Raw genomic sequence first — 46,477 nt, 5'->3', positions numbered from 1 at the left:
GGTCTGGGCGCTTAGCTACCGCAGGCGACACATCAACGGAACCAAGCTCGCTGATGCTGTTTGTCAGTAGGCAGGAACCGCCGTATACGGAACCGTACGTACGGTGGTGTGGGAGGACGGCGGGGGTGACCCCGCCTCCTACCCGATTCAGGTCGCAGGGCGGGCACCGTGGATGCGTCTCGGCTTTGTAGGGCGGGTGCAACCCGCCATTTGCGCTCTGGCGGGTTGCACCCGCCCTACATTCCCAGCGTGTCATTGGCATGCGCACGGCTGCGCATCAGGCTTCCAGATAGCGCTGTGCCAGGTGTTCGACGGTGCCGCGTGACGGCTGGTTCAGGTGCGGCGCGACCAGCATCATGATCTGGTACACCACCAGGCGGACTTCACCCTGCTGGTCGAGGATGCGCTGGTAGTCGAGGGAGAACAGCAGGGTCAGGGTGATCTGCTCGACCAGTTGGCCGAGCGCCTGGGTGCCGCTGTTCAGTTGACCGTCGGCCATCAGGCGGGCAAGCAGCGAGGCCAGCGTGCGTTTCAGCGCGTTCAGCCAGTGACGAATGCCGCGCGCCAGTTTTGGCAGGCGCCCGGCCAGGTTGGACAGATCCTGGAAGAGAAAGCGGTACTGCGACAGGCGCTCGACGATCAGGTGCAGGAACAGCCAGTAGTCCTCGACGTCCAGCTGGGCTTCGGCTGGCGGGTCGAGCAAAGGCGCCATCTCGCTCTGGAAGCGTTCGAACAGTTCCAGTACCAGTGGCTCCTTGCCATGGAAGTGGTAGTAGAGGTTGCCCGGGCTGATGTCCAGCTCGTTGGCGATCTCCAGTGTGGAAACGTTGGGCTCGCCCTGCTCGTTGAACAGCTGCAGGGCGGTTTGCAGAATGCGCTCGCGGGTTTTCATCCTTGGCTTCTTGTTCGATTAGGCGCGACGGGCTGACGATAACCGGCCGGCGTGCAGCTGGCCATCCCTTTAGTAAAAGTCGCGTAGCGACATCTCTCATGTCCTTCTCCCTTCGGGAGAAGGTGGCGCGAAGCGCCGGATGAGGGATGCGGGCATGCCGCGCAGGCTTTGTTGGCGCTGGGGTCTTCGTGGCATGCCGCTTCAGCGGATATGCACGTAGGTGCCGGGCGCTGCCTCCATCGGTGGATGGTTCTGGTTGCCCAGCGCCATCAGGGTTTCGCGTTGCGCGCCGGAACGCGCCTGCATCCATTCCAGCCACTGTGGCCACCAACTACCTTGCTGGTGCGTGGCATCGTGATACCAGGCGCGAGGGTCGGAGGTGAGCTTGGTGTTCTCGTAGTAGTTGGCCTTGGGGTTGCCCGGCGGGTTGAGAATGCTCTGGATATGCCCGCTGTTGGACAGGATGAAACGGCGGTTGCCGCCAAGCAGCAGGGTCGAGCGATAGACCGCATCCCAGGGCGTGATGTGGTCGTTGATGCCGGCCACGCTGAAACTGTCGACGTTGACCTTGGTCAGATCCACCGGCGTACCGCAGACTTCGAGGCCGCCGTTGCGGCTAAGCGGATTGTGCTTGAAGAAGTCGATCAGGTCGCCATGCAGTGCAGCGGGCAGGCGCGTGTTGTCGTTGTTCCAGTAGAGGATGTCGAAGGCTGGCGGCTGCCTGCCGAGCAGGTAGTTGTTGACCCAGTAGTTCCAGATCAGGTCGTTGGGACGCATCCAGGCGAATACCCTGGCCATGTCGCGACCGTCCAGCACGCCTTGCTGATAGGAGCGGCGCTTTGCCGACTCGAGGGTTTCCTCGTCGGCAAAGAGCATCGCCGGGCTGTCGATCTGGCTATCGAGCAGACTGACCATGTAGGTGGCGCTGGCAATCTTGCGCAGTTGGCGGCGTGCCTGCAGGTGGCCTTGCAGGGCGGCGATGGTCAGACCGCCGGCGCAGGCGCCGAGCAGGTTGACGTCCTTGCTGCCGGAGATGGCGCGGCAGGCATCGACGGCCTCCTCGACGGCCTGCACATAGCTCGACAGGCCCCATTCGCGATGCCGTGGGTCGGGGTTGCGCCAGCTGATCATGAAGGTCTGCAGGCCGTTCTTCAGTGCGTACTGGACGAAGCTCTTGTCGTTGGATAGATCGAATATGTAGTACTTATTGATCTGTGGCGGCACGATCAGCAGCGGGCGCAGGTACTGCTTTTCGCTCATCGGTTTGTACTGGATCAGTTCCAGCAGCTCGTTGCGAAACACCACGGCACCTGGCGTGCAGGCCAGATTGCGGCCGACTTCGAAGGCGTGTTTGCTGACCTGGCTGGGCAGGCCGTCGTTGTTCAGCAGGTCGTCGAGCAGATGGCGCAAGCCCTTGAAGGCACTGCTGCCACCGGTGTTGAACAGCTCCTTGAGCGCCTGCGGGTTGAGCGGGCTGTTGGAGGGCGACAGGGCGTCGCTCATCAGTGAGGCGAGAAAGCGCGCGCGGGAGCGGTCATCGGCCGACAGGTCGCTGTCGTCGATCCACGCGGCCAGTTGTTTCTGCCACGCCAGATAGGCCTGCAGGCTGCGGCGGTAGAAGGGATTGAGGTGCCAGGTCGGATCAGCGAAGCGCGCATCCTGCGGATTGACCTTGTGCAGGGTATCGCCGAGCAGCACCCGGCCAAGCTGGCCGCCGAAGGCCAGCAGATGACGTCCACTGCGCACCGGATTCTTCAGGCCCTGGGCAGCCAGCAGGCGCATGGTGGACAGCAGATCGCGACCGCGCACGCCCACCACCGCGCTCTGGGCGTTCATGAAACTGGCGGGTGCCGGCAGTGAAGCCGGGTTCGACTTGTCTCGCATGGGGCAGCACTCCGTCGTCAAACCGTCTAGAGACTTTCATGGCGCGGACTGCCTCGGCGCGCACCTTGTACTTGTGCAGGGTGTGCAGCAAGCCCTGTACCAGGCGCGCGGGAAGTGCATTCCAGAGCGCCGCGTCGAAAAACAAGAGGCCTTGAGCGTAATACCGATCAGATAAGGTTGCAAAAGCGGCCTTTCGTAGGAGCCCCGCCCCGGGGCGAAGCTTTTCAATTGCGCATCGCCCTGGTTCGCGGCGGGGCGCCGCTCCTACACATTCGTAGCGTCGACGTTTAACTGACTGGCATTAGCCTTGAGCGGCCCCTTTGTCGAGCACGCAGAACAATGCGCACCAAGCTGGTGCGATCAGTGCTGGCGTACGGGTGTGGGCTGCGGGTGCATCACCGCACGGTGCCGCTCCTCTTCGAGAAACTTCATGATGATCGGCGCCACCGCTTCGGCGCGGGTCACCAGGAACAGGTGGCCGTCGTCGATCACGTGCAGTTCGGCGTTGGGAATGCGCCAGGCCAGCAGGCGCATGTTGATCAGCGGAATCAGCGGGTCGTCGTCGCCGGCCATCACCAGGGTCGGTTGGCGGATCTTGTGCAGCCAGTGGATGCTGGTCCAGCCGAGGCCGGCGAACAGCTGCCAGTAGTAGCCCATCTTGCCGCCCGAGCGCACCTTGCTCGCATGCGCCATGGCCAGCTTGGGGTCGCGACGGAAGGCGCCGCCATAGATGTCCGGGGCGATGCGTACACCGTAGGACGGTTGCACATAACGCCGCGGGCTGGCCATGCGCCAGAGCACCTTGGGCTTGCCCGGCACCATCACTGCACCGGCCGAGGTGGCGGCGAGGATCAGCTTCTTGCAGCGCTCGGGATAGTCATGGGCGAACTGCTGCGCCAGGGCACCGCCCCAGGACACGCCGATGGCATTGACCTGACCGTAGTCGAGGTAATCGAGCATGCGCGCTGCCAGCTTGGCCAGACCAGGGAAGCGGTATGGCGTGGCCGGCGTGGAGGAACCGCCGACACCGGGGACGTCGAAGGCGATGATTTCCAGCTCCGGGTCCAGGGCGGCGACGAAGGGCATCACCAGTTCCAGGTTGGCGCCGATGCCGTTGAAGATCAGCAGCGGCACCAACTGGCTGTTGCCCGGCCGCACCGCGGTGCGGATGGTCTGCCCATCGAGATCTATGGTGCGGAATACGAATGGTTGCGGCATAGGCGCAGCCCCTGTGGAGTTGAGCGCTGGAGAGGGCCGTCCGGGCCGCCTCCAGGGTTACCAGGGGTTACCTGGTTCCACGCCGGTCAGACCGTCGTGGCGTGCGGCACTTCCCGGTGCCGCTGCGGTTGAGACTGAAAATCAGCGTTCGTGCACATAGGTGCCTGGTGCGGCTTCGCCAGCCGGGAATTTCTTGTTGCCCAGCGCCCGTGGAGCATTCTTGGTTTCGCCCGAGCGTTCGCTCAGCCACGTCTGCCAATGTAGCCACCAGGAGTCGGCGTGCTTGGTCGAGCTTTCCTGCCAGGCTTTCGGGTCCAGCGGCATCGCGCTATTGGTCATGTAGCGCGCCTTGGGGTTGCCCGGCGGGTTGAGAATGCTTTGGATATGGCCGCTGTTGGACAGCACGAACTCGCATTTGCCGCCGAACAGGTGCGCCGACTTGTAGCAGGAATCCCAGGGGGTGATGTGGTCGGTGGTGCCAGCGACGACGAAGAAATCACAGGTGACCTGCTTCAGGTCGATCGGTGTGCCGCAGACTTCCAGCGCGCCCGGGCGGGTCAGTGGGTTGGTCCGGAACATCTCGATGAACTCGCCATGCAGCGCGGCCGGCAGGCGCGTGGTGTCGTTGTTCCAGTAGAGGATGTCGAACACCGGTGGCTCGTTGCCGAGCAGGTAGTTGTTGACCCAGTAGTTCCAGATCAGGTCGTTGGGGCGCATCCAGGCGAACACCTTGGCCATGTCACTACCCTCCAGTACGCCGGCCTGGTAGGAGCGGCGTTTGGCGGCTTCCAGGGTCTTCTCGTCGGCGAACAGGGCAACCTGGGTGTCTAGCTGAGTGTCGAGCACGCTGACCAGCAGGGTCAGGGCGTTGACCTTCTGCTGGCCAAGCGCTGCATAGTGACCGAGCAGCGAGGCAGTGGTCAGGCCGCCGGAGCAGGCGCCAAGCATGTTGACGTCCTTGCTGCCGGTGATGGCGCAGATCACGTCGATGGCTTCCTTGAGCGCCTCGATGTAGGTGGACAGGCCCCACTCACGCTGCGCCTTGGTCGGGTTGCGCCAGCTGACCACGAAGGTCTGCACCTGGCTGCGCAACAGGAAGCGCGCCAGGCTTTTTTCCGGTGACAGGTCGAATACGTAGAACTTGTTGATCTGCGGTGGCACCACCAGCAGCGGGCGCTCGTGCACGCTCTCGGTGATCGGCTTGTACTGGATCAGCTCCAGCACGTCGTTGCGAAACACCACGGCGCCGTCGGTGGTGGCCAGGTTCTTGCCGACCTCGAAGGCCTCCATGTTCACCTGGCTGGGCATGCCGCCGTTGTGCACCATGTCCTTGGCCAGGTGCGAAAGGCCGTCGAGCAGGCTCTTGCCGCCGGTTTCGAAGAAACGTTTGACTGCCGCCGGGTTGGCCATGCTGTTGCTCGGCGCCATGGCTTCGGTCATCAGGTTGATGACGAAGTGGCCGCGACTGGCGTCCTGCTCGGACAGCGAACTGTGTTCGATCCAGTCATGCAGCTCCTTGCGCCAGGCCAGGTAGGTCTGCAGATAACGGCGATACAGGGGTTCTGGCTCCAGGTCGGATCATTGAAGCGGCGGTCACCGTCTTCGGGTTTGAGCGCGGACTGACCGAGGATGACGTTCTTCAGCTCCAGGCCGAAGTGGGCGACATGCTTGGCACTGTGGAAGGGTTGCTTGAGTGCCTGGGCGAGCACCATACGGGCAGAGGTCAGCAGATCCTTGCCGCGAATGCCGATTACCGGGTTGAGTCCCAGGGTGTTTTCAGAGGCCTGGCGTTTCAGGTCTTCGTTGTTCTTGTCACTCATCTACGACGCTCCAATGTCCTGAGTCACGTACCGGCTGCGCTCGCGGCGAAACAGGGGCCAGGTACTGCTCGGGTTGCCGGGTGCGGATCGCGTCCGCGTCATGCATTGCATCTGGCAGGGCCAAATGCAGGGAACCTGCCAGTTCCTTGGTTACCCGAGTTTTTGCCGTTAGGCAAGCTGATCGATGGGGCGAGAGTATGCCGCGATAGTTTAGAAAAATCGTTCTAACTACCGGGTAATGAGGCGGGAAAGGAAGGCGAGCGCTCTGCGACGAGGTGTACGCGCGGTTCAGAGCATCAGACGCACGACGCTTTCGCTGGGGTCGCGGGATTGGCCTGCAGCACTGAGCTGCGCCAGGTAGTCGGCCCAGAGTTGATCCTGCCGGGTGGCCAGTTCGTAGAGGTATTCCCAGGTGAACAGACCGCTGTCATGGCCATCGTCGAAGCACAGCTTCAGTGCATAGTTGCCGGCCGGTTCGATGCGCTCCAGGCCAACGTTGAGTTTGCCGGTTTGCAGGATCGGTTGGCCGTGCCCCTGCACTTCGGCCGAGGGCGAATGCACACGCAGGAACTCGGCGCTGAGCTGATAGCTCTGCTCGCCGTAGCGCAGCTCCAGGGTTTTCGAGGCCTTGTGCAGTTTGATCGCGCTGGGGATGGGCATGGCTGATTTCCGTGATCTTTTTAGGCACAACGCCCAGTTGAGTGATTGCACCGTCCTGTAGGAGCGGATTTATCCGCGAATTTCGCGGCTGAAGCGGAATGCCGCCCAGCCGCTCCTACAGAATGACGCCGGCCACCGGCTACAAGATCGGGCTACGGGGCTTACAGAATATAGCGCGACAGGTCTTCATCCTGCGCCAGCTCGCCGAGGTGACCGTTGACGTAAGCCGCGTCGATGCGAATCGGTTCGCCGTTCTGCTGGCCTGCCAGATCGGAGGCCGTGAAGGAGACTTCCTCCAGCAGGCGTTCGAGCAGGGTGTGCAGGCGCCGGGCACCGATGTTCTCGGTTTTCTCGTTGACCTGCCAGGCAATCTCGGCAATGCGTTTGATGCCGTCTTCGGCGAACTCGATATCCAGCCCTTCGGTTTTCAGCAAGGCGCTGTACTGTTCGGTGAGCGAGGCGTGCGGTTCGCTGAGGATGCGTTCGAAGTCCTGCGGGCTCAGCGCCTTGAGCTCGACGCGGATCGGCAGGCGACCCTGCAGCTCCGGCACCAGATCGCTCGGTTTGCTCAGGTGGAAGGCGCCCGAGGCGATGAACAGGATGTGGTCGGTCTTGACCATGCCCAGTTTGGTGTTGACCGTGCAGCCCTCGATCAGCGGCAGCAAATCACGTTGCACGCCCTCGCGCGACACATCGGCGCCGCCGGTGTTGCCGCGCTTGGCGACCTTGTCTATCTCGTCGATGAAGACGATGCCGTGCTGCTCGACGGCTTCCAGGGCGCGGGCCTTGAGTTCTTCCTCGTTGACCAGGCGCGCAGCTTCCTCGTCGCGCACCAGCTTCAGCGCATCGGCAACCTTGAGCTTGCGGCTCTTCTTCTTGCCCTTGCCCATGCTGGAGAACAGATTTTGCAACTGGCTGGTCATCTCTTCCATGCCCGGCGGGGTCATGATCTCCACGCCCATGGGCGAGTCGGCCACTTCGATGTCGATTTCCTTGTCGTTCAACTGACCTTCGCGCAGACGCTTGCGGAACAGCTGGCGGGTGTTGGAGTCCTCGCTGCGCACCGGCTCGTCACCGAAGCCCTGGCGCGCAGGCGGCAACAGGGCGTCGAGGATGCGCTCCTCCGCAGCGTCCTCGGCGCGGTGGCGCACCTTGGTCATCTCCTGCTCGCGCAGCATCTTCACTGCTGCATCGGCCAAGTCACGGATGATCGATTCGACGTCGCGGCCAACGTAGCCCACCTCGGTGAACTTGGTCGCTTCGACTTTCAGGAACGGGGCATTGGCCAGCTTGGCCAGGCGGCGGGCGATCTCGGTCTTGCCGACGCCGGTCGGGCCGATCATCAGGATGTTCTTCGGCGTCACTTCCTGGCGCAGCTCGGCTGGCAGCTGCATGCGCCGCCAGCGGTTGCGCAGGGCAATGGCCACGGCGCGCTTGGCGTCGTCCTGGCCGATGATGTGGCGGTTGAGTTCGTGGACGATCTCGCGGGGCGTCATGGACATGGAATCTGGCTCGCTATCGGAAAACTGTGAGCGCCTGTTCGTCGGCATCGGGAACAGGTTCTGAGGCAGTGGACGCTACTCGGCAGCGTCCAGTTCCTCGATGGTCTGATGATGGTTGGTGAACACGCAGATGTCGCCGGCGATGCCGAGTGCGGTCTGCGCTACCTCAAGGGCCGACAGGTCGGTCTTCATCAGCAAGGCGCGCGCGGCGGCCTGGGCGAAGTTGCCGCCGGAGCCCATGGCGATCAGGCCTTCCTCGGGTTCGACCACGTCGCCGTTGCCGGTGATGATCAGGGATGCGTCCTTGTTGGCTACGGCCAGCATGGCTTCCAGGCGGCTCAGGCTACGGTCGGTACGCCAGTCCTTGGCCAGCTCGACGGCGGCGCGTACCAGGTGACCCTGATGTTTCTCGAGCTGGCCTTCGAAGCGCTCGAACAGGGTGAAGGCATCGGCAGTGGCACCGGCGAAGCCGGCCAGCACCTGGCCGTGGTAGAGGCGGCGTACCTTCTTGGCATTGCCCTTCATGACGGTGTTGCCGAGGGAAACCTGGCCGTCGCCAGCCATCACGACCTTGCCGTGGCGGCGCACTGAAACGATGGTGGTCAAGGGTGAATCTCCACGCTGCGGGGCGAACTTGCCCTGATGGAAACTCAGATGGGGTGCCCGCCGCGGTTTTTCAACCAGCGGCGGATCAAACGGCGATCAGCGGACCTACGCTGCTGTAACAGATTGCTGATGGGCTGGCGAAGCGTAGGGCTGTGCTGCGAGCGATGCAGGCATTAAGATTTAAGTATTCACATTGACCCAGCAGGGAAAGCTTCAAGAATGGGTGCGTATCAGGCGGCAGGAGACTCTCGGGTGGCAGTGCTAGTTGACTGCGACAATGTATCCCCTGAAATTTTGGATTATTCCTTACGTGTTGTGGCCCAGTTCGGTCGAGTAGTTATGCGACGCGGCTATGGAAATCATGGAACACTGGGGAATCGATGGCAGGAGGCTCTGGTGCGCCAGGCCTTTACTCCATGTCTGCAGTACCAGTATGCGGCTGGTAAGAACACAGCTGATATCGCTTTGGCTCTTGATGCGCTAGAGGTTCTATTTGATCAGCGAGCCGATACATTTTGCTTGGTTACCTCGGACTCTGACTTTGCTTATCTGTGTCGCAAGCTACGTGAGCGTGGCGCTACAGTTTTCATTGTTGGTGAGCCGAAAACGCCAGATGCGCTGCGTAATGCCAGCGATCAGTTTTTTGAGTGGAGACGCCGGGCTCTTGAATCAGAAAATGAACCTGATGAGAAGAGTGGCAGCAAAGTTGAACTCGACGTGAAAACTGAGGGTGTGAAGCCCGTTCCGCCTCGCCCCCCAGTTAAAAGGCGGCCGCGTTTTGTGGTAGAGGCCGTGGCCTTGCTCACAAGTGATACCAGTGAGGGGAAAGTTAGTCTGGGGGCTTTAGGCCAATATTTGAAACGCACTGATCCGGCGTTCTCCCCGCAGACCTATGGTCATACGGGGTTGCTGGATATGCTCAAAACATATGATTTGCTTGCTCCTATTCAAGAGCAAGGTGGGCATTGGAACGTGTCATTAGCTGTGGCAGCTTCCGATGTAGCGGCGTGTCCACGTTGCGGCAATCTGGGCTGCGTTGAGCATGCTGGCGGTACTTGGTGTAATCGCTGTGGTGATTTCGCTACTCCGCCTGACCCTGCACATCTGCCCTCCAATAACCTGAGGCGCCGTTAGGTTAAAGTTGAAGGGAGGGCTAACCCTCCCTATCCAAGCTGATCAGCGGACCTGACGCTGCTGTAACAGCAGGTTGCTGAAGCCGCCGGCTGCCAGGGTCTTCTGCGCGCTGGCCAGTTGCTCGCGGCTGGCGAAGGGACCGACCAGTACGCGGTGCCAGGTTTCCTCACGCACTTTGCCGGTTTCCACCCGTACGTTCTGGCCGAGCAGGATGATCTGCGCGCGCAGGCCGTCGGCGTCATCGCGTTTGCGGAACGAGCCGGCCTGCAGGAAGAACTGCGTGGTGACGGGCGCGCTGGCCAGTACCGGCGGCGCAGGCGGCGGCACCTGGCCGTTGAGCGCAGCTTCGGCGCGAGCGGTGTCGATCTTCGCAGCCTCTTCCGGGGTGACCGGTTTCTGTTCGGGCACGGGGGGCGGCGTTTCTTCCAGTGCCTGCGGCAGGATCACTTCCGACTCCGGCAGCAGGGTGTAGAAGTCGTACTTGGGCCTGGCCGGCTCGGGCTGCGTCGGTTTCGGTTCGGGTTTGGTGCTGCGCACCTGCTCGCCCTTGTCGCGCTTGATCTCGTCACGGCCCGGTTCAAGGCTGAACAGGAACATGAAGAAACCACCGACCACCAGGCCGCAGGCCAGCCAGATCCAGCCCGGTACGGGCTTCTTCGCCGGGGCCTGATAGCGACTGGCGCCGCGTTTCGGCGCCGGTTTCTTGCGCGCTGCCATTTACATCCGCTCCAGAGTTTCCAGGCCGAGCAGCTCCAGGCCCTGCTTGAGCGTGCGGCCGGTCAGGGCGGTCAGGCGCAGGCGGCTGTTGCGCGTGGCTTCATCTTCGGCAGCGAGGATCGGGCAGTTCTCGTAAAAGCTTGAGAACAGCCCGGCGAGGTCGTACAGGTAGGCGCACAGGATATGTGGCGTACCCTTTTCGGCGACGTTGCCCAGCAGTTCGTTGAACTGTGCCAGTTTGGCGGCCAGAGCCTGCTCCTGCTCGGCAGCCAGGGTGATTTGTCCGCCGATTTCGTCCACGGCCTTGCCCAGTTTACGGAATACGCCGGCGACACGGGTGTAGGCGTACAGCAGGTAGGGGGCGGTGTTGCCTTCGAAGCTGAGCATCAGGTCGAAGTTGAAGCTGTAGTCGCTGGTGCGGTGTTTGGACAGGTCGGCGTATTTCACCGAGGCGATGCCGACTACGCGGGCGATCTGGCGCAGCTCGTCCTCGGCCAGTTCCGGGTTCTTGTCCTTGACCAGGCTGTAGGCGCGCTGCTCGGCTTCGTCGAGCAGCTGCACCAGTTTCACGGTGCCGCCGTCGCGGGTCTTGAACGGACGGCCGTCCGGGCCGTTCATGGTGCCGAAGCCCATGTGTTCCAGGCTCATGCTGGCCGGGACGAAGCCGGCCAGGCGTGCGCAGGCGAAGACCATCTGGAAGTGCAGGGCCTGGCGCTGGTCGACGAAGTACAGCACGCGGTCGGCCTTGAGCACGCCTGCGCGATAGCGGGTGGCGGCCAGGTCGGTGGTGGCGTACAGATAGCCGCCGCCGGCCTTCTGCACGATCAGCGGCAGCGGCTTGCCTTCAGCGTTCTTGAACTCGTCCATGAACACGCACTGGGCGCCGTTGTCTTCGGTCAGCAGGCCCTTGGCGGCGAGGTCGGCGACCACCTGCGGCAGGTCGTCGTTGTAGGCGCTCTCGCCCCTGACGTCGGCCATGGAGAGCTTGACGCCGAGACGGTCATACAGCGCCTGGCAGTGCGACAGGGAGATGTCGTTGAAACGGTGCCACAAGCGTAGGCACTCGGCGTCGCCGGCCTGCAGCTGGACCACCAGCTCACGGGCGCGGTCGGCGAATTCAGGGGATTCGTCGAAGCGCTTCTTCGCGGTGCGGTAGAAATCTTCCAGGTCGGCCAGTTCGCTTTCGGCGGCGGCCGGGTTTTCCTGCATGTAGGCCAGCAGCATGCCGAACTGGGTGCCCCAGTCGCCGACATGATTCTGGCGAATCACCGTGTCGCCGAGGAACTCCAGTACGCGCGCCACGCCGTCGCCGATGATGGTCGAGCGCAGGTGGCCGACGTGCATTTCCTTGGCCAGATTGGGCGCCGACAGGTCGACCACCACGCGTTGCGCCGGGCCGTTCTTGCGTACGCCGAGCTTGGTGTCAGCCAGCGCAGCTTCCAGACGTTGAGCCAGGGCATCGCTGTTCTGGAAGAAATTGAGGAAGCCGGGGCCGGCGATTTCCACCTTGGTGATCTGCTCGTCGGCTGGCAGGGCAGCGATCAGCTTCTCGGCCAGGTCGCGCGGCTTCATGCCGGCGGGTTTGGCCAGCATCATGGCGATGTTGCTGGCGAAGTCGCCGTGGCTCTTGTCCTTGGTGTTCTCCACCTGGATGGCCGGCGTCAGGCCCGCAGGCAGCACGCCTTCGGCGGTCAGGCGGTCGAGGGCTTGCTGGATCAGGCGGCGAATGCTGTCTTTCATGTTCGGCTCGGGTTGCCTTGGGGCTTTGATCGAAAACTGCGCATTATAAGAGCAGCAGCAAGCTGCAAGCCACAAGCGGCAAGGAAAAGCGTGCCGCGTTTAGTGGGTAGGGTGGGCTTCAGCCCACCAAGGCTGGCCGCTATTGGTGGGCTGAAGCCCACCCTACTGACTGTTACAGCGTACCGCTCAGAAAAGATCGATCGGGTCGACATCCAGCGACCAGCGTACCGCACGGCCGCTGGGCATTTGTTCCAGCGCATGCAGCCAGTGGTTGAGCAGCCGGTGCAATGGCGCACGGGCATTGCTCTGCAGCAGCAGCTGCGCGCGGATGCGCCCGGCGCGGCGCTCCATCGGCGCAGGGACCGGGCCGAGCAGTTCGATGCCGGTCAGACCCAGTTCGCCCAGCAAATGTTCGGCCTCACTGCAGGCCTCATCGAGAAAACTCTCGGCCTGGCCTGGCTTGTGCGCTTCGGCGCGCAGCAACGCCAAGTGGCAGAACGGTGGCAGACCGGCACTGCGGCGTTCGCTCAGCGCCTGTTCGGCGAAGGCGAAGTAGCCTTGCTCGGTCAGTTGCACCAGTAGCGGATGGTCGGCCAGGTGGCTCTGGATGATCACCTTGCCCGGTTCCTCGGCACGGCCAGCGCGACCGGCAACCTGCACGATCAGCTGCGCCATGCGCTCGCTGGCGCGAAAGTCGGCCGAAAACAGGCCGCCGTCGGCGTCGAGGATCGACACCAGCGTCACCCGTGGAAAGTGATGCCCCTTGGCGAGCATCTGCGTGCCGACCAGGATGCACGGCTTGCCCTTGTTGATGGTGGCGAACAGGCGATCCATGGCGCCCTTGCGCGAGGTGCTGTCGCGGTCGACGCGCAGCACCGGGTAGTCGGGAAACAGCACCGCCAGGCGCTCTTCGGCGCGCTCGGTGCCGGCGCCGACCGGGCGCAGGTCGACGTGTTGGCATTTTGGACAGTTGCTCGGCTGTTTCTCGACGTGGCCGCAGTGATGGCAGCGCAGTTCCTGATAGCGCTGGTGCACGGTCATGCGTGCGTCGCAGCGTGGGCATTCGGACAGCCAGCCGCAGTCGTGGCAGAGCAGGGTCGGGGCGAAGCCGCGGCGGTTGAGAAACACCAGCACCTGCTGGCCGGCGGCGAGGGTCTGGGCGATGGCCTGCTGCATCGGCCCGGAGATGCCCGAGTCCAGTGGCCGGCTCTTCACGTCCAGACGCAGGAAGCGCGGCTGGCTGGCGCCGCCGGCGCGCTGTGTCAGCTTGAGCAGGGCATAGCGGCCGGTGTAGGCGTTGTGCAGGCTTTCCAGCGAAGGTGTGGCCGAGCCGAGGACGATGGGCACGTCTTCCTGGCGGGCGCGCACCAGCGCCAGGTCGCGGGCGTGGTAGCGCAGACCTTCCTGCTGTTTATAGGAGGCGTCGTGTTCTTCGTCGACGATGATCAATCCCGGGTTCTTCATCGGCGTGAACAGCGCCGAGCGCGTGCCGATGATGATGTCGGCCTCGCCATCGCGTGCCGCCAACCAGGCGTCGAGGCGCTCGCGGTCGTTCACCGCCGAATGCAGCAGGGCGATACGTGCATTGAAGCGGCGGGCGAAACGGTCGAAGGTCTGCGGCCCGAGGTTGATCTCGGGGATCAGCACCAGCGCCTGTTTGCCGGCCTCCAGGCATTGGTGGATCAGTTGCAGGTACACCTCGGTTTTGCCGCTGCCGGTGACGCCAGCCAGTAGAAAGGCATTGAACTGGTCCCAGCCTGACGCCACGGCATTCACCGCAGCGCGCTGCTCGGCGTTCAGCGGCAGTTCCGGTTGTGCCAGCCAGTGCGCCGGCTTGGCATGCGGCTGGGTGCGGCGCACCTCGACCCGGACAAGTCCCTTCTCATGCAGCAATTGCAGGCTGTCGCGGTTGAGTTGCAGTTGGCTGAGCAGGCTGTGGGCGACACCATGCGGATGTTGCGCCAGTGCCTTGAGCGCGTCGCGCTGGCGTGGCGCGCGGGCCAGGCGTGGGTCGTCGACGCTGGCGTCTTTATTGACCAGCCAGTAGCGCTCCTGGCGAGTTTCGGCCGGCTCGCCTTGGCGCAGTAATACCGGCAATGCCCAGCTCAGGGTGTCGCCGAGGCTGTGCTGGTAGTACTGCGCCGTCCACAGGCACAGCTTGAACAGCGGCGCCGGCAGTGGTGGGCGGGCGTCGAGCAGTTCCAGGGCGGGCTTGAGCTTGTCCGTCGGGACGTCGCTCTGGCTGTCGACTTCCACCAGCACGCCGATCATCTCGCGCCGGCCGAAGGGCACGCGCAGGCGTGCGCCTGGCTGCAAGGCGCTGCGCGACACGCCGGCAGGGGCGAGGTAGTCGAACAGGCGGCGCAGCGGCGAGGGCAGGGCAAGGCGCAGGATCAGGTTGGGCAAGCCAGAAGCTCCATTGACAGGCCGGCGATCTTAACACGCGACGACCGGCGCCTTGCGTGGCTTGCATCGGTCTACGTCTCTGGTAAGATGCGCGGCCTATTTCTGTGCGGTGCCTGACATTGGTCGGGTGGCGGCACGACTACCCCGAGGAAAGCACGATGAAAGCCGATATCCATCCGAACTACGTCGAAATCGACGCTACCTGCTCCTGCGGTAACGTGATCAAGACCCGCTCCACCCTGGGCAAGAACCTGAGCCTCGACGTTTGCTCCGAGTGCCACCCGTTCTACACCGGTAAGCAGAAAGTGCTGGACACCGGCGGCCGTATCGATCGCTTCAAGCAGCGCTTCGGCGTATTCGGCGCGAAGTAAGCGACCGAACGATTACGGAACGTGTCATGCACCTTTCCGTGAATCTGAAAAAGGCGTCCCTGGTGGGCGCCTTTTTCGTTTCTCTGCTTTGCGTCGATCTGGCTCAGGCCTTCTGTCCGTTACGCGCAGATCTGGCTCAGGTTGCCGTGCGCCAGGTGGTCGATGGCGACACCGTGCGCCTGGCCGATGGGCGCAGCATTCGCCTGATCGGCATCAACGCACCTGAGCTGGGGCGCAAGGGCCGTAGCGATGAGCCCTTCGCCGTGCAGGCCAGACGTCGCCTGCAGGCACTGGTCGATGCCAGCGATGGGCGTGTCGGCCTGCTCTACGGCGAGCAGCGCAAGGATCGTTACGGCCGTACCCTGGCCCATCTGTACGACCGTCAGGGGCGTAATCTCGAAGCGCAGTTGCTGGGCGAAGGCCTTGGGTTCATGGTCGCCGTGGCGCCCAATAGCGTACTCGTGAGTTGTCAGGCACAGGCCGAGCGCCAGGCTCGGCGTCAGCGTCTGGGTGTGTGGCGCACCGAGCAAGTGAAGACGGCTGGCCAACTAAAGAGTGGCGGCTTCGCCTTGCTCAGTGGGCGGGTTGCAGGCGTGCAACGCAATCGCGGTGGCCTCTGGATCGATCTCGATGGTGGTCGGGTATTGCGCGTGGCGCCTGAGCTGCTCGGCGTTCAGCGGCAGTTCCGGTTGTGCCAGCCAGTACGCCGGCTTGGCATGCGGCTGGGTGCGGCGCACCTCGACCCGTACCAGTCCCTTCTCATGCAGCAATTGCAGGCTGTCGCGGTTGAGTTGCAGTTGGCTGAGCAGGCTGTGGGCGACACCGTGCGGATGTTGCGCCAGTGCCTTGAGCGCGTCGCGCTGGCGTGGCGCGCGGACCAGGCGTGGGTCGTCGACGCTGGCGCCTTTGTTGGCCAGCCAGTAGCGCTCCTGGCGGGTTTCGGCCGGCTCGCCCTGGCGTAGCAACACGGGCAAGGCCCAGCTCAGGGTGTCGCCGAGACTGTGCTGGTAGTACTGCGCCGTCCACAGGCACAGCTTGAACAGCGACGCCGGTAGCGGTGGGCGAGCATCGAGCAATTCCAGGGCGGGCTTGAGCTTGTCGAGTGGTACCTCACTCTGGCTGTCGACTTCAACCAGTACGCCGATCATCTCGCGCCGGCCGAAGGGCACGCGCAGGCGTGCGCCTGGCTGCAAGGCGCTGCGCGACACGCCGGCAGGGGCGAGGTAGTCGAACAGGCGGCGCAGCGGCGAGGGCAGGGCAAGGCGCAGGATCAGGTCGGGCAAGCCAGGAGCTCCTTTGACAGGCCGGCGATCTTAACACGCGACGACCGGCGCCTTGCGCGGCTTGCATCGACTCACGCGTCTGGTAAGATGCGCGGCCTATTTCTGTGCGGTGCCTGACATTGGTCCGGTGGCGGCACGACTACCCTGAGGAAAGCACGATGAAAGCCGATATCCATCCGAACTACGTCGAAATCGACGCTACCTGCTCCTGCGGTAACGTGATCAAGACCCGCTCCACCCTGGGCAAGAACCTGAGCCTCGACGTTTGCTCCGAGTGCCACCCGTTCTACACCGGTAAGCAGAAAGTGCTGGACACCGGCGGCCGTATCGATCGCTTCAAGCAGCGCTTCGGCGTATTCGGCGCGAAGTAAGCGACCGAACGATTACGGAACGTGTCATGCACCTTTCCGTGAATCTGAAAAAGGCGTCCCTGGTGGGCGCCTTTTTCGTTTCTCTGCTTTGCGTCGATCTGGCTCAGGCCTTCTGTCCGTTACGCGCAGATCTGGCTCAGGTTGCCGTGCGCCAGGTGGTCGATGGCGACACCGTGCGCCTGGCCGATGGGCGCAGCATTCGCCTGATCGGCATCAACGCACCTGAGCTGGGGCGCAAGGGCCGTAGCGATGAGCCCTTCGCCGTGCAGGCCAGACGTCGCCTGCAGGCACTGGTCGATGCCAGCGATGGGCGTGTCGGCCTGCTCTACGGCGAGCAGCGCAAGGATCGTTACGGCCGTACCCTGGCCCATCTGTACGACCGTCAGGGGCGTAATCTCGAAGCGCAGTTGCTGGGCGAAGGCCTTGGGTTCATGGTCGCCGTGGCGCCCAATAGCGTACTCGTGAGTTGTCAGGCACAGGCCGAGCGCCAGGCTCGGCGTCAGCGTCTGGGTGTGTGGCGCACCGAGCAAGTGAAGACGGCTGGCCAACTAAAGAGTGGCGGCTTCGCCTTGCTCAGTGGGCGGGTTGCAGGCGTGCAACGCAATCGCGGTGGCCTCTGGATCGATCTCGATGGTGGTCGGGTATTGCGCGTGGCGCCTGAGCTGCTCGGCGAGTTCGACGTGCGCGCGTTGCAGCGGCTTGAAGGGCAACGGGTGGAGGCGCGGGGCTGGGTCATCGATCGCCAGAGTCGCGGTGGCTTGAAGTCCGGGCAGGCGCGCTGGATGCTGCCGCTTACTCATTCGGCGATGCTGGAGGTGTTGCCATGATGCGTGCATTGATGTTGTGCCTGATCTGCAGCTGGCTGGCAGGTTGCGCGGTCAATCCTGCCACGGGTCGCAACGACTTCGTGATGATGAGTGAGCGCCAGGAGCTGGAGCTCGGGGCGCGCTACAACCAGGAAATCCTCAAGCAATACCCGCGCTATGAGGACGCCAAACTGCAGGCTTATATTCAGCGCGTCGGCGAGCGGGTAGCACGCAGCAGCCATCGCAATCAGCTCAACTACGTTTTCACCCTGGTGGACAGCCCGGATATCAACGCCTTCGCCCTGCCGGGTGGCTACATCTATATCCACCGTGGCCTGCTCGCTTATCTGAATTCCGAGGCGGAACTGGCGGCCGTACTGGGGCACGAGGTCGGTCACGTTACGGCCCGCCATAGCGTGCGCCAGCAAAGTCAGTCCACGGCCTGGGGCTTGCTCGGGCAGGCTGCGGCTATCGGTACTGGTGTCGGCGCAGTGGGGGATCTGACCAGCGCCATAGGTAATGCGTTCGTGCGCGGCTATGGGCGCGACATGGAGTTGGAGGCCGATGGCCTGGGCGCGCAATACCTGGCGCGTGGTGGCTACGATCCGCAAGCGATGATCGAGGTGGTCAAGGTGCTCAAGGCGCAGGAGGATTTCGCCCGTGAGCAGGCAGCCAAGCGCGGCGAATCACCCGCGGCGGGCGGCTACCACGGCTTGTTCGATACCCACCCGGACAATGATCGACGCCTGCAGGAAGTGATCGGCCCGGCGCGTGCGCTGGCCGGCGGCAATCAGGAAGTGGGGCGCGACCGTTTTCTGCAGATGCTCGATGGTCTGGTGTTCGGCGATTCAGCGGCCAGCGGTATTCGCCGCGGACGCCATTTCTATCACGGCGAGCTGGACTTCACGCTGACCTACCCGCAGGGCTGGCAGCTGGTCAATCGCCCCGATGTACTGATCGGTCACACCCCGGATGAGCAAGCCTTTATCGCCATGACTCTGGAGGCAGTGGACAAACGCCTGTCGCCTGCCGAATTCCTGCGTCAGCGCGTCGGCAATCAGCGTCTGGTGGCAGGCGAGGAGTTGCGTCTTGGCGTGCTGCAGGGCTATACGGCGGTGTTGCAGGGCCAATCGGCGCGTCGCGTGGCGGTGATCTATCGCGGCGACAACGCTTACCTGTTCGTGGCGGCAGTAAAAGGGCGCGCTTCGCTGGAAGCCGAGGATCAGCGTTTTCTCGAGGTTATCCGCAGTTACCGGCCACTGAAGGCGGCCGAGCGCAAGTTGGCCGAGCCGGTGCGTCTGCATCTGGTGCGGGTCAAGGCCGGGCAGAGTATGACTGGTCTGGCCAGTGGCGCGCCGCTGGCGGCCGATGGCGAGGCACAGTTGAGGCTGCTCAATGGGCTGTATCCGCGTGGCGAGCCGCGTCCGGGACAGTGGTTGAAAACGCTGCGCTAGCGCGGCGCATCCATCGCGACCGAACGGTCTTGGCAGGTATATACAACTTGCGTATCCTCGGCCGCGCCCGTTCAACAAGCCTCATAAAAGCGGAAATGCCACTATGTCCGATCTAAAAACAGCCGCTCTCGAATATCACGCTCAGCCCCGTCCCGGTAAGCTGAGTGTCGAGCTGACCAAAGCCACTGCCACTGCCCGCGACCTGTCCCTCGCATACAGCCCAGGCGTAGCCGAACCGGTACGCGAGATCGCTCGCGATGCCGAACTGGCCTACCGCTATACCGGTAAGGGCAACCTGGTCGCCGTAATTTCCGACGGTACCGCTATCCTCGGCCTGGGTAACCTCGGCCCGCTGGCTTCCAAGCCGGTAATGGAAGGTAAAGGTGTACTGTTCAAGCGCTTCGCTGGCATCGACGTGTTCGACATTGAAGTCGACGCTGAAAGCCCGCAGGCGTTCATCGACACCGTCAAGCGCATCTCCATCACCTTCGGCGGCATCAACCTGGAAGATATCAAGGCGCCTGAGTGCTTCGAGATCGAGCGCGCGCTGATCGAACAGTGCGACATCCCGGTATTCCACGATGACCAGCATGGCACCGCCATCGTCACCGCGGCCGGCATGCTCAATGCCCTGGAAATCGCCGGCAAGACTCTGATCGATGCCAAGATCGTCTGCCTGGGCGGCGGTGCAGCTGCCATCTCCTGCATGAAGTTGCTGGTGAGCATGGGTGCCAAGGTTGAGAACATCTTCATGGTCGATCGCAAGGGCGTGATTCATGCCGGTCGCGATGATCTGAACCAGTACAAGGCCGTGTTCGCCACCGAGACCGACAAGCGCACGCTGTCCGACGCGCTCGAAGGCGCTGACGTGTTCGTCGGCCTGTCCGGCGCCAACCTGCTGAGCCCGGAAGATCTCCAGCGCATGGCGGCCAACCCGATCGTCTTCGCCTGCTCCAACCCGGATCCGGAAATCAAGCCGGAGCTGGCGCACGAGACGCGCAACGACGTGATCATGGCCACCGGTCGTTCCGACTACCCGAACCAGGTCAACAATGTGCTGGGTTTTCCCTTCATCTTCCGCGGTGCTCTGGACGTGCGTGCCACCCGCATCAACGAAGAGATGAAGATCGCCGCTGCCCTGGCCCTGCGTGATCTGGCCAAGCTGCCGGTGCCGCAGGAAGTCTGCGACGCCTACGGCGGTATCGAGCTGTCGTTCGGTCGCGAGTACATCATTCCGAAGCCAATGGATCAACGTCTGATCACCGTGGTTTGCGATGCAGTGGCCAAAGCTGCCATCGAATCCGGCGTGGCGACTCTGCCCTATCCGAAGCACTATCCGCTGAAATCGGTGGATGAAGTGTTCAACGGCTGATCAGCCGACAATAAAAAACCCGCTTCGGCGGGTTTTTTATTGTCTGTGATACGGCTTAAGGCAACGATTGCAGCCGCTTGAGCCTTATCCTAGAACAAGTCAATCGGCGCCATCTCGTCGGCCGGTAGCGGGCTGCCAGGAACACCCATGCCAGGTTCGAGCTCACTCATCGGAGGGGGCGAGTCTTCACTCTTGAACAGTTCGAAATAGGCGTCCGGTGTGCCGGGTGCAGCAGCGCGGCCACTGATCGGGTCGACGCGCAGCGTCAGCAGCCCCTTGGGTTCTTTGGGCAGATGGTTGGGTCGATCCTTGAGTACTGCGCCCATGTAGTTCATCCAGATAGGCAGCGCGACAGTGCCGCCGTACTCATGGCGGCCCAGGCTCTCCGGCTGGTCGAAGCCGGCCCAGACGGTGGTTACGTAATCGCCGTTGTAGCCGGAGAACCAGCTGTCCTTGGACTCGTTGGTGGTGCCGGTCTTGCCTGCCAGGTCATTGCGGCCAAGGGCGAGAGCGCGCCGCCCGGTACCGCGCTTGATCACGTCCTGCAGCATGCTGGTCATGATGTAGGCGGTGCGCTCGTCGATGATCTGTTCGGCGACCTTAGGCTCCTCCAACGGCAACTCATCAGTTACGTTGACGGTGAGGTTGGCGTTCTCCTCGGTCGGTGCGCTGCCTGGCACGCGGGCCGGATTGGCGCGGAACAGCGGCTTGCCGTTGCGGTCATCAATGCGTTCGATCAGGTACGGCTCGATCTTGTAACCGCCATTGGCGAAGGTGGCCCAGCCCTCAGCGATTTCCATGGGGGTCAGGCTGGCAGTGCCGAGTGCCAGTGACAGGTTGCGCGGCAGATCCTGCGGGGCGAAGCCGAAGCGCTCGATATAGCGCAAGCTACGGTCGATGCCCATGTCCTGCAGCAGGCGGATGGAAACCAGGTTGCGCGACTTGTACAACGCTTCACGCATGCGAATTGGGCCGAGAAAGGTATTGTTGTCGTTCTTCGGGCGCCACTTCTGCGACAGGTAGTCGTCGGAGAGGATGATCGGCGCGTCGTTGACCAGCGTCGCTGCGGTGTAGCCGCTATCGAGAGCCGCGCTATAGATGAAGGGCTTGAAGCTCGAGCCCGGCTGGCGCTTGGCCTGCACGGCGCGGTTGTAGTTGCTCTGATCGAATGAGAACCCGCCGACCAGTGACTGAATGGCGCCGCTGTATGGGTCGAGGGAAACCAACGCGCCCTGTGCTGCGGGGACTTGGGTGAAACGCAGGCTGCCATCGGCCTGGCGCTGCACGCGAACGATATCGCCGACCTGGGTGACATCGCCAGGTTGCTGCGGGCGCGGGCCCATGCTGTTGGTGTTCAGGTAGGGGCGAGCCCATTTCATGCTGTCCCACGACACCGCTTGTTCTTCGCCGTTACGGGTCAGTACCAGAATGCCGCTTTTCTCGACCTGGGTAACCACCGCTGGCTCCAGGCCGCCGATACTGCGGAACTTGGCCAGCTCGGTCAGCCAGGTTTCGCGGGTCATGCCCGGCAGGCGACTCTCAGGGCCGCGATAGCCGTGACGCTGGTCATAGGCGATCAGTCCGTCACGCAGGGCGGTGTTGGCTGCCTCCTGCAAATGACTAGGCACGGTGGTGGTGACATTGAAGCCTTCCGTATAAGCCTCGCTGCCATAGCGGCCAACCATTTCCGCGCGTGCCATCTCGGCTATATAAGGAGCGCTCAATTCTGGTGTGGGAACGTGGTAACGCGCATCGACTACCTCGGCAAGCGCTTCCTCGTAGCTGGCCTGATCGATACGGCCCAGGCGATACAGGCGGCCGAGAATCCAGTCGCGGCGCTCCTTGGCTCGGGTCGGATTGACCAGCGGGTTGTAGCGCGACGGTGCTTTCGGCAGGCCGGCGATCATCGCCATCTGCGCCAGGTTCAGGTCACGGATCGATTTGCCGTAATAGACCTGTGCGGCAGCTTCGATGCCGTAGGCGCGGTGGCCGAGGTAGATCTTGTTGACGTAGAGCTCGAGGATCTCGTCCTTGCTCAGCTCGCGCTCGATCTGCAAGGCCAGAAGAATTTCGGTGGCCTTGCGCGAAAAACTGCGCTCGTTGGTGAGGAAGAAGTTCTTCGCCACCTGCATGGTGATGGTGCTGCCACCGCTCTGAATCTGGCCGCTTTTCAATAATTGCGTGGCAGCGCGCATCAGGCTGGTCACATCGACGCCATAATGATTGGCGAAATTATCGTCTTCGGCAGCCAGCAGAGCGCTGATGAATTCCTTGGGGATCTCGTCGAAGCGAATCGGCGAGCGACGCATCTCGCCGAACTCGGCAATCAGCTTGGCATCGCTGCTGTAGATGCGCAGGGGGATCTGCAGCTGTACCTGGCGCAGCGACTCGACGGAAGGAAGGGTCGGGCTAAGGTAAAGAAACGCGCCGCTGAAACTGAGCAGCAGCCCACAAAAAACGGCAACGCAAGACCACCAGATGAACTTCAGCAGGCGTATCAAAATGTTCGGAATTCCAAGTAAAAGAATGAGTTAAGCAGGAGCCGAGGCTAAAAGGGAAAAGCTGATCACATTATAAGCGTTTTTTTTCCCGGGGAGCCATTTGCGCTTCTGTCAAGACTGATATTTAATGTGGAAAAACATAAATAGTCCGTAAGTCGCTGATGCCAATAGGAAAACGGTCGTGCTAGGGCTCTTCACTAAGAAAGCGAATACGCTGCTGGGGATCGATATCAGCTCGACTTCGGTCAAGCTCCTCGAACTGAGTCGCTCGGGAAGCCGCTACAAGGTAGAGGCCTATGCCGTCGAGCCACTTCCGCCCAATGCAGTGGTCGAGAAGAACATTGCCGAGTTGGAGGGGGTCGGTCAGGCGCTTTCTCGCGTGTTGGCCAAGGCCAAGACCGGTGTCAAGACGGCCGCGGTTGCTGTGGCGGGTTCGGCTGTCATCACCAAGATCATCGAAATGGAAGCGGGTCTTTCTGAGGACGACTTGGAAAACCAGCTGAAGATCGAGGCCGATCAATACATTCCTTACCCGCTGGAAGAAGTCGCCATCGATTTCGAAGTGCAGGGGCCGGCGCCGCGTAACCCCGAACGGGTAGAGGTGCTGCTGGCTGCATGCCGTAAGGAGAACGTCGAGGTCCGCGAGGCAGCCCTTGCGCTCGCTGGGCTTACCGCGAAAGTGGTCGATGTCGAGGCGTATGCCCTCGAACGCGCTTACGGCCTGCTGGAGGCGCAGTTGGGTGGTGGTCACGATGAGTTGACCGTCGCGGTGGTGGATATTGGCGCGACGATGACCACGCTCAGTGTGCTGCACAACGGTCGTACCATCTACACCCGCGAGCAGCTTTTCGGCGGCAAGCAGCTGACTGAGGAAATCCAGCGTCGCTATGGCCTGTCGGTCGAGGAAGCCGGTCTTGCCAAGAAGCAAGGTGGTCTTCCGGATGACTACGACAGTGAGGTTTTGCAACCGTTCAAGGAAGCGGTCGTTCAGCAGGTTTCACGTTCGCTGCAATTCTTCTTCGCCGCCGGGCAATTCAATGATGTCGACTACATCCTCCTGGCTGGGGGTACCGCGTCCATTCCTGATCTCGATCGGCTGATCCAGCAAAAAATCGGTACGCAGACGCTAGTGGCCAATCCCTTTGCCGATATGGCGCTGAGCAGCAAGGTCAACGCCGGTGCGCTGGCCAGTGATGCGCCGGCACTGATGATTGCCTGTGGTCTGGCGATGAGGAGTTTCGACTGATGGCGCGGATTAACCTACTTCCCTGGCGTGAACAGCTGCGCGAGGAGCGCAAGCAGCGGTTTCTGGTAAGTCTTGTCGGTGTCCTCGTTGTGGCGGCTGGTTTGGTGTTTCTGGGTGATCAATTTCTCAGTGCGGCAATCAGTAACCAGAATGCGCGAAATGACTTCATCAAGAAGGAGATCGCAGTTCTCGATGCGCGTATCAAGGAAATCAGTGAGTTGAGAACGCGTCGCCAGCAATTGCTGGAACGTATGAAGATTATTCAAGACTTGCAGGGTAACCGGCCAATTATCGGTCGTGTGTTCGACCAGTTGGTGAGAACGCTGCCGGACGGTGTGTATTTCACCAGTGTAAAAATGGTGGGTAATAGCATTGCCATTATTGGTGTGGCTGAATCGAATAATCGCGTCTCGAATCTGATGCGTAACTTGGATGCTTCTGAGTGGTTAACCGCTCCCAATCTGACCGAAGTCAAAGCTGTTACAGCGGGGGCTTTGGATCAGGAGAATGTGTTTCAGCTGACGGTGCAGCAGACACAGCCTGATCAAGAAAAAGCGGAGGCGGCGCAATGAGCATTAAGAGTTCCTTGGACAGCCTGCGCAGTATTGATATCAATGACCTTGATTTGAACAATGTTGGGTCGTGGCCTGGTGCGGTCAAATTCATTGCCGGCCTGCTACTGTTTATTGTCGTTCTGGCGTTGGGCTACAACTTTCACCTCAAGGATCTGCAGAGCATGCTCGAGCAGCGTCAGCGAGAAGAGGTGACGCTGAAGGAGCAGTTCTCCAGCAAAGCTTATCAGGCGGCGAACCTTGAGGCCTATAAAGAGCAGATGCAGGAGATGGAGGTGTCCTTTGGCGCTCTTCTGCGTCAGCTGCCAAGCGATACCGAGGTTCCCGGGTTGCTCGAGGATATTACCCGTACCGGCCTGGGCAGTGGCTTGGAGTTCGAAGAGATCAAACTGTTGCCGGAAGTGGCTCAGCAGTTCTATATCGAATTGCCGATTCAGATCAAAGTTACCGGTGGTTATCACGACCTTGCGACTTTTGTAAGTGGTGTCGCCAGTCTACCGCGTATCGTTACCTTGCATGATTTTGAGTTGGCACCAGTCAGTGCTGGAAACTCCAGCCGCCTGAGCATGCAGATTATGGCCAAGACCTATCGCTACAATGATAAGGGGGCTCAACAATGAGTTTCTCTCGTTTGGTTCTGGTGGCGGGTTTCGCTCTCTTGGCCGGGTGCGGTGTCGGTGGTGATTTTTCCGATTTGCGTATCTATATGGATGAAGTGCGCGCAAAGCCTAAAGGCGCTATTGAGCCGCTGCCGACGTTTCAGCCGTATGAAAGCTTCACCTATCGTGCTGCGTCTCTACGTAGCCCTTTTCAGCCCCCGGTTAAAATCGATGTCGTCACCCGACAAAAAGGGGCGCCAGAGATCAAGCCGGATGAAAGCCGTGTCAAGCAATTCCTCGAAGGGTTCAGCATAGACACGTTCGAGATGGTTGGCACGCTGAGAAATGATCGCCAGTTGTTCGCTCTGGTTAGCGGTGCGGGTGGTGTTCATCGTGTAAAAGTAGGCGACTTTCTTGGGCGTAACCACGGCAAGATTCTCATGATCGATGACTCCAAGATCGATGTTATGGAAATTGTTCCAGATGGCGAAGGTGGCTGGCTTGAGCGACCACGCAGCCTTTCCTTGAAGGAGCGCTCCTGACGGGGCGGGGTGAGAAATGAATATAAATAATCTGTCTGCCACACGGGATACGAAAATGAACAGCTCTCTTTCGCGTCTTAGCGTCGCTCTGCTGGCGGCGCTGCTGTCGCCCGCGGTATTGGCGGCCAATCTTCAGGATTTGAATGTCGCCAGTTTGCCTGGTGATCGAGTTGAGCTGAAGCTTTCCTTCGATGAGCCGGTAACGGCTCCTCGCGGCTATACCATCGAGCAACCCGCGCGAATCGCTCTGGACCTGCCGGGCGTGTCGAACAAGCTCGGCTCCAAGAATCGTGAACTGGGTGTCGGTAATGCGCGTAGCGTTACCATTGTCGAGGCCAAGGACCGTACCCGTCTGATTGTCAATCTCACCAGTCTGGCGCCATACAGCACTCGAGTTGAGGGTAATGATCTGTATGTCTTGGTTGGAGATTCTTCTGCCGTCGCGTCGCGGCCCTCAGCCTCGGTGCCTGCTTCGGTAGCGGCGGTTCCGCCCAAGAAAACCTACGGTCCTCAACCGAAAACAATCAGTAATATCGACTTTCAGCGTGGGGAGCAGGGTGAGGGTAATGTCGTCATTACCCTTTCCGATGCATCGATCAGTCCTGATATCCAGGAGCAGGGTGGGAAGATTCGTCTGGACTTCGCCAAGACTGACCTGCCCGAGTCGCTGCGTGTACGGCTGGATGTGAAGGATTTCGCCACGCCGGTGCAGTTCGTCAGTGCTACGGGTAGCGCAGACAGAACCAGTATCGTGATTGAACCAGTCGGGTTATACGATTACCTGGCTTACCAGACCGAGAACAGGCTGACGTTGAGTGTCAAACCTCTCACTCAGGATGACGTAGAACGCCGCAAGGCTGAGCGCTTTGCTTATACCGGGGAGAAATTGTCGCTCAACTTTCAGGATATCGACGTGCGTTCGGTGCTGCAGTTGATTGCGGACTTTACCGATCTGAACCTGGTTGCAAGCGATACTGTCGCCGGCAATATCACTCTGCGTTTGCAGAACGTGCCATGGGATCAGGCGTTGGACCTGGTGCTGAAGACCAAGGGGCTGGATAAGCGCCAGGTTGGTAATGTATTGCTCGTTGCTCCGGCAGATGAGATCGCCGCTCGTGAGCGTCAGGAGTTGGAGTCGCAAAAGCAAATTGCTGAGCTGGCTCCGCTGCGTCGTGAACTGATTCAGGTGAATTATGCCAAGGCTGCTGATATGGCGAAGCTGTTTCAGTCGGTCACCAGTGCTGATGGTGCATCATCCGATGCCCGTGGTTCTGTAACGGTTGATGATCGCACTAACAGCATTATTGCTTACCAGACGCAGGATCGCCTGGATGAGTTGCGGCGTATCATTGCCCAGCTCGACATTCCTGTGCGTCAGGTAATGATCGAGGCGCGTATCGTCGAGGCCAACGTGGACTACGACAAGGCCTTGGGTGTGCGTTGGGGAGGGGCAACTCGTCGCGGAAACTGGAGCGTCTACGGCAAGGACGGTGCAACTTCCTTCGATAATGAAAGCGGGCAGGTCTATTTGCCGGGCACCGATACGGTAGGCAACGTTTCGCTGCAGGATGGTGTGGCTCGTGTGCCATTCGTCGACATGGGGGTTTTGGGCAGTACTTCAGGTATAGGCATCGGCTTCCTTACCGACAATGTGACACTGGATCTACAGCTGTCGGCCATGGAGAAGACCGGTAATGGCGAGATTGTCTCCCAGCCCAAGGTTGTTACTTCGGACAAGGAGACAGCGAAAATCTTGAAGGGGCAGGAAGTGCCCTATCAGGAAGCCAGCTCTAGTGGCGCGACCAGTACATCCTTCAAGGAGGCGGCTCTCTCCCTAGAGGTTACTCCTCAGATTACTCCGGATAATCGCATCATCATGGAAGTGAAAGTAACCAAGGATGCGCCAGACTTCGCCCGGGCCCTGAACGGGGGGGTGCCGCCGATCAACAAGAACGAAGTCAATGCCAAGGTACTGGTCAATGATGGCGAGACCATTGTGATCGGTGGGGTGTTCTCCAACACCCAGACCAAGGGTGTAGAGAAAGTCCCATTCCTTGGTGACCTGCCATTCTTGGGCCGAGTGTTCCGTCGTGACATCGTCAGCGACAACAAGGCCGAGTTGCTGGTTTTCATCACTCCGCGCATCATGAACAACCAAGCCATTGCCGTGAACCGATGACCTAAGTGCGGAATGTAATCCTCGTTGGCCCGATGGGAGCTGGAAAAAGCACCATCGGGCGTTTGCTTGCCAAAGAACTGCGCGTGCCCTTCAAGGACTCCGACAAGGAGATTGAGCAGCGTACTGGTGCCGATATTCCCTGGATCTTCGATGTCGAGGGCGAGCAGGGTTTTCGTGAGCGGGAGCAGGCGGTGATCGCCGAGCTCTCGCAGCAGGACGGTCTCGTGCTGGCCACGGGGGGCGGAGCGGTAATGCGTCCCGAGAATCGCCAGGCTTTGCATGCGGGAGGGCGAGTCGTCTACCTGCATACCTCCGTTGAGCAGCAGATCGACCGGACTTCGCGTGATCGTAATCGTCCGTTGTTGCGTACGGCCAATCCGGCTCAGGTGCTCAGGGATCTGATGGCCATGCGCGATCCTCTGTATCGGGAAGTTGCCGATATCATCATCGAGACGGACGAGCGTCCGCCGCGCATGGTGGTTCAGGAAATTCTCTCGCGCCTGGAAGCCTTGTCGCCCCGTTAAAGCGCGAGGCGAACTGCGCTATCCTAGTGGCCTTTTTATTCTGGGGGCCTCATGCAGACTCTTCACGTTGAACTCGGCGAGCGCAGTTATCCCATTTATATCGGCGCGGGTCTCCTGGCGGATCCTGAGTTGCTCGCGCGCCATATCGGCGGACGGCAGGTGGCGGTGGTCACCAATGAGACCGTAGCGCCTCTGTATCTCGAAACGCTTATGCGATCTCTTGAGGGTTTCAAAGTCGCCTCGATCGTGCTGCCGGATGGCGAGGTGTTCAAGAACTGGGAAACGCTACAGCTGATTTTCGATGGCCTGCTGACGGCCAGGCATGATCGGCGCACGACAATTATCGCTCTGGGTGGCGGCGTCATCGGCGACATGGCGGGCTTTGCTGCTGCCTGTTACCAGCGAGGTGTGGATTTCATCCAGGTGCCGACTACGTTGTTGTCTCAGGTGGATTCCTCGGTGGGAGGCAAGACGGGGATCAATCATCCGCTGGGCAAGAACATGGTCGGCGCGTTCTATCAGCCTAAGGCGGTGTTGATTGATACGGCCAGCCTGCGCACCCTGCCGGAGCGCGAGCTTTCCGCTGGGTTGGCCGAGGTCATCAAGTATGGCCTGATCTGCGATGAGCCCTTCCTGGTATGGCTGGAGCAGAATATACCGGCCTTGCGTGCGCTTGATCAGCAGGCGCTTACCTACGCTATCGAGCAATCCTGTGCGGCCAAGGCGCGTGTCGTCGCTGCGGACGAGCGTGAGTCGGGAGTGCGCGCCACTCTCAATCTCGGTCACACCTTTGGGCATGCTATCGAGACCGAGCAGGGCTACGGCGTGTGGTTGCATGGCGAAGCGGTCGCCGCAGGCACGGTGATGGCGCTGGAAATGTCCTATCGCCTGGGCTGGCTGTCGGCGGCGGATCGAGACCGAGGCATACGCCTGTTGCAGGCTGCCGGGCTGCCGGTGGTGCCGCCGCAGGATATGACGCCTGCGCAGTTCCTCGAGCATATGGCAGTGGACAAGAAGGTGCTCGATGGTCAGCTGCGTCTCGTGTTGCTCAGGCGATTGGGTGAGGCTGTAGTGACCGCCGACTACCCGCGTGAAATTCTAGACGCCACGCTGCGTAGCGATTACGCAGCGCTGGCTCAGTCGTCCAACTCTTGAAGAGTGATCCATGACCAGTTTGCATGCTGACGAAGCTTTCCTGGCGCATTACCAGTTCAGTCACGACCCCTTTGCGCCACGAGTACCTGGTTTCAAGTTTTTCCCGGCGCAGCGCAAGCCGGTGCTTGGGCAATTGCATCATCTTGCGCGTTACAGTCAGTTGTTGCTGGTTGTGGTCGGCCCTGAGGGCAGTGGCAAGACCTTGTTGCGTCAGGCGCTGGTTGCCAGTACCAACAAGCAGGCCGTGCAGAGCATCGTCGTTGCACAGGGTGCGACCACGGCTGACGCGCTGCTGCGTCAGGTGGCTCAGGGATTGGCAATCGCTCAGGCCGACGTGCGCTCGATACTGGCGCAGGTTGCACAACTGGCGCTGACCGGGCAGGAGGTTTATCTGCTCGTCGATGATGCCGATCAACTGGATGACGCTGCCTTGAAATGCGTTCTGGAGCTTGCTGCTGGCAATGCCGACGGGCGTCCGCACATTTTCCTGTTTGCCGAGCGGGGACTCCTGGCGCGTCTGGAGGCGCTGGCGGATGGCGAGGAGTGTTACCACGCCATCGAGCTGCAGCCCTATACCGAAGATGAAACGCGTGACTACCTGGCGCAGCGGCTCGAGGGCGCTGGTCAGGGTATTGATCTGTTATCTGATGAGCAGGTCGAAGACATCCATGTGCGCGCTCAGGGGTGGCCTGGAGCGATCAATCAGGAAGCGCGTGAGCTGCTGGTCGAGCAAATGCTTGCGCAGCGTGCTGCCGGTCGCGGCGTTGGTGGCGGTTTTAACTTACCGAAAAAGCACCTGCTGGCGTTGGCTGTCGTCTTGGTTGGCGTCGCCGCTGCCTGGATGATGCAGGGGCGTGAGTCATCCTCGCCTGCGCCGGTGGCCAGTAGTTCGTCGTTGCCTTTGCAATCATCCGCGCCCGCCGCCGAGGTTCAGGAGTCTGCGCAGGCTTCTGCAGAGAAGGGGCGTGCGCCAGCTATCGAATTTGCCGGCACCAGTCAACCACTGCCTCTGCCGCTGGTGGGGGAGTCGCAAGCCGTGATTCGCCAGCCTCTGGCTGAGGCTGCCGGGGAGGCGTTGGATAACTTTGAGCCGCCGGCTACGCCTGAGCCCTCGACAGTCACGCCGCCGCCTGCGCCAATGACTGCTGCACCTGCACCTGCACCTGCACCTGCACCTGCACCTGCACCTGCACCTGCACCTGCACCAGTGAAGCAGCCTGAGCCTGTTGCGGCAAAGCCCGCACCAGCGGCCGCTAAACCAGCGCCTGCGCCTAAGCCTGCGCCCGCTCCGGCTGTAGCCTCAGGTGCTGCGGCGACCAACTGGTATGCGCAGCAGCCGGCGTCCCGCTATGCCTTGCAGGTACTCGGATCGCGTTCGGAGGCCAATATTCAGGCGCTGGTGCGTGAGGGGGGTAGCGAGTACCGCTACTTCAAGAAAATCCATCAAGGGCAGCCGCTGTACGTGCTGACCTATGGTAGCTTCTCCAGTCGCGACGCCGCTCAGGCGGCGGTGAAAACCCTGCCCGCCAAGCTGCAGGCGGGTAAGCCCTGGCCTCGTACGCTGGGTAGCATTCAGCAGGAAATGAGCCGCTAAGCGCTCTGTCTCAAGATGATCGCTTGGTCGTTAGCACGACCTTGCGGTCTTATCCTTCGTTTTTGCGACATAAATATTCACCCCTTCGTCACGAAAATTTGTGACGCCATGGGTGGATATGTACAATGACCTCCCTTTTGCCCATGCAAAGCACGCCCGTGCCTGTTATTCGGGTTTAAGCAATTGAATTAGAAAGTAATTTGCCTGAAGTCTAGGCAGCCTGGTGAGAGTCCCCCCTATGAAAGCAGGTTTGTACCGTCCTGATGAGTTCAAGGATAACTGCGGCTTCGGCTTGATCGCCCATATGCAAGGTGAACCTAGTCATCACCTGCTCAAGACCGCTATTGAGGCCCTCACCTGCATGACTCACCGCGGCGGTATCAACGCCGACGGCAAGACCGGTGATGGCTGTGGCCTGCTGATCCAGAAGCCCGATCAATTCCTGCGCGCTGTTGCCCGGGAACAATTCGGCGTCGAACTGCCTGGGCAATATGCCGTGGGCATGGTGTTCTTCAATCAGGATTCGGCCAAGGCCGAAGCCGCGCGCGAGAACATGAACCGCGAAATCCTCGCGGCTGGTCTGCAACTGGTGGGTTGGCGCAAGGTGCCGATTGACACCAGTGTGCTGGGCCAACTGGCGCTGGAGCGCCTGCCGCAGATCGAGCAGGTGTTCATCGGCGGCGATGGCCTGAGCGATCAGGAATTCGCCATTAAGTTGTTCAGCGCCCGCCGTCGCTCGTCGGTGGCCAATGCCGACGACAGCGATCACTACATCTGCAGCTTCTCGCACAAGACCATCATCTACAAAGGCCTGATGATGCCGGCAGACCTGCAGCAGTTCTACCCGGACCTGGGTGACGAGCGCCTGCAGACCGCCATCGCGGTCTTCCACCAGCGCTTCTCCACCAACACCCTGCCCAAGTGGCCGCTGGCGCAGCCGTTTCGCTTCCTCGCGCACAACGGCGAGATCAACACCATCACCGGCAACCGCAACTGGGCGCAGGCTCGCCGCACCAAGTTCGCCAACGAGTTGATCCCCGATCTCGACGAGCTGGGCCCGCTGGTCAACCGTGTCGGCTCCGACTCCTCGAGCATGGATAACATGCTCGAGCTGATGGTCACCGGTGGTATCGATCTGTTCCGTGGCCTGCGCATGATCATTCCGCCGGCCTGGCAGAACGTCGAGACCATGGACGCCGACCTGCGCGCGTTCTACGAATACAACTCCATGCACATGGAGCCCTGGGATGGCCCGGCCGGTGTGGTGCTGACCGATGGCCGCCATGCCGTGTGCCTGCTCGACCGTAACGGTCTGCGTCCGGCGCGGTGGGTCACCACCAAGAACGGCTACATCACCCTGGCCTCGGAAATCGGCGTGTGGGATTACCAGCCAGAGGACGTCATCGCCAAGGGCCGTGTCGGCCCGGGGCAGATCCTCGCCGTCGACACCGAGACCGGCCAGGTGCTGGATACCGAGTCCATCGACAGCCGCCTGAAGTCGCGTCATCCCTACAAGCTCTGGCTGCGCAAGCATGCTCAGCGCATCAAGGCGACGCTGGAAGACCGCGACCACGGTTCGGCCTTCTACGACCCGGATCAACTCAAGCAATACATGAAGATGTTCCAGGTCACCTTCGAAGAGCGTGACCAGGTACTGCGTCCGCTCGGCGAGCAGGGCCAGGAAGCCGTCGGCTCCATGGGTGACGACACGCCGATGGCGGTGCTCAGCCAGCGCGTGCGCTCGCCCTACGATTACTTCCGCCAGCAGTTCGCGCAGGTCACCAACCCGCCGATCGACCCGCTGCGTGAAGCGATCGTCATGTCCCTGGAGATCTGCCTGGGCGCCGAACGCAACATCTTCAGCGAGTCGCCGGAGCACGCTACCCGCGTGATCCTCAGCAGCCCGGTGATTTCGCCAGCCAAGTGGCGCGCGCTGATGAACCTGGATCGCCCGGGCTTCGACCGTCATGTCATCGACATGAACTACGACGAGTCGCTGGGTCTGGAAGCTGCCGTGCGCAACATGGCCGACCAGGCCGAGGAAGCCGTGCGTGCCGGCAAGGTGTTGCTGGTGCTGACCGACCGTCACATCGCCCCTGGCAAGCTGCCGGCGCATGCCGCGCTGGTTACCGGCGCTGTGCATCACCGCCTGACCGAGAAAGGCCTGCGTTGCGACTGCAACATCCTGGTGGAAACCGCCACCGCGCGTGACCCGCACCACTACGCCGTGCTGCTGGGCTTCGGTGCCTCGGCGGTGTATCCGTTCCTGGCCTACGAAGTGCTGGGCGACCTGATCCGCACCGGGGAAGTGCTGGGCGATCTGTACGAAGTCTTCAAGTATTACCGCAAGGGCATCTCCAAAGGCCTGCTGAAGATCCTGTCGAAGATGGGCATCTCCACGGTCGCGTCCTATCGCGGTGCGCAACTGTTCGAGGCGGTCGGCCTGGCCGATGAAGTCACCGAACTGTGCTTCCGTGGCGTGGCCAGCCGTATCCAGGGCGCGCGTTTCGTCGATATCGAGAACGAGCAGAAGCTGCTGTCTCAGGAGGCCTGGAACAACCGCAAGCCGATCCAGCAGGGTGGTCTGCTCAAGTTCGTTTACGGCGGCGAATACCATGCCTACAACCCGGATGTGGTGCGCACGCTGCAGGAAGCCGTGCAGCAGGGCAACTACGAGAAGTACAAGGCATACTCGACGCTGGTCGACACCCGCCCGGTGTCGATGATCCGCGACCTGCTCAAGGTCAAGGAATCCGCCACGCCGATCAGCCTCGACGAAGTCGAGCCGCTGCAGTCGATCTTCAAGCGCTTCGATGCTGCCGGTATCTCCCTCGGCGCGCTGTCGCCGGAGGCGCACGAGGCGCTGGCCGAGGCGATGAACCGCCTGGGTGGTCGCTCCAACTCCGGCGAGGGCGGTGAAGACCCGGCTCGCTACGGCACCATCAAGAGCTCGAAGATCAAGCAGGTGGCCACCGGCCGCTTTGGCGTGACCCCGGAATACCTGGTCAACGCCGAAGTGCTGCAGATCAAGGTGGCCCAGGGCGCCAAGCCTGGCGAGGGCGGCCAGCTGCCGGGCGGCAAGGTCAACGGCCTGATCGCGCGTCTGCGTTATGCGGTGCCGGGCGTGACCCTGATCTCGCCGCCGCCGCACCACGACATCTACTCGATCGAAGACCTGGCGCAGCTGATCTATGACCTCAAACAGGTCAACCCGAAGGCGCTGGTGTCGGTCAAGCTGGTGGCGGAAGCCGGTGTCGGCACCATCGCTGCCGGTGTGGCCAAGGCCTACGCCGACCTGATCACCATTTCCGGTTACGACGGTGGTACCGGCGCATCGCCGCTGACCTCCATCCGCTATGCCGGTGCGCCGTGGGAACTGGGCCTGGCCGAAACCCACCAGACCCTGCGCGGCAACGACCTGCGCGGCAAGGTGCGGGTACAGACCGACGGTGGTCTGAAAACCGGCCTGGACGTGATCAAGGCCGCCATCCTCGGCGCCGAGAGCTTCGGCTTCGGTACCGCGCCGATGGTCGCCTTGGGCTGTAAGTACCTGCGCATCTGCCACCTGAACAACTGCGCCACCGGCGTGGCCACGCAGAACGACAAGCTGCGCAAGGATCACTTCATCGGCACCGTCGAGATGGTGATGAACTTCTTCACCTACGTCGCCGAGGAAACCCGCGAGTGGCTGGCCAAGCTGGGCGTGCGTAGCCTGGAAGAGCTGATCGGGCGTACCGACCTGCTCGAAGTGCTGCCGGGCGAAACCGCCAAGCAGGGCAACCTGGATCTGTCGCCGCTGCTGGCCAGCGCGCATATCCCGGCCGACAAGCCGCAGTTCTGCCAGGTGCCGAAGAACCCGCCATTCGACGAAGGCCTGCTGGCCGAGAAGATGGTGGAAATGACCAAGGACGCCATCGCCAACAAAACCGGTGGTGAGTTCGAGCTGAGCATCGGCAACTGCGACCGCTCCATCGGCGCGCGTATTTCCGGCGAGATCGCCCGTGTGCATGGCAATCAGGGCATGAACGATGCGCCGATCACCTTCCGCTTCAAGGGTACGGCTGGTCAGAGCTTCGGCGTGTGGAACGCCGGTGGCCTGCACCTGCGCCTGGAAGGCGATGCTAACGACTACGTGGGCAAGGGCATGACTGGCGGCAAGATCGTCATCACCCCGCCTGCCGGCAGCCCGTTCGCCACTGAGGACAGCGCCATCATCGGCAACACCTGCCTGTATGGCGCCACGGGCGGCAAGCTGTTCGCCACCGGTACCGCGGGTGAGCGTTTCGCCGTGCGTAACTCCGGCGCCCATGCGGTGGTGGAAGGCACGGGCGATCACTGCTGCGAGTACATGACCGGCGGTTTCGTCTGCGTACTGGGCAAGACCGGTTACAACTTCGGCTCGGGCATGACCGGGGGCTTCGCCTACGTGCTCGACCTGGACAACGGCTTTTACGACCGCGTCAACCACGAGCTTGTGGAAATCCAACGCATCAACAATGAAGCGATGGAGGCCTACCGCAGCCACCTGGAAAGCGTGCTGGCCGAGTACGTCGAAGAAACCGGTAGCGAGTGGGGGCAGAACCTGCTGGAAAACCTGGACGATTACCTGCGCAAGTTCTGGCTGGTGAAACCGAAAGCGGCCAGTCTGAAGTCGCTGCTGTCCAGCACCCGTGCCAACCCGCAATAAGAATGCGCCTGAAGTGGTTTGATGAGGTAATGCAATGACTGAACGTCTGAATAACGACTTCCAGTTCATCGAAGTCGGGCGCAAAGACCCGAAGAAGAAACTGCTGCGTCAGCGCAAGAAGGAATTCGTCGAGATTTACGACAACTTCAAGCCGGCGCAAGCTGCAGACCAGGCGCATCGCTGCCTGGGCTGCGGCAACCCGTATTGCGAGTGGAAGTGCCCGGTGCACAACTTCATTCCCAACTGGCTCAAGCTGGTGTCGGAAGGCAACATCCTGGCCGCCGCCGAACTCTCGCACCAAACCAACACCCTGCCGGAAGTCTGCGGCCGCGTGTGCCCGCAGGATCGCCTCTGCGAAGGTGCCTGCACCCTCAATGACGGCTTCGGCGCGGTGACCATCGGCTCGGTGGAGAAGTACATCACCGACACCGCCTTCGCCATGGGCTGGCGCCCGGACATGTCCAAGGTCAAACCGACCGGCAAGCGTGTCGCGGTGATCGGCGCAGGCCCGGCCGGCCTGGGCTGTGCCGATGTGCTGGTGCGCAACGGCGTGACCCCGGTGGTGTTCGACAAGAACCCGGAAATCGGCGGTCTGCTGACCTTCGGCATTCCCGAGTTCAAGCTGGAAAAGACCGTGCTCAGCCGCCGCCGTGAAGTTTTCACCGGCATGGGCATCGAGTTCCGCCTGAATACCGAGATCGGCAAGGACGTGACCATGCAGCAATTGCTGGATGAGTACGATGCCGTCTTCATGGGCATGGGCACCTACACCTACATGAAGGGTGGCTTCCCCGGCGAGGATCTGCCGGGCGTCTATGACGCGCTGGACTTCCTCATCGCCAACGTCAACCGCAACCTCGGTTTCGAGAAGGCGCCGGAAGACTTCATCGACATGAAGGGCAAGCGCGTCGTGGTGCTGGGCGGTGGCGATACCGCGATGGACTGCAACCGCACCTCGATTCGTCAGGGCGCCAAGGCCGTGACCTGCGCCTATCGCCGTGACGAAGAGAACATGCCCGGCTCGCGCAAGGAAGTGAAGAACGCCAAGGAAGAGGGCGTGAAGTTCCTCTTCAACCGCCAGCCCATCGCCATCGTTGGCGACGGCAAGGTGGAAGGCATCAAGGTGGTCGAGACCCGTCTCGGTGAGCCTGACGCCCGTGGCCGTCGCAGCCCCGAGCCGATCCCGGGCTCCGAGGAGATTATCCCGGCCGAAGCCGTGCTGATCGCCTTCGGCTTCCGTCCGAGCCCGGCGCCCTGGTTCGAGCAGTTCGAGATCCAGACTGACAGCCAGGGCCGCGTCGTGGCGCCCGGGCAGTCGCAGTTCAAGCACCAGACCAGCAACCCGAAGATTTTCGCCGGTGGCGACATGGTGCGCGGTTCCGATCTGGTGGTGACGGCGATCTTCGAAGGCCGCAACGCTGCCGAAGGTATCCTGGATTATCTGAACGTCTGATTCCGCGCGGTAGCGAACGAGGCCGGCTTGATGTCGGCCTCGTCGTATCTGCTCCTTTACTGACCTGAGGCAATGGGCCGCAGGGTTATCGGCAGTAGGCTGTCTCCAGTACTTTTATCGAGGAGATTGCCATGCTTACCACCGCCATTTTCCCATCCCGCTATGTGCAGGGGCGCAATGCGCTCGAACAGTTGGGCGGCGAGCTAGCGCGTTTCGGCAGCACGGCGCTGGCCTTGCTCGATCCCTTCGCCGACGACCATCTGGGCGCTATTGTGGCCAGTGCCTGCGCAGGGCAGATCGACTGCCAGCGCGTGCGCTTTGCCGGAGAATGCTGCGATGAAGAGATCGCCCGGCTGCTGACCATGGCGTGCGAAAGCAAGCCACAGGTTGTGCTGGGAATGGGTGGCGGCAAGGCCTTGGATACTGCCAAAGCGCTGGCTTACGAGCTGGGCGTACCGGTGGCGATTGTGCCTACTCTGGCTTCCAGCGATGCGCCGTGCAGTGCGCTGTCGGTGATCTATACCGCGTCCGGTGAGTTCAAACGCTACCTGGTGCTGCCGCGCAACCCGGATCTGGTGCTGGTCGACAGTCAGGTGATCGCCCAGGCGCCGGCGCGCTTTCTCGTTTCCGGGATGGGCGATGCCCTGGCCACCTGGTTCGAGGCCGAGGACTGCCGCATTCGCGGCGCCGCCAACATGACCGGGCGACCTGGCCCGCGTACCGCCCATGCGCTGGCGCGGTTCTGCTACGACACCCTGCTGCAGTACGGGCCGCTGGCGCTGCAGGCTTGCCGGCAACAGGTGGTGACGCCGGCGCTGGAGCATGTCATCGAGGCCAACACGCTGCTCTCCGGGCTGGGCTTCGAAAGCGGCGGCCTGGCTGCGGCGCATGCCATTCACAACGGCTTCACCGCGCTGCCTGAAACCCATCACTACTGGCATGGCGAGAAGGTCGCCTTCGGTGTGCTGAGCATGCTGATGCTGCGCGACAGCGAGCCGGCGTTGATCGACGAGGTATACGACTTCTGCATCGCCATCGGTCTGCCGGTGACCCTGGCCGATATCGGCCTGCAGGATGTCAGCGACGAAGCGTTGCTGCGCGCCGCGGAGCTGGCCTGTGCGCCGGGCGAGAGTATCCACAACGAGCCGTTCCCGGTGGACGCCCGCAGTGTACTGGCGGCCATGCGCACGGCCGACGCCGAAGGGCGCCGGCGTAAGGTCGCCTAGCCACATCTGTATCCCCTGAACCTGCGGCACGGCGTCCTACGCCGTGCCTTTTGTTGTCTGCTCTGCGACAATGCGCACAATTTTTGTTCACTGTTTTCTGCTCGGAACCGCCATGACCGCTCTGAAGAACGACCGCTTCCTCCGCGCCCTGCTCAAGCAACCTGTAGACGTCACACCTGTCTGGATGATGCGCCAGGCTGGCCGTTATCTGCCGGAGTACCGCGCGACCCGGGCCAAGGCCGGCGACTTCGTGAGCCTGATGAAGAATCCCACGCTTGCCTGCGAGGTCACCATCCAGCCGCTGGATCGCTACCCGCAGCTGGACGCGGCGATCCTGTTCTCCGACATCCTCACTATCCCCGATGCCATGGGCCAGGGCCTGTACTTCGAGACCGGCGAAGGCCCGCGCTTCAAGAAAGTGGTCAGCAGCCTGGCCGATATCGAGGCGCTGTCGGTGCCCGATCCGGAGCGGGATCTGGGCTATGTGATGGACGCCGTGCGTACCATTCGCCGTGAACTCAATGGCCGCGTACCGCTGATCGGCTTCTCCGGCAGCCCATGGACGCTGGCCACCTACATGGTCGAAGGCGGCTCGTCGAAGGACTTCCGCAAGACCAAGGCCATGCTCTACGACAACCCGCAAGCCTTGCACGCGCTGCTCGACAAGCTGGCGCAGTCGGTTACCGCTTATCTGAACGGGCAGATCCTGGCCGGTGCGCAGGCGGTACAGATCTTCGATTCCTGGGGTGGCGCGCTGTCGGCAGCGGCCTATCAGGAGTTCTCCCTGGCTTACATGAAGAAGATCGTCGATGGCCTGATTCGCGAGCACGACGGGCGTCGTGTGCCGGTGATCCTGTTCACCAAGGGCGGTGGCCTGTGGCTCGAGTCCCTGGCTGACACCGGCGCTGAAGCGCTGGGCCTGGACTGGACCTGCGACATCGGCAGCGCGCGCGCCCGTGTCGGTGCCAAGGTCGCCTTGCAGGGCAACATGGATCCGGCGGTGCTGTACGCCAAGCCGGCGGCGATTCGCGCCGAAGTGGCGCGCATCCTGGCCGCCTATGGTGCCGGTAGCGGCCACGTGTTCAACCTTGGCCATGGCATCACTCCGGAGGTCGACCCGGCTCACGCGGGCGCTTTCTTCGAAGCCGTGCACGAGTTGTCCGCGCAGTATCACCAATAAGCAGAACAGCGGCCGTGCAAGCGGCCTCTTTGCTATCGGCCGGGCAAGCTCCTCGCGCTTGTCACAGCCTTTGCATAGAATCCGAGGTCACTCAGGCTCAGGGAGGTGTGCGATGCGACGTGTGGTGTTCAACCAGAAGGGTGGCGTGGGCAAGTCCAGCATCGCCTGCAATCTTGCGGCAGTGAGTGCGGCGCAGGGCTACCGTACGCTGTTGATCGATCTGGATGCCCAGGCCAACTCGACCCACTACCTCACCGGGCTGACCGGCGAGGAAATTCCCATGGGCATCGCCGATTTCTTCAAGCAAACCCTGTCGTCCGGGCCGTTCGCCAAAAAGGGCAAGGTCGATATTTACGAAACTCCCTTCGACAACCTGCATGTGGTCACGGCCACGGCCGAACTGGCCGAGCTGCAGCCCAAGCTTGAGCAGAAGCACAAGATCAACAAGCTGCGCAAACTGCTCGACGAGCTGGCCGAAGACTACGACCACATCTATCTGGATACGCCGCCAGCGCTGAATTTCTATACGGTTTCCGCCTTGATCGCGGCCGACCGTGTGTTGATACCCTTCGACTGCGACAGCTTCTCGCGCAACGCCCTGTATGGCTTGCTGGCCGAGATCGACGAGTTGAAGGAAGACCATAACGATGGTCTGGAGGTGGAGGGCATCGTGGTCAACCAGTTCCAGCCGCGCGCGACCTTGCCGCAGCAGTTGCTGGATGAACTAATCGCCGAGGGCTTGCCGGTGTTGCCGGTCAACCTGATGAGCTCGGTGAAGATGCGCGAATCGCACCAGGTGTGCACGCCGCTGATCCATCTGGATGCACGGCACAAGCTGACGCAGCAGTTCGTCGAGTTGCACGATCTGCTCAATCAGGCTTGAAGGTTTGTCAGCGATAAATCAAGGCGCCCGTGGGCTAATGCCAGTCAGTTAAGCCGTTGCACTCGATTTTTGTAGGAGCCGGCTTGCCGGCGATCCGCCATAAAAAGCATCGCCAGCAAGCTGGCTCCTACGAAAAACGCCCCCTCTACTGCAAGTAGGAGGGGGTGGTGACGAACTTATCTGATCAGCATTAGCCCGCGGGCGCCTTGTTCGTTAGCGCACCACGAACACGTCGCAGGGCGCCTTGTGCAGGAAGTGCTGTGCCAGGCTGCCCAGCAATGCCTGGGAGAAGGCGCTGCGGCCATGGCTGCCGAGTACCAGTAGTTCTGCTCGACGCGTCTTGATCTGCTCTTGCAGGCTACGCAGGATGCCACCCTGCAGCACCTCGTGGCTCAGCTTGGGACCTCCGGCCGGGAGCTTCTGCGCTTCGTCATGCAGTAGCTGATCGATCAGACCTTGCTGGGTCTGCAGCTGCAGTTCGACCTGTTGCGGCGTGCCCTTGTCCGGTTCGAATACATGCAGGGCATGCAGTTCGGCATCGCCAGGCAGCAGATGATAGGCCTGGCCCAGAGCGCTGCAGGCGCATAGGGAAAAGTCGATGGCGGCCAATGCCCGTTGATACGGCTGGAAGTCGTTGCGGGCGACCAGCAGCAGTGGCACGGTGCAGCGACGAGCGATACGGTCGAGGCTGGTGCCGGAGAAAAAGTCATGGCGCTGATGGTGGCCGCCCAGTACCAGCAGGTCGCAGCCGCTGTCCTGAACCTGTTGCAGCACCACTTCCGAAGGTTTGCCGCTGAGCATGCGCAGCTCGGTGCCGGGCGGGGTGTATTGGGTCAGGCTGCGATCCAGCGCCTGGCGCGCTTTCTCATGCTGGTCGCTGCTCTGGCCCGGGTCGAGCACATGGAGCATGGTCAGGCGGGCGTTATGCTGCTGGGCCAGCTGGGTGGCGCGGCATAGCGCCATGTCAGCGGTGTCGCGCAGGTCATGGGCGATAAGAATGTGCTTGAACATGGTGACGGCTCTCCTGCCGATACCCCTCGGCAATTTTATTGTGCCTGTTCAGATAGCCGCTCTTTTGACCTATGGCAAGGTCGGGGACTGTTACCGATTGCAAATGCAGGCAGCGGTGTCATTCAGCGTAAACGCAATTGGTAGTGGCCGCGACTTTCTGCGACCACTTCGCCGCTGCTGTCGGTCAGTTGCAGCTCCAGCAGATACTCGGCCTTGCCCTGCTGGCTGGCCTGTTCTTCCAGGTCGGCGATTGCTTCGGGCGAAAGGCGCGCCTCGACCTGAATGTCGGCGGTGGCCGGGCGGCGAAAGCGCAGGTTCATTTCCTTGATGACGGGGTAGAAGCGCTGGGCATCGAAGCTGGTCAGAAACAGGGCGCCACCCGGAATCTCCGCCAGGGTGAAGAGGGCGCCGGCGTACATGCTGCCGATATGGTTCTGGTTGCCTTGCAGGGGCATGCGCAGGCGCACGAAGCCAGGCTCCAGAACCTCGGCCTTGAGGCCGCTGCGTTTGACGAAGGCGATCTGTTCTTCGGTGAGTTGGCGGGCGATTTCAACAGGCAGCGGCATGGCGAAACTCCTTGAGCGGACGTTTTGCCAGACTAAGGGGCGGATAGCGCGCTGCAATTGACCGTAGCGCCCGTGGCGACTGACCGAAGTGCTCAAGCGCCCCAGGCACGATTGCATCCGAGCTATAGGTGCATCCTAAATGCCCTGTTGGCGCAGCCAGGCCTGCAGTTGCGGTAGCGGCATGGCACCACTCTGGCGGGCGACTTCGATGCCTCCCTTGAACAGGATCAGGCTTGGAATGGAGCGGATGCCCAGTTGCCCGGCCAGATTCGGGTTGGCTTCGCTATCGAGCTTGCCCAGGCGGCAGCGTCCCTGCAGTTGCACGGCGGCCTGCTGGAAGGTCGGGGCGAAGGACTGGCAGGGGCCGCACCAACTGGCCCAGACATCTACCAGTAACGGCAGGTCGCCCTTGAGTTGGCTGGCGAAATTAGCCTGCGTGAGGGTGATGGGTACACCTGGCAACACTTCGCTCTTGCAGCGGCCACAGCGTGGGGCATCGCCCAGGCGTTCGGAGGGAATGCGGTTGAGGCCGTTGCAGTGCGGGCAGGGAATCAGCAGGGGATCGGACATGGCGGCAGGCTCCGTGGGACATGCTCACTAGATGGAGCCGCCGCCGGCCGATATCAAGTCAGAGCGGGGTCAGCGGGAAGAACCAGGGGATGACCAGGGTGGCTACGCCCCACAGCAGCAGATTCAGGGGAATGCCAATTCTCATGAAATCGGTGAAGCGATAACCGCCGGCGTTGTAGACGAAGGTGTTGGTCTGGTAGCCGATGGGCGTGGCGAAGCTGGCACTGGCGGCGAACATCACCGCGACCACGAAGGCACGTGGGTCTACGCCCAGGTGTTGGGCCATACCAATGGCGATGGGGGTCACCAGTACGGCCACTGCGTTGTTCGACAGCACCTCGGTGAGGATCGAGGTGAACAGGTAGATGAAGCTCAACATCAGCAGCGGTCCGGCCCAGGGCAGCCAGCCCATGACGTTCTCCACCATCAGCTTGACCAGGCCGACCTTGTCCATGGCGATGCTGATCGCCAGCATGCCGAAGATCAGGCTGAGAATCTTCCAGTCCACCGCCTTGTAGGCGTCCTCCACGTCCAGGCAGCGGGTCGCCAGCACCGTCACTGCGCCGATGATCGCCAGGCCTTCGATGGGCATCACGCCGAAGGCGGCCAGCAACATCACGGCCAGGGTCGAGATGATCGCGATGGGCGCTTTGTCGCGGCGGAAGGCACGCTCCTGCACGGCGTTGAGGCTGATCAGTTCGCCGTTGTCGGCGAAGCGTTTGATCTGCGCAGGTGTGCCTTCGACCAGCATCACGTCGCCGAACTGCAGCTCGAAATCATCCAGGTTGCCCTGCACGTTCTCGTCCTGGCGGTGCACGGCGAGCACAGCGATGCCGTAACGTGCGGTGAGGTCGAGGTCGCGCATCGGCCGGTGGCTGTAGCGCGAGTTTCGCCCGACGATAGCCTCAGCGAGGATCACGTCGCGGCTGCTGATGGTTTCGAAGGCATCGCCACGGTTGAAACTCAGGTGGCCGCTCTCGCGCAACTCCACTACATCCTTGACCTGGCCATGCAGTACCAGGCGGTCGCCGCTGGCGAGCAGCGTTTCGGCGCCGGGCTCGGTCAGCTCCTGTTCATCGCGGAACAACTTGAGCACTTGCAGACCACTACCACCGTTAAGGTTGGCCTCGTGCAGGGTCTTGCCAATCATCGGTGAGTCGTGCGGCACCAGCAGTTCGGTCATGAAGGTGCGTGATAGATCCGGGCGCAACTGGCGTGACAGGGTTTCCCGTTCTGGCAGCAGGCGGTGGCCGATGGTCAGCAGATAGAGCATGCCGAAAGCGGCCATGACCAGGCCGACACCGGTGATTTCGAAGATGCCAAAGGGCGCGAGGCCGGCCTTGCGCGCGACGCCGTCGACCAGAATGTTGGTCGAGGTGCCGATCATGGTCAGTGTGCCGCCGAGGATGGTGGCGTAGGACAGGGGAATCAGCAGTTTCGACGGCAGGGTGCCGGCGCGGCGCGCCAGAGCGATGGCCACCGGGGTGAGGATGGCCACCACTGGTGTGTTGTTGAGGCAGGCGGATACCACCAGCGCGGTGACGGTGAGGCCAGTGAGCACGCGAATCGGGCTGGTGCCGACCAGGTTGCCCAGCCAGTTGCCGAGCGCGTCGATGCAGCCGGTGCGCTCCAGCGCGGCGGAGAGCACGAACATGCAGGCGATGGTCACGGGGGCGGAGTTGGACAGCACGCTGAGCACTTCGCCAGGGGTCAGCAGTTGGCTGATCAGCAGCGCGGCCACGGCGATGGCGGCAACGATGTCCGGGCTCCACTTTTCGCGGACGAAGGCATAGAGCACCCAGATCAGCAGGGCGCCGACGAACAGCAGGGGCAGGGAGTCCCAGGGCATGAGCATCCTTAGCGTCGAATCTCGTGTGAGGTATCGGGCACGCACTGGGCGGCCTGGCAGGGCGCCAAGATAGAGGGGTTCTTTTAGATAGTCTAAGAATGTTTGGGCAGATTGATATGCCTTTTCGATTTAATAGATAAGACGTCCAGCTTGGGTGGCTGGCGCGTTATCCACCAACCTGAGCTGACTGTCTTAGTAGGGCGGGTGCAACCCGCTGGCAGCTGTGATGGGTTCTATCCTGCGCGGTCGCGGACTGTTGGTGCGCGCGGCGCACCCTACGGCCAGGGGCGCGCCATATTTACGACGAACAGCTGATCTCCAGGTGCTTGCCCCACTCCGGCGGGCGTTCGGCATAGCGTTGCATATCGGGTTGCTCGTCGAACGGTCGTGACAGCACGCTGTGCAGTTCGCGCACCGGGCCATAGTCGCCGCCCTCGGCCGCTTCGATGACCTGCTGCGCCAGGTAGTTGCGCAGGATGTACCTAGGGTTGACCGCGTCCATACGCGCCTGGCGTTCGTTTTGTTCCCCGCCTTCCAACTGGCAGCGCGCCAGATAGTCCTGGCCCCAGGCATCGAAGCCGGCAAGGTCGACGAAATCCTCACGTACGACTTTCAGCGCTTCGGTAGGCGCCTGTTCGCCAAGGCGGCGGAAGAACAGCGTGTAGTCGGTGGATTTACCGGCCTGCATCAGTTGCAGCAGGCGCTGGATCAGCGCTTCGTCCTCATCCTCGGCATTGGTGAAGCCCAGGCGTTTGCGCATCAGGTCGAGGTAGTGTGCCTGGTACAGCGGCAGGAACAGGTCCAGCGCCTCACGCAGTGCGTCCACGGAGGCGAATGGCGTCATGGCCTGGGCTAGAGCGGCGAGGTTCCAGTGCGCGATGGGCACCTGGTTGCTGAAGCTGTAGCGCCCTGTGTCGTCGGAGTGGTTGCAGATGTGCTTGGCATCGAAATCGTCGAGGAAGGCGTAAGGGCCGTAGTCGAAGGTGATGCCGAGGATCGACATGTTGTCGGTGTTCATTACTCCGTGGCAGAAACCATAGGCCTGCCAGTGGGCGATCATCGCAGCGGTGCGTTCGATCACCTCGCGCAGCAGCGCCAGCCAGGGCTGCTCCTGCTCCAGGCAGTGGGGGAAATGGCAGGCCATGACATGTTCACCGAGGGTTTTCAGGTGTTCGTGCTGGCGCGTGTAGTAGAAGTACTCGAAATGGCCGAAGCGCACATGACTTTGCGCCAGGCGCAGCACCATCGCCGCGCTTTCCCTTTTCTCGCGCCAGACCGGGGTGTCGGAGCCGGTGACGCACAGTGCGCGTGAGCTGGGGATGCCGAGGGCATGCAGATGTTCGCTGGCGAGAAATTCGCGGATCGATGAGCGCAACACTGCACGGCCGTCACCCATGCGCGAATAGGGCGTCATGCCGGCGCCCTTGAGGTGCAGATCCCAGTGCTGGCCGGCCTCGTTGACCACTTCGCCCAGCAGCAACCCGCGACCGTCGCCCAGGCGCGGGGTGTAGCCGCCGAACTGGTGCCCGGAATAGACCATCGCACGTGGCTCTGCCTGTTCCCACAGCTTGTGTCCGGCGAACAGTTCGGCGAACTCGGGGCGCTGTGCCTCGGCGGGCTGCAGGTCGAGCAGGGCCATGGCCGACGCACTGGCCACCACCAGGCGTGGTTGCTCGATGGGCTCGGGCAGTACCTCGGTGGAGAAGGCGTCGCCAAGGCGGGCGAAACGGTTGTCGAAGATCAACTGGTCGAGGCTTTTCACCGGGTGGCTCCTACCTGCTCAAGGCACTGCGGGCGGTTTGGGTGGTTGCTGCACACTGGCGGCGCCAGCGGCTGCGACTCTGGCCAGGTCTTTCTGATCCAGCTTCTGCTCGCCATGCTCCAGGTTTTTCACGTACACCTCG

Annotated in this window: 35 protein-coding genes and 3 pseudogenes (1 of these 38 running past the window's edge); 20 read left to right on the top strand and 18 right to left on the bottom strand. The window is 61.8% G+C overall.

Annotated elements, in window-relative coordinates:
• Nucleotides 1-277 precede the first annotated feature (277 nt).
• The 7 genes and pseudogenes from PSOLE_RS11740 to hslV all read right to left on the bottom strand — a co-directional run bounded on the left by PSOLE_RS11740 (nt 278) and on the right by hslV (nt 8,582).
• Entirely contained in the window at nt 278-892 is a 615-nt protein-coding gene (locus tag PSOLE_RS11740) for a TetR/AcrR family transcriptional regulator (RefSeq protein ID WP_003458995.1), read from the bottom strand.
• A 201-nt stretch (nt 893-1,093) separates the two neighbouring features.
• Nucleotides 1,094-2,776, bottom strand: a complete 1,683-nt coding sequence (gene phaC / locus PSOLE_RS11735) for a class II poly(R)-hydroxyalkanoic acid synthase (RefSeq protein WP_074855148.1) — start codon at nt 2,774-2,776, stop codon at nt 1,094-1,096.
• A gap of 360 nt (nt 2,777-3,136) precedes the next feature.
• On the bottom strand, nt 3,137-3,994 hold the full coding sequence (gene phaZ / locus PSOLE_RS11730; protein ID WP_017678527.1) for a poly(3-hydroxyalkanoate) depolymerase: 858 nt from the start codon (nt 3,992-3,994) through the stop codon (nt 3,137-3,139).
• A gap of 141 nt (nt 3,995-4,135) precedes the next feature.
• Nucleotides 4,136-5,814 (bottom strand): annotated as a pseudogene (phaC, locus tag PSOLE_RS11725) (class II poly(R)-hydroxyalkanoic acid synthase).
• 288 nt (nt 5,815-6,102) lie between these two features.
• The gene (locus tag PSOLE_RS11720) at nt 6,103-6,474 is read right to left on the bottom strand and encodes a gamma-butyrobetaine hydroxylase-like domain-containing protein (RefSeq protein ID WP_074855147.1); all 372 of its coding nucleotides are present in this window, start codon (nt 6,472-6,474) and stop codon (nt 6,103-6,105) included.
• Nucleotides 6,475-6,635: 161 nt separating this feature from the next.
• The gene (gene hslU / locus PSOLE_RS11715) at nt 6,636-7,976 is read right to left on the bottom strand and encodes an HslU--HslV peptidase ATPase subunit (RefSeq protein ID WP_003459004.1); all 1,341 of its coding nucleotides are present in this window, start codon (nt 7,974-7,976) and stop codon (nt 6,636-6,638) included.
• Nucleotides 7,977-8,051: 75 nt separating this feature from the next.
• Entirely contained in the window at nt 8,052-8,582 is a 531-nt protein-coding gene (gene hslV, locus PSOLE_RS11710) for an ATP-dependent protease subunit HslV (RefSeq protein ID WP_004372920.1), read from the bottom strand.
• 219 nt (nt 8,583-8,801) lie between these two features.
• On the opposite strand from hslV, the gene PSOLE_RS11705 reads away from it, so the two are divergent.
• Entirely contained in the window at nt 8,802-9,716 is a 915-nt protein-coding gene (locus PSOLE_RS11705) for an NYN domain-containing protein (protein WP_003459008.1), read from the top strand.
• A 42-nt stretch (nt 9,717-9,758) separates the two neighbouring features.
• Here PSOLE_RS11705 and PSOLE_RS11700 read toward each other — a convergent pair whose 3' ends face one another.
• The 3 genes from PSOLE_RS11700 to PSOLE_RS11690 all read right to left on the bottom strand — a co-directional run bounded on the left by PSOLE_RS11700 (nt 9,759) and on the right by PSOLE_RS11690 (nt 14,579).
• Nucleotides 9,759-10,433, bottom strand: a complete 675-nt coding sequence (locus PSOLE_RS11700; RefSeq protein WP_074855146.1) for an SPOR domain-containing protein — start codon at nt 10,431-10,433, stop codon at nt 9,759-9,761.
• A complete protein-coding gene (gene argS, locus PSOLE_RS11695; RefSeq protein WP_074855145.1) occupies nt 10,434-12,173 on the bottom strand; it encodes an arginine--tRNA ligase in 1,740 nt (579 codons plus the stop codon).
• A 186-nt stretch (nt 12,174-12,359) separates the two neighbouring features.
• Nucleotides 12,360-14,579, bottom strand: coding sequence for a primosomal protein N' (locus PSOLE_RS11690; protein ID WP_074855144.1), 2,220 nt, complete (start codon nt 14,577-14,579; stop codon nt 12,360-12,362).
• A 158-nt stretch (nt 14,580-14,737) separates the two neighbouring features.
• Here PSOLE_RS11690 and rpmE (PSOLE_RS11685) point away from each other — a divergent pair, with 158 nt between their 5' ends.
• Nucleotides 14,738-14,950, top strand: coding sequence for a 50S ribosomal protein L31 (gene rpmE / locus PSOLE_RS11685; RefSeq protein WP_003459015.1), 213 nt, complete (start codon nt 14,738-14,740; stop codon nt 14,948-14,950).
• A gap of 26 nt (nt 14,951-14,976) precedes the next feature.
• Nucleotides 14,977-15,621: pseudogene (locus tag PSOLE_RS11680) on the top strand (thermonuclease family protein); the annotation flags it as partial.
• Here the strand turns inward: PSOLE_RS11680 and PSOLE_RS11675 are convergent.
• Nucleotides 15,613-16,233 (bottom strand): annotated as a pseudogene (locus PSOLE_RS11675) (primosomal protein N' family DNA-binding protein); the annotation flags it as partial. The pseudogenes PSOLE_RS11680 and PSOLE_RS11675 sit on opposite strands and share 9 nt — an antisense overlap.
• Before the next feature lie 158 nt (nt 16,234-16,391).
• On the opposite strand from PSOLE_RS11675, the gene rpmE (PSOLE_RS11670) reads away from it, so the two are divergent.
• The 4 genes from rpmE (PSOLE_RS11670) to PSOLE_RS11655 all read left to right on the top strand — a co-directional run bounded on the left by rpmE (PSOLE_RS11670) (nt 16,392) and on the right by PSOLE_RS11655 (nt 20,236).
• Entirely contained in the window at nt 16,392-16,604 is a 213-nt protein-coding gene (gene rpmE / locus PSOLE_RS11670; RefSeq protein ID WP_003459015.1) for a 50S ribosomal protein L31, read from the top strand.
• 26 nt (nt 16,605-16,630) lie between these two features.
• Nucleotides 16,631-17,431 (top strand): thermonuclease family protein, encoded by an 801-nt coding sequence (locus PSOLE_RS11665; RefSeq protein ID WP_074855143.1) that lies wholly within the window; start codon nt 16,631-16,633, stop codon nt 17,429-17,431.
• Nucleotides 17,428-18,864 (top strand): M48 family metalloprotease, encoded by a 1,437-nt coding sequence (locus PSOLE_RS11660; RefSeq protein ID WP_003459017.1) that lies wholly within the window; start codon nt 17,428-17,430, stop codon nt 18,862-18,864. Before PSOLE_RS11665 ends, PSOLE_RS11660 begins: the two co-directional genes overlap by 4 nt.
• A 103-nt stretch (nt 18,865-18,967) precedes the next feature.
• Entirely contained in the window at nt 18,968-20,236 is a 1,269-nt protein-coding gene (locus PSOLE_RS11655) for a malic enzyme-like NAD(P)-binding protein (RefSeq protein WP_074855142.1), read from the top strand.
• A gap of 89 nt (nt 20,237-20,325) precedes the next feature.
• On the opposite strand, the gene PSOLE_RS11650 is transcribed toward PSOLE_RS11655, so the two are convergent.
• Nucleotides 20,326-22,737 (bottom strand): penicillin-binding protein 1A, encoded by a 2,412-nt coding sequence (locus PSOLE_RS11650; protein ID WP_003459020.1) that lies wholly within the window; start codon nt 22,735-22,737, stop codon nt 20,326-20,328.
• A gap of 181 nt (nt 22,738-22,918) precedes the next feature.
• Between PSOLE_RS11650 and PSOLE_RS11645 the strand changes: the two genes are divergently transcribed.
• The 13 genes from PSOLE_RS11645 (at nt 22,919) to PSOLE_RS11585 (ending at nt 40,577) form a co-directional block, all read left to right on the top strand.
• Entirely contained in the window at nt 22,919-23,983 is a 1,065-nt protein-coding gene (locus tag PSOLE_RS11645; protein ID WP_074855141.1) for a pilus assembly protein PilM, read from the top strand.
• Complete coding sequence (gene pilN / locus PSOLE_RS11640; protein ID WP_003459024.1) at nt 23,983-24,555, top strand: type 4a pilus biogenesis protein PilN; 573 nt, start codon at nt 23,983-23,985, stop codon at nt 24,553-24,555. Before PSOLE_RS11645 ends, pilN begins: the two co-directional genes overlap by 1 nt.
• Complete coding sequence (pilO, locus tag PSOLE_RS11635; protein ID WP_003459026.1) at nt 24,552-25,175, top strand: type 4a pilus biogenesis protein PilO; 624 nt, start codon at nt 24,552-24,554, stop codon at nt 25,173-25,175. The genes pilN and pilO overlap by 4 nt, the downstream gene beginning before the upstream one ends.
• The gene (pilP, locus tag PSOLE_RS11630; RefSeq protein WP_003459027.1) at nt 25,172-25,696 is read left to right on the top strand and encodes a type 4a pilus biogenesis lipoprotein PilP; all 525 of its coding nucleotides are present in this window, start codon (nt 25,172-25,174) and stop codon (nt 25,694-25,696) included. The genes pilO and pilP overlap by 4 nt, the downstream gene beginning before the upstream one ends.
• Before the next feature lie 55 nt (nt 25,697-25,751).
• Entirely contained in the window at nt 25,752-27,875 is a 2,124-nt protein-coding gene (gene pilQ, locus PSOLE_RS11625; protein WP_074855140.1) for a type IV pilus secretin PilQ, read from the top strand.
• A gap of 5 nt (nt 27,876-27,880) precedes the next feature.
• The gene (aroK, locus tag PSOLE_RS11620) at nt 27,881-28,399 is read left to right on the top strand and encodes a shikimate kinase AroK (RefSeq protein WP_074855139.1); all 519 of its coding nucleotides are present in this window, start codon (nt 27,881-27,883) and stop codon (nt 28,397-28,399) included.
• A gap of 51 nt (nt 28,400-28,450) precedes the next feature.
• The gene (aroB, locus tag PSOLE_RS11615; RefSeq protein ID WP_074855138.1) at nt 28,451-29,554 is read left to right on the top strand and encodes a 3-dehydroquinate synthase; all 1,104 of its coding nucleotides are present in this window, start codon (nt 28,451-28,453) and stop codon (nt 29,552-29,554) included.
• Nucleotides 29,555-29,564: 10 nt separating this feature from the next.
• Complete coding sequence (locus tag PSOLE_RS11610; protein WP_074855137.1) at nt 29,565-31,148, top strand: SPOR domain-containing protein; 1,584 nt, start codon at nt 29,565-29,567, stop codon at nt 31,146-31,148.
• 238 nt (nt 31,149-31,386) lie between these two features.
• Nucleotides 31,387-35,835 (top strand): glutamate synthase large subunit, encoded by a 4,449-nt coding sequence (gltB, locus tag PSOLE_RS11605; RefSeq protein ID WP_074855136.1) that lies wholly within the window; start codon nt 31,387-31,389, stop codon nt 35,833-35,835.
• A gap of 34 nt (nt 35,836-35,869) precedes the next feature.
• Nucleotides 35,870-37,288, top strand: coding sequence for an FAD-dependent oxidoreductase (locus tag PSOLE_RS11600; protein WP_074855135.1), 1,419 nt, complete (start codon nt 35,870-35,872; stop codon nt 37,286-37,288).
• Nucleotides 37,289-37,419: 131 nt separating this feature from the next.
• On the top strand, nt 37,420-38,514 hold the full coding sequence (locus PSOLE_RS11595) for a glycerol dehydrogenase (protein WP_074855134.1): 1,095 nt from the start codon (nt 37,420-37,422) through the stop codon (nt 38,512-38,514).
• 112 nt (nt 38,515-38,626) lie between these two features.
• Entirely contained in the window at nt 38,627-39,694 is a 1,068-nt protein-coding gene (gene hemE / locus PSOLE_RS11590; protein ID WP_074855133.1) for a uroporphyrinogen decarboxylase, read from the top strand.
• Between the two features lie 112 nt (nt 39,695-39,806).
• Complete coding sequence (locus tag PSOLE_RS11585) at nt 39,807-40,577, top strand: ParA family protein (protein WP_074855132.1); 771 nt, start codon at nt 39,807-39,809, stop codon at nt 40,575-40,577.
• A gap of 213 nt (nt 40,578-40,790) precedes the next feature.
• Here the strand turns inward: PSOLE_RS11585 and PSOLE_RS11580 are convergent, their stop codons facing one another.
• From PSOLE_RS11580 to mscK, 6 genes are all read right to left on the bottom strand, one after another.
• Nucleotides 40,791-41,588 (bottom strand): universal stress protein, encoded by a 798-nt coding sequence (locus PSOLE_RS11580; RefSeq protein ID WP_074855131.1) that lies wholly within the window; start codon nt 41,586-41,588, stop codon nt 40,791-40,793.
• Nucleotides 41,589-41,710: 122 nt separating this feature from the next.
• Nucleotides 41,711-42,154: a PaaI family thioesterase gene (locus PSOLE_RS11575; RefSeq protein WP_074855130.1), complete on the bottom strand. Its 444-nt coding sequence runs from the start codon at nt 42,152-42,154 to the stop codon at nt 41,711-41,713.
• Between the two features lie 135 nt (nt 42,155-42,289).
• Nucleotides 42,290-42,724: a thioredoxin TrxC gene (gene trxC, locus PSOLE_RS11570; RefSeq protein ID WP_074855129.1), complete on the bottom strand. Its 435-nt coding sequence runs from the start codon at nt 42,722-42,724 to the stop codon at nt 42,290-42,292.
• Between the two features lie 58 nt (nt 42,725-42,782).
• Complete coding sequence (locus tag PSOLE_RS11565; protein ID WP_074855128.1) at nt 42,783-44,573, bottom strand: SLC13 family permease; 1,791 nt, start codon at nt 44,571-44,573, stop codon at nt 42,783-42,785.
• 298 nt (nt 44,574-44,871) lie between these two features.
• Complete coding sequence (gene selO, locus PSOLE_RS11560; RefSeq protein ID WP_074855127.1) at nt 44,872-46,335, bottom strand: protein adenylyltransferase SelO; 1,464 nt, start codon at nt 46,333-46,335, stop codon at nt 44,872-44,874.
• 18 nt (nt 46,336-46,353) lie between these two features.
• Nucleotides 46,354-46,477: the end of a mechanosensitive channel MscK gene (gene mscK, locus PSOLE_RS11555; RefSeq protein WP_074855126.1), read on the bottom strand. The gene runs 3,218 nt beyond the window's last position; 124 of the gene's 3,342 nt are visible here — the last part of the coding sequence; its start codon lies beyond the right edge, outside the window — the gene reads right to left on this strand; it ends in the stop codon at nt 46,354-46,356.

This window comes from Pseudomonas oleovorans subsp. oleovorans (genome assembly GCF_002197815.1).
GTDB classification, from domain to species: Bacteria; Pseudomonadota; Gammaproteobacteria; order Pseudomonadales; family Pseudomonadaceae; genus Aquipseudomonas; species Aquipseudomonas oleovorans.
This window is presented reverse-complemented; position numbering and strand designations above follow the sequence as displayed.

Bases quoted from the DNA above. Each gene is read 5' to 3' on its own strand.
- PSOLE_RS11740 (WP_003458995.1), bottom strand. From the start codon at position 892: ATGAAAACCCGCGAGCGCATTCTGCAAACCGCCCTGCAGCTGTTCAAC.
- phaC (WP_074855148.1), bottom strand. From the start codon at position 2,776: ATGCGAGACAAGTCGAACCCGGCTTCACTGCCGGCACCCGCCAGTTTC.
- phaZ (WP_017678527.1), bottom strand. From the start codon at position 3,994: ATGCCGCAACCATTCGTATTCCGCACCATAGATCTCGATGGGCAGACC.
- PSOLE_RS11720 (WP_074855147.1), bottom strand. From the start codon at position 6,474: ATGCCCATCCCCAGCGCGATCAAACTGCACAAGGCCTCGAAAACCCTG.
- hslU (WP_003459004.1), bottom strand. From the start codon at position 7,976: ATGTCCATGACGCCCCGCGAGATCGTCCACGAACTCAACCGCCACATC.
- PSOLE_RS11705 (WP_003459008.1), top strand. From the start codon at position 8,802: ATGGGTGCGTATCAGGCGGCAGGAGACTCTCGGGTGGCAGTGCTAGTT.
- PSOLE_RS11700 (WP_074855146.1), bottom strand. From the start codon at position 10,433: ATGGCAGCGCGCAAGAAACCGGCGCCGAAACGCGGCGCCAGTCGCTAT.
- argS (WP_074855145.1), bottom strand. From the start codon at position 12,173: ATGAAAGACAGCATTCGCCGCCTGATCCAGCAAGCCCTCGACCGCCTG.
- rpmE (WP_003459015.1), top strand. From the start codon at position 14,738: ATGAAAGCCGATATCCATCCGAACTACGTCGAAATCGACGCTACCTGC.
- rpmE (WP_003459015.1), top strand. From the start codon at position 16,392: ATGAAAGCCGATATCCATCCGAACTACGTCGAAATCGACGCTACCTGC.
- PSOLE_RS11665 (WP_074855143.1), top strand. From the start codon at position 16,631: ATGCACCTTTCCGTGAATCTGAAAAAGGCGTCCCTGGTGGGCGCCTTT.
- PSOLE_RS11660 (WP_003459017.1), top strand. From the start codon at position 17,428: ATGATGCGTGCATTGATGTTGTGCCTGATCTGCAGCTGGCTGGCAGGT.
- PSOLE_RS11655 (WP_074855142.1), top strand. From the start codon at position 18,968: ATGTCCGATCTAAAAACAGCCGCTCTCGAATATCACGCTCAGCCCCGT.
- pilN (WP_003459024.1), top strand. From the start codon at position 23,983: ATGGCGCGGATTAACCTACTTCCCTGGCGTGAACAGCTGCGCGAGGAG.
- pilO (WP_003459026.1), top strand. From the start codon at position 24,552: ATGAGCATTAAGAGTTCCTTGGACAGCCTGCGCAGTATTGATATCAAT.
- pilP (WP_003459027.1), top strand. From the start codon at position 25,172: ATGAGTTTCTCTCGTTTGGTTCTGGTGGCGGGTTTCGCTCTCTTGGCC.
- pilQ (WP_074855140.1), top strand. From the start codon at position 25,752: ATGAACAGCTCTCTTTCGCGTCTTAGCGTCGCTCTGCTGGCGGCGCTG.
- aroB (WP_074855138.1), top strand. From the start codon at position 28,451: ATGCAGACTCTTCACGTTGAACTCGGCGAGCGCAGTTATCCCATTTAT.
- PSOLE_RS11610 (WP_074855137.1), top strand. From the start codon at position 29,565: ATGACCAGTTTGCATGCTGACGAAGCTTTCCTGGCGCATTACCAGTTC.
- gltB (WP_074855136.1), top strand. From the start codon at position 31,387: ATGAAAGCAGGTTTGTACCGTCCTGATGAGTTCAAGGATAACTGCGGC.
- PSOLE_RS11600 (WP_074855135.1), top strand. From the start codon at position 35,870: ATGACTGAACGTCTGAATAACGACTTCCAGTTCATCGAAGTCGGGCGC.
- PSOLE_RS11595 (WP_074855134.1), top strand. From the start codon at position 37,420: ATGCTTACCACCGCCATTTTCCCATCCCGCTATGTGCAGGGGCGCAAT.
- hemE (WP_074855133.1), top strand. From the start codon at position 38,627: ATGACCGCTCTGAAGAACGACCGCTTCCTCCGCGCCCTGCTCAAGCAA.
- PSOLE_RS11585 (WP_074855132.1), top strand. From the start codon at position 39,807: ATGCGACGTGTGGTGTTCAACCAGAAGGGTGGCGTGGGCAAGTCCAGC.
- PSOLE_RS11580 (WP_074855131.1), bottom strand. From the start codon at position 41,588: ATGTTCAAGCACATTCTTATCGCCCATGACCTGCGCGACACCGCTGAC.
- PSOLE_RS11575 (WP_074855130.1), bottom strand. From the start codon at position 42,154: ATGCCGCTGCCTGTTGAAATCGCCCGCCAACTCACCGAAGAACAGATC.
- trxC (WP_074855129.1), bottom strand. From the start codon at position 42,724: ATGTCCGATCCCCTGCTGATTCCCTGCCCGCACTGCAACGGCCTCAAC.
- PSOLE_RS11565 (WP_074855128.1), bottom strand. From the start codon at position 44,573: ATGCCCTGGGACTCCCTGCCCCTGCTGTTCGTCGGCGCCCTGCTGATC.